The following is a 52,839-nucleotide window of genomic DNA, read 5'->3' on the forward strand; positions in this document are numbered from 1 at the left end:
GCCAAGGTCCGGGCGGCCACCCGGACCTTGGCTCAATCGCTCTAATCCCACGAAATCTCTCTCGTGTAGATACAAGGAGTCAGCAGACGCTGGCGCCCGTCTCTTCTCCCCTCGGGGAGAAGGTGGCCGCGAAGCGGCCGGATGAGGGGGCTTCGTAAGGCGAGCCCTCGATATCTGGTGCAATAGAATCCGGCCCCAGGGAATTCAATCTTGGCCTGTCCCATGCAATAAAACGCTCTGATCCGAGACCAGCGCCATGACCCTTACCGGATTCCTCGCCTATAGTGCGGCCCTCGGCATCGCCGCCGCGATTCCTGGTCCCGGCATCACCGCGCTGGTCGCCCGTGCGCTCGGCTCAGGCTTCCGATCGTCGCTGGCGATGTCGTTTGGCCTGATGGTTGGCGACATCACCTATCTGACCGCCGTGGTGCTTGGCCTCGCCTTCGTCGCACAATCCTTCGGCATGGTTTTCCTGGCCGTCAAATGGCTCGGCGTCGCCTATCTCGCCTTTCTCGGCTGGCGCTTCTGGAACAGCGGCATCACGCCCGAGACCGTCGAGGCCGGAAAAGGCAAGGGCGGCTTGCTGTCGAGCTTTGCCGCCGGCCTGACCGTCACGCTCGGCAATCCGAAGACGATGATCTTCTATCTCGCGATCACGCCGACCATCGTCGACCTGAAAACCATCACGCTGGCGGATTACGGCATCCTCGTCGCGCTGACCGTTGTCGTGCTGTTGGTGGTGCTGGTGCCGTATCTGGCGCTGGCGGCCAAGGCGCGCTGGTTTCTGAAATCGCCCCGCGCGCTCAAGGCGCTGAACCGCACGGCGGCCGGCTTCATGGTCGGTGCTGCTGCAGCGATTGCCGCTCGGCAATAGAGAGCTTTCGGCCAAAGCATTTCGCAAACAGGCCTTTGCGAGAAATGCTTTTCCGGGACGGCACGGTTTTAGACACAGGTCCCACTCGGATATTTTCAGCCGACAGTCTATCTTGCGCGACCGAAGGCCCTATCTTGCCGGCTGCAATTCCACTGCCTGAAATCCTTACTCGCCTGAAGTTCTGGGAGCGAAACAAATGAACAAGTCCGCCACATCAGCCCGCGTGCCCGGCCGCGGCCGCGTCTACAATTCCATCACCGATACGATCGGCGACACTCCCCTGGTGCGGCTCGACAAGTTCGCCAGGGAAAAGGGCATCGTCGCCAATCTCATCGCCAAGCTCGAATTCTTCAATCCGATCGCCTCGGTCAAGGACCGCATTGGCGTGGCGATGATCGAGGCACTTGAGGCATCAGGCAAGATTTCTCCCGGCAAGACAACGCTGATCGAACCGACGTCGGGCAACACCGGCATCGCGCTTGCCTTCGCCGCCGCGGCCAAGGGCTACAAGCTGATCCTGACGATGCCCGAAACAATGTCGGTCGAGCGCCGGAAAATGCTGGCGCTGCTCGGCGCCGAGCTGGTGCTGACCGAGGGTCCGAAAGGTATGAAGGGGGCCATCGCCAAGGCCGACGAACTGGCAGCGACGATCCCCAATGCGATCATCCCGCAGCAGTTCGAGAACCCGGCCAATCCGGAAATCCACCGTACGACGACGGCCGAGGAAATCTGGAACGATACGCATGGCGAGGTCGATATCTTCGTCGCCGGCATCGGCACCGGCGGCACCATCACCGGCGTCGGCCAGGTGCTGAAGAAGCGCAAGCCCTCCGTGCATGTCGTCGCCGTCGAGCCCGACTCCTCGCCGGTTCTGTCGGGCGGCCAGCCCGGCCCGCACAAGATCCAGGGCATCGGCGCCGGTTTTGCGCCCAAAATCCTCGACACGACGATCTATGACGAGATCGTCAAGGTGTCGAACGAGGATTCGGTGGCCAATGCCCGCCTCGTCGCCCGCCTCGAAGGCGTGCCGGTCGGCATCTCTTCGGGCGCCGCCCTGCAGGCGGCCATCGTCGTCGGCTCGCGGCCGGAGAACAAGGGCAAAAATCTTGTGGTGGTCATCCCGTCCTTCGCCGAGCGCTATCTGTCGACAATCCTGTTCGAGGGGCTGGGATCGTAGTCCGACGCTCCTTCGCGTCCAAGCTGGCCCGCTGAAAAAACGCGCGTGGCCGCCATCGGCGGCTTGAGCGCGGCACCGCTTCCGGTTCATATCGCCCCGGCCTGCTTTGCGCGGCCGGGGGAGAATTTCATGTACAAGCTTTATACCCGTCCTGGCAGCGGCGGCTTCGTCGTCGAGGCAGCGCTGGTGTTGGCGAATGCACAGTTCGAGCAGATCGACGTGCCGAAGACCGACCGGCCCGACCCCGCCTTCCTCGACATCAGTCCGTTGAACCAGGTGCCGGTGCTGACCTTGCCGGACGGAAGCTCGATGACGGAATCGGCGGCGATCTGCATCCTGCTTGCCGAGCGTCATCCCGATGCCAATCTGGCGCCGGCAGCAGACGCGCCTGCCCGCGCCGATTTCCTGCGCTGGATGGCCTTCATGTCGTCGGTGCTCTATCCGGCGGTGCTGCGTTTCTACTACGCATACCGCTACACTGCCGATCCCGAAGGCACCAAGGCGGTCAAGCAGGCAGCCGTGGCCGAGATGGACCGTGGCTTTGCCGTTCTGGATGCCGCGCTTGAAGGCCGTGACTGGCTGGTCGGCGAGCGGATGTCGCTGGCCGACATCTATCTGGTCATGCTGGTGGCCTGGCATCCCGACATCGACAGCGCGCGGACGGCATGGCCGAACATTGAACGCCTGTGGGCGCGGCTGCGCGACCATCCGCTGATGAAGACGCTCAACACCTCGCACGAGATGTGGCCGGGCTGAAGCTCAATTTCTGAGCACTGCCCGCTTTTCCTGCAGGAAGCGGCGCACCGCCGGGTCGCGCTCGAGGCCGATCGCCCGGTCATAGGCTTCGCAGGCTTGCAGTACCTGACCAAGCCTGGCCAGGAGACCGGCGCGTGCGGCCCAATAGGGCTGATAGTCATCAAGCCGTTTGTCGTCGCCCAGCACGTAGAGGGCCGCCAATCCCGCCACTGCGCCCTCGGCCTCGGCGATCGCCACCGCGCGATTTATCGCCACCACCGGCGATCCTGCGATCGAAAGCAACGCGTCGTAGAGCTCGCGGATCGCCGCCCAGTCGGTGCGGCCGGTCAGCCGTCGTGCCGCATGCGCGGACTGCACGGCCGCCTCAAGCTGGTAGCGGCCGATGATGCCCTTGGCCGCGGCGTTGGAAAGCAGCGCCTCCGCCTCATCGATCAGCGCGCGGTCCCATAGAAGGCAATCCTGTTCCGCCAGCGGCACGAAGCCGCCGGCGGCGCTGCGCCGTGCGGCGCGGCGCGACTCAGCAAACAGCATCAGCGAGAGGAGGCCCAGCGCCTCCGGCTCCTCCGGCAACAGCGAAGCCACCAGCCGGCCGAGCCAAATGCCTTCGGTCGCCAGATTGCGCCCTCGCGTCTCGGTGCCCGCCGGGTCGGACCAGCCTTCGGCGAAGGCGGCGTAGATCGCTTCCAGCACCGCATCCAGCCGTTCGCCGAGTTCGGCCTGCTCCGGCACGCGGAACGGAATACCGGTTTCACGGATGCGGGACTTGGCTCGCACCAGGCGCTGGCCCATCGTTGCCGGCGAGACCAGGAAGGCGGAAGCGATCGTCGCGGCGTCGAACCCCAGCACCGTCTGCAGGATGAGCGGCGAACGCACGCTCGATTCGATCGCCGGATGGGCGCAGGCGAACATCAGCCGCAGCCGCTCGTCGGGCAGGTCTTCGTCGGTCATGCGCGCCTCCGCTTCCTCGGCAATCAGCTTGAGATGCTCGCGGCCGGCCTCGCTGGTCAGCCGGCGCCGCACCGCATCGACGCGGCGCCGCCTTGCCACCGCCAGCAGCCAGGCTTCCGGTTTCTTGGGTACGCCGGTTCTTGGCCAGCGTTCGAGGGCGGCGGCAAAGGCATCGGCCAGCGCGTCCTCGGCTGCGGCCACGTCGCGCGTGCGGGCCGCGAGCCAGGCGACAAGCTTGCCGTAGCTTTGCCGGGCGGCGGTCTCCGCTGCCGCCCGCGCGATCTCCAGGCCACTTTCCATCACATGGTCTGTTCCCAGATCGGCCGCAGCTCGACCGTGCCGGCGCTGGCCGCGGGGCAGCGCGCCGCCCAGGCGATAGCGGCATCGGCATCCTCGGCCTCGATCATGTAGAAGCCCGCAAGCTGCTCCTTGGTGTCGGCATAGGGGCCATCGAGCACGTTGGTCTTGCCATTGACCATCCGCACCGAAGTGGCGGCCTGGGTCGGCTTCAGCCGGTCGCCGGCCAGCCAGGCGCCGGATTTCTTCAACGCATCGGTATACGCGCCATAGGCAGCGCTGATCTCGTAGGTCTTATCGGTCGGCGCGGCCGCCATCGCGGCTTCATTGACGTAGATCAAAAGCATGTATCGCATGGTCTTCTCCCGTTGTTTCGAAGGCTGCTTCGTTTGCGAGCCGGACGTATGTCGCGCGGCCCTGGCCGATTTCGACAGGCATTGGAAAAATCTTTCGGCTCCGAAGACATTTCACGCAAGCGGCCATCTGTGCATCCCGCACTCAACCATTCGTCTAACGCATGGGATTGCGGGTTGGCATTTCCATCTCGCTGTCTAAACTCGCTTCTGTTCGCGTCAGGGAGGTGATGCGGCTGCTATTTCAGGGAGGAAATCAGATGTTCCATTTCAGGACGAAACTTGTTGCGGCCGGCGCCGTGGCGCTGTCGCTTGGCCTAGGCGCTGTTTCCGCCAAGGCGCAGGAATTCATCAACGTGCTCACCGGCGGCACATCTGGCGTCTATTATCCGCTCGGCGTGGCACTGTCGGAAATCTACGGCAAGGGCATCGAAGGCGCCCGCACCCAGGTGCAGGCAACAAAGGCTTCGGTCGAAAACCTCAATCTGTTGCAGCAGGGCAAGGGCGAGATCGCGTTTGCGCTGGGCGATTCCGTCAAGCTGGCCGCCGAAGGCAATGCCGAGGCCGGTTTCCCCGGCAAGCTCGATAAGTTGCGCGGCATCGCAGCCATCTATCCCAACTACATCCAGATCGTCGCCAGCCGGGAGTCCGGCATCAAGACGCTGGCCGACCTCAAGGGCAAAAGCCTGTCGGTCGGCGCGCCGGCCTCCGGCACCGAGCTCAACGCCCGCGCCATCTTCGCCGCCGCCGGGTTGAAGTATGAGGATCTCGGCCGGGTCGAGTATCTGCCCTTCGCCGAATCGGTCGAGCTGATCAAGAACCGGCAGCTCGACGCCACGCTGCAATCGGCCGGGCTCGGCGTCGCCTCGATCCGCGACCTCGCCACCTCCGTGCCGATCAATGTCGTGGCGGTGCCGGCCGAGGACGTCGCCAAGATCGGCGCGCCCTATCTGTCGGTGGTCATTCCCAAGGGCACGTATGAAGGCCAAAGCGAGGATGTCGCCACCGCCGCCGTCGGCAATTTCCTCATCACCCGCGCCGATGTCTCCGACGAGACCGCCTACCAGATGACCAAGCTGATGTTCGACCATCTCGACCAACTGGCTGCGGCACATGCCGCCGCCAAGGCGATCGACCCGGCCAAGGCGCTCGACGGCATGCCGGTGCCGCTGCACCCCGGTGCCGAGCGGTACTACAAGGAGAAGGGCTTGTTGAAGTAGGGCGGGTCCGTCGGATGACCGAAGCAACGTCTGGAACATCAACCGACGGCAAATCCGCCATCTTCCATCTGCCTGCCGTCGAAGAACAGGTCGAAGGGCTGCCGCCGGGCTTCGGCGACGGCCTTGCGGGCAAGGCCGCCTTTCTCATCGCCGTCGCCTTTTCCGTGTTCCAGATCTATGTCGCCGCCTATGGCAGCATTCCGAGCCAAGTGGTGCGGGCCATGCATGTCGGCTTCCTGCTGCTGCTCGGCTTTGGCCTGATCGCCAATCTGCGCGCCAAGAGCATGCCGGCGAAAGCCGCGTTCTGGACGCTCGGGGCGCTCGGCTTCGGCACCGGCCTCTACAATTGGGTGTTCTACACCGATCTGATCCGCCGCTCCGGCTTCCTGACCACGCCGGACCTCATCGTCGGCGCGGTGCTGGTGGTGCTGGTCTTCGAGGCAGCGCGGCGGCTGATGGGCCTGCCGCTGGCGGTCATCGCTTTCATCTTCCTCGCCTATTGCTTCGTCGGCAACCATTTGCCGCCGCCGCTCATCCATCGCGGCTATGATTTCGCCCAGCTCGTCGACACCTTCGCCTACGGCACCGAAGGCATCTACGGCACACCGATCTATGTCTCGGCTGCCTACATCTTCATCTTCGTCGTCTTTGCCGCCTTTCTCGAACGCGCCGGCATGATCGCGCTGTTCAACGATTTCGCGCTTGGCCTGGTCGGCTCGTGGCGCGGCGGCCCGGCGCAGGTCTGCGTGCTGTCCTCGGCGCTGATGGGCACCATTTCCGGCTCGGGTGTCGCCAATGTGGTGGCCAGCGGCCAGTTCACCATCCCGCTGATGAAGCGCTTCGGCTTCCGCTCGGCTTTTGCCGGCGCCGTCGAGGCGACCTCCTCGATGGGCGGCCAGATCATGCCGCCGGTGATGGGCGCGGTCGCCTTCATCATGGCCGAGACGCTGAACGTGCCTTATGCCGAAGTGGTCAAGGCGGCGATCATCCCGGCGCTGCTCTATTTCGGCGCCTGCTTCTGGCAGGTGCATCTGGAAGCCGGCAAGGCGGGCCTGCACGGCATGGCCAAGGCCGAGCTGCCCAATCCGTGGGACGCGGTGCGGCAACACTGGCCGCTGATGCTGCCGCTGGCAGCGCTCATCTACCTGCTGTTTGCCGGCTATACGCCGATCTTCGCCGGCACGATGGGCCTGGCGTTGACCATCGTGCTCATCCTCGGCACGCCGTTGGCGGCAGCGATCGGGCCGTTGGCCTTCCGCATCGTGTTCTGGATCGCGCTCGGGCTTGCCGCCGCTTCGTTCATGAAGTTCGGCGTCAACCTCCTCGGCCTGGTGATCGCCGCATTGGTCGTCGCCTGCTTCACGTTCAAGGGCGGCCGCGAGACGTTGCAAATCTGTGTCGACTCGCTCGCCGAAGGCGCCAAGAACGCGCTGCCGGTCGGCATTGCCTGCGCCATTGTCGGCATCGTCATCGGCACGCTGACGCTGACCGGCATCGCCTCGACCTTCATCGGCTGGATCATCTCGATCGGCGAGGACAATTTGTTCCTGTCGCTGGTGCTGACCATGGTCACCTGCCTGGTGCTGGGCATGGGCATTCCGACCATTCCCAACTACATCATCACCTCGTCGCTGGCCGGGCCGGCGCTGCTCGAGCTTGGCGTGCCGCTGCTGGTGAGCCACATGTTCGTGTTCTATTTCGGTATCATGGCCGATTTGACGCCCCCGGTGGCGCTGGCGGCGTTCGCCGCCGCACCGATGGCCAGGGAAAGCGGCCTGAAGATCGGCATCCAGGCGACCAAGCTGGCCATTGCCGGCTTCGTTGTGCCGTTCATGGCTGTCTACACGCCGGCGCTGATGCTGCAGGACGCAGGTCCGATCGCCGCCCAGTTCGGCTATCCCGTCGAGGTCGCCTACATCGTCGCAAAAGCGTGCATGGGCATCGTGCTGTGGGGTGCCGCCGCCGTCGGTTTTCTGGTCACCCGCATGGCGTGGTGGGAGCGGCTCGTCGCCTTCGCGGCCGGCGTGCTGCTGGTCGCCGCGGTGCCGCTCACCGACGAGGCCGGCTGGGTGCTGGCGCTGGCCTGGATCGGCTGGCACTGTTTTCGCGCGCGGCAGGCTTCAGTCAGAACATGAGCCTGTGCCTCCTGGCCGCGGGCAAGACGGTAACGCTCTCCGTCGCCGCCTTCACGCTGTCCTGGACGCATTCGGTGGAACGGACGCGCTGGCAAGAAGACTGGAAGGTCACGTCCTCCGGCCTGCAGGTGGTCGAAGCCCGGATCGAGGGCTCGGGCGCCGGCATGGAGCCACCGGAAGGCGCTGTGCTGAAGGAGGGTTGGTGGAGCTATGCGCCTGATGTCGGCCCGCAGCGGCGCGTCGTGCTCGCCGCTTCAGGTGCAACCAGCGACGGCTGGACACTGTGCACGGTTCAGGGCTGCCGGGAATTGGGGAGGACGGCAGGCGGACCGATCGTGCTCGAGCCGTGCCGGCCGGATGGCACGAGCCAGCCGCGGTAGCGCATAGCCACACCCTCAGCCAAGGAACCGCTTGCGCAGCTCCGGAGAAGGAATGTCGCAAGCATCCTTCCTGCCGAACAGGGCGTAGCGGTTCCTGGCGATGCGATCATAGAGCCAACCACGCAGCGGGCGCGGCAACAGCAACAGTGCCTTGGCCGCCCGCCAAGGCCAGCCGAGTTCCGCCATGACGGCGACAAAACTGTCCAGCCGCGTGAAGGCGACGCCGTCGATCAGGACGAGATTGGTTTCGTAAGAGTCGGTGCGCAGTCCATGCTTCCGGAACAGCGCTTCACCGAAGGGCGACTGCGCGGTGGCGAAGCGGAAACGGCCTTGGCGGTCGAGCCTGACCACCATGCGCACGAAACCGGAGCAGAGCACGCAGACGCCATCGAAAACGATCAATGGATGGCGTGAGTCGAGAACTGTTTCGAAGGGACGAGTTGACTGGGGTCGAACTGGTTGAAGATGGTCCGTCACGCTGGCCTCGGCTGCTCGTGTCCTATGACACTAAGCCGGCCAGCGATGGTATCAAAGCCGTGGCGATGTCGCACGGCGCCTGTCGGCGAGAGCGGGACGCTCGGCGCGATAGGTGGTGGCGCGGGTAGAGGCGGCCGGCCTGCAGATCCGGCTGTTGTGGCGATTTTCGAAAGCCATGATCAGTGCGCGCCCAGCGAGTTGCCGCGACGGGCGCAGGCCGGGCCGGGGCCGCGCATGTAATAGCGTTCGGGCCGGTAGGTCGGCGCGACGAATTCGCGGATGGCGGCGGCATAGCCGATGAGGTGCGCGAGGAAGTTCATTACCTTGTCCCTGTCCCGATTTTCGGATGTCCCTTCCGAATTGCGGTCATCATAGCGTCGAGGCGTGAATAGTCGGTGAACGTGATGTTAATATCTGGTCGAAAATGCCTTGCTTCGTGGCTGGAATGCGGCTGATTCGGGGTCTTTCCGTGCAGTTGGTTGGCATTCCGGCCAATGTGACTTTTGCATCACATATGTTTCGTTTGAATGTCGCCTGCGCGCGGTTCTGTTTCAACTTTTGCCGAGCCCGCGAAATTTCCGTGCTGGCGGCCAGAACCAACCAGGCGGCCCCTTGGCATCCAGATCGGCGCGGGAGCGCGGAACTGGAGCGCGATCTGTCCGTTCTCACCTTCATCTGGTTCTGAAGGGAAGATATCATGGCGCCGCGTCCGGCCTGGAGAGGCTATCTGAAGCTTTCGCTGGTCACCTGTGCCGTCGAACTGACCAATGTCGTCACCCATACGGAGCGGGTCTCGTTTCGCATTCTCAACCGCAAGACCGGCAACACGGTGAAGCGCCTCTATGTCGATGCCGAAACCGGCAAGCCGTTGGAGGAGGATGACGAGATCAAGGGTTATGAACTCAACGATGGCAATTTCATCCATATCGAGGAAGACGAGATCGAGGCGGTGCAGATCGAATCCTCGCACACGATGGCGCTCGACGGCTTCGTCGACAAAGCTTCGATCCAGCAGATCTATCTCGACACGCCCTACTATGTGGCGCCGGCCGACAAGGTGTCGGAAGAGGCGTTCGCCGTCATTCGCGATGCGATGGCGGGCAAGAAGATGGCCGGGCTGGCGCGTATCGTGCTCTACCGACGCGAACGGCCGGTGGTGATCGAACCGCTCGGCAAGGGCATGGTGCTGACGACGCTGCGCTACGACAACACGGTACGTCAACCGGACACCGTCTTCGGCGACATCGAGCCCGTGAAGACCGATCAGGAGATGACCGATCTGGCCGAGTTGATCATCGACAAGAAGAAGACGAAGTTCGATCCCTCGAAATTCGACGACAAATACGAGGACGCGCTGCTGGAGCTGATCCGCGCCAAGAAGGCCGGCCACAAGGCGCCGAAGGCCAAGGCGGCGCCCAAACCTTCCAATGTCGTCAATCTGTTCGACGCGCTGAAGAAGAGCTTGTCGGACTCCGGGTCATCGAAAACATCTTCGTCGGCGAAGGCCAGGCCAGCGGCCAAACGCGCCAAGTCGAAAGCCAGCGCGCCCAAACGCAAATCGGCGTGAGGAACCCCAACGAATGGCCAGCCTCGAACAATATCATTCCAAGCGCGATTTCAAGAAAACCGCCGAACCGGCCGGCAAGGTCGCCCGGACCAAGCAGGGCGGCGCGGGCGGCATCTTCGTCATCCACAAGCATGCCGCGACGCGGTTGCATTACGACTTGCGGCTCGAGCATGACGGCGTGCTGTGGAGCTGGGCGGTGACGCGCGGCCCGAGCCTCGACCCGCATGAGAAGCGACTGGCTGTCCATGTCGAGGATCACCCGATCGACTATGCGCCGTTCGAAGGCACCATTCCCAAGGGCGAATATGGCGGCGGTTCGGTTATCGTTTGGGACGAGGGCACCTGGATTCCCGAGATCGACCCGGCCAAGGCGATGAAAAAGGGCCATATCAGCTTCGAGCTCAGGGGACACAAGCTGCATGGGGCATGGCATCTGGTGCGGCTGAAGCCGCGTGCGGGTGAAAAGCGCGACAACTGGCTGCTGATCAAGTCGGACGATGCCGCAGCGCGTCCCGGCGAGGACATCCTCAAGGAAGCGCCTGAATCGGTGAAATCGGGCCTGACCATCGAGGAGGTCGGCGAGGGCAAGACCGCGAAGGGCGAGAAGCCGAAAGTCTGGCATTCCAACAAGCCGGTCGGCGGCAGGGCGAAGGCCGCGGGCAAGAAACTCGACTTCATCGAGCCGCAGCTGGCCACGCTGGAGCGCGATGCGCCGCCGGGCAAGGACTGGCTGCACGAAGTGAAGTTCGACGGCTATCGCATGCAGGCGCAGATCGCCGGCACCGATGTGCGGCTGCTGACCCGCACCGGCCTCGACTGGACGAAGAAATTCGGCGGCGAGATCGTCGCGGAGTTGGCCGGGCTGAAGTGCAGCGACGCCATCCTCGATGGCGAGGTGGTGGTGTTGGCCGACAGTGGTGTTTCGTCCTTCGCGCTGCTGCAGCAAGACCTGTCGGCGAAGCGGACCAATCGTTTCATCTATTACGTGTTCGACCTGATGCGCCTCGATGGAAGGGATTTGCGGCGCGAGCCGCTGGTCGAGCGCAAGCAGGCCTTGCAGGAACTGCTCGGCGAACACTCCGACAATGCGGCGGTCCGCTTCAGCGACCATTTCGCCGAACCCGGCAAGATCATGCTGGAGCATGCCTGCCGGATGGGCCTGGAAGGCGTCGTCTCCAAGCGTGCCGATGCACCGTATCGCAGCGGCCGCGGCCCAACCTGGGTGAAGTCGAAATGCACGGCGCGGCAGGAGTTCGTCATTGGCGGCTACCTGCCGTCGGACAAGACCGGGCGCGGCCTGCGCTCGATCCTGGTCGGCTTCCACGAGGGCGGCAAGCTGCATTATGCCGGCCGCGTCGGCACTGGTTTTTCGGGCAAGGGCGCCAATGAGCTGAAGGCAAAACTCGATGCGTTGACGGCAAAATCATCGCCCTTCTCCACCGCCGTGCCGAAGGGCAAGGGCCTGGTCTGGGTCAAGCCTGAACTTGTCGGCGAAGTGGAGTTTCGCAGCTGGACCTCGGACCGTATAATACGCCACGCCTCGTTCCAGGGGTTGCGCGAGGACAAGCCGGCGGAGGAAGTCGTGCAGGAAAAGCCCAAAGCGGCGACAGGCAAGCCATCGACAGGCAAGAGCACGGCCAAGCCGGCATCAGGCGGCAAAGCCGCCGGGTCGATGACGACCACGGTCAAACTCTCGCATCCCGACAAGCTGCTGTGGCCGGACGAAAACATATCCAAGCAGGGCCTGCTCGACCATTACGCACAGGTTTGGCCGCGCATGGAACAGTTCGTGGTCAACCGGCCGCTCAGCCTGGTGCGGGCGCCGGACGGTGTCGGCGGCCAGCGTTTCTTCCAGAAACATGCCTCGGCTGGCATGAGCGATAAGATCGCGCGCATGAAGGACCCGACCGACGGCGAGGAGATCCTGTTCATCCGGGATTTCGATGGTGTTGCCGCACTGGTCCAGTATGGCGTGGTCGAGATCCACATCTGGGGGTGCACGATCGATGAGATCGAAAAGCCCGACCAGATCATCTTCGATCTCGACCCGGACGAAGGCGTCGACGTGAAGGCGGTGCGCGAGGCGGCGCTCGATATCAGAGGCAAGCTCGACGAGCTGTCGCTGCCGAATTTCGTCAAGACCTCGGGCGGCAAGGGCTATCACGTGCTGGTGCCGCTGAAGCCGTCTGCCGAATGGGACGCGGTGAAGGGCTTCGCCCATGACTTTGCCCGCGCGTTGGAGCAGGGTGCCCCCGATCGCTACACGGCGACGCTGTCGAAAAAAGCGCGCACAGGAAAGATCTTCGTCGACTATCTGCGCAACGGCAGGGGCTCGACGACGGTCGCGCCCTATTCCTCGCGCGCCAAGAAAGGCGCCACCGTGTCGATGCCGGTGACCTGGCCAGAGATCGAGGCCGGCTTGCCGCCGAACGCTTTCCCGATCGGCGACAAGACGACGCTGAAGCAGCTGGCGAAAGCCGATCCGTGGAGGGAATTTTTCAAGCAGGGGAAGGCGTTGAAGCGGGGGTAGTTCGCGCAATTTGCCAGCGCAGCGATCCTTCACGCCCCCTCTGGCCTGCCAGCTGACGAAATCAGCGTCGGCTCCTCAGCTCAGAAACACCTTCTCGAAAGCCTGCTTGCCCGGCAGCGAGAAAATCACCGCGCGGCTGTCCTTCTCGCGGCGCGCCCATTTCTCGGCAAGGATCTTGTCGAGGATGGCGGCGCCCAGCGTGCCGGCGAGGTGCGAACGGCGCACGCTCCAGTCGAGGCAGGCGCGGCATACCGGCCGGCGCGGCTTGGTGTAGACGTCGATGCCGATCGCGGCGAAATGCGAAGCCGCCGATGGCCCGAGCCTGATCTCTTGTTCGTCGCGGACCAGTACGTTCTTGGCGACGAGCCGGTCGAGCATCGCCACTGCCTGCTCGCCGGCGAGGTGATCGTAGCAGACGCGCGCCACGCGCATCGCTGCATCGCGCGGACCCGGCCGCACACGCTTTGGACCGACGGCTTCCGCGACGCCTGTGATGGCTTCGATCATGCCCGCCACCTGCGGTCCGGCGAGGCCGTAATAGCGATGCCGGCCCTGGCTCGCCACCGTCAGCAGCCCACGTTCCATCAGTTTGCCCAGGTGCGAGCTGGCGGTCGGCAGCGAGACGCCGGCCTCGAGCGCCAGCTCGCTTGCTGTCAGCGCCGTGCCGCCCATCAGGGCATTTAGCATGTTTGCCCGTGCCGGGTCGCCGACCAGGCTGGCGATGCCGGCGATGTCGGGTCCTTCGCGCATAGTTCGTTCCTCATCGAAGCGTTCTTGTCAGATAATCACTATTCTCCGGTGAGATCAAGGAGACGACGATGGCCGCACGAACCGCTTTCCCCTCAGCCCCGCTCCACAGCCGTCGGTTCTTCCCGTTCGTCAGCTGGTTGCGTTCGCGGCTGCTGGCCCGCTGGTATGACCGCCATCTGCAGCGTCTCGATCTTGCCGAGATCGACGACCATCAGCTGCGCGACCTTGGCCTGACGCGGCAAGACGTGCGCCGCGAATGCGCGAAGTCCTTCTGGCAGCCCTAGCAGACCAGTCGGCACGACGTTTCGATGCCGTTCAAACTATCGACGCAAGCCGAGGAGACCACAATGACCATCACCTGCTTCATCCGCTACGAGATCGACCCGTTCGGCAAGGCGGCCTTCGAGGAGTATGCGCGCAACTGGGGTCAGGCCATTCCGCGCTGCGGCGCCGATCTGATCGGCTATTACGCGCCGCATGAGGGCTCGGCGACGACCGCCTATGCGGCCTATAACATCGAAAGCCTGGCCGCCTACGAAGCCTATCGCGCCCGGCTTGCCGCCGATCCCGCCGGCAAGGCAAACTACGAGTTCGCCAAACGCGAGAGATTCATCCTGAAGGAGGATCGCATGTTCCTGAAACTGGCCTCAGGCCCGCACGCGAAACTGGTGCTGCCGTGATTGCCGTCATCTTCGAGGTCGAGCCGGCGGAGGGTCGGCGCGATGCCTATCTGAGCATCGCCGCGGACCTGCGTCCGCTGCTCGACGGCATTGACGGCTTTCTCTCCATCGAGCGTTTTCAGAGTCTGGCCGATCCGAACCGCATCCTGTCGCTGTCGTTCTGGCGAGATGAGGAAGCCGTGAAGGACTGGCGCAACACCGAGGAACACCGGCAGGCGCAGAAGGCCGGTCGCGGCGGCATCTTTGCCGGCTACCGATTGCGCATCGCCCATGTCGTGAGGGACTATGGGCTGACGGAAAGGGACGAGGCGCCGGCCGACAGTCGGGCGGTGAATGGGTGAGTGAGGCTACTCACGCATTCCCGATCAGCACGCCGGCCGCGAACACCAGGGCGCCGCCCAGCACCACCTGGAAGGCGGCGCGCAGGAAGGGCGTCTGCATGTAGCGGTTCTGGACAAAAGCGATCGCCCACAATTCGAAGAACACCACCACCGCGGCAACCCCGGTCGCCGTCCAGAAATGCGGAATGAGATAGGGGAGTGCATGCCCGAGACCGCCCAGCGTCGTCATGATGCCGACGGTCAGACCGCGCTTGAGCGGCGAGCCGCGGCCCGACAGCTTGCCGTCGTCTGAAGCGACTTCGGTGAAGCCCATCGAAATGCCGGCGCCGATCGAGGCGGCAAGCCCGACCAGCAGCGTCTGCCAGGTGTCATGCGTGGCAAAGGCGGCAGCAAAGATCGGCGCCAGTGTGGACACCGATCCGTCCATCAGCCCGGCCAGCCCTGGTTGCACATAGGTGAGGATGAACTGGCGCTGCTCGGCGGCGGTCTCTTCATCCTTCACTTCGCCCGGCACATGTTTCTGCTCCAGCCGCTGCGCCAGTGTCTCATGGCCCAGTTCGGCCACCGCCAGATCGTCGAGCAGTTTTCGCGTCGAGGCATCCGCCGTGCGCTTGGCAGCCTCGACATAGAAAAGGTAGGCTTGCCGCTCCATCGCCTCGGCCTGGCTGCGCACGTGCTCGATGCCGAGCGGCCGGACCAGCCAGTCGGGCTTGCGCTCGTAATAGCCCTTCACATGTTCGCGCCGGATCAGCGGAATGCGCTCGCCGAAACGCTTGCGGAAAAGCTCGATCAGCGAATCGCGATGGCCATCCTCTTCCTCGGCCATCTCCTCGAACACTTTTGCCGATTGCGGGAAGTTTTCCGTCAGGCCGTCAGCATAGGCCCGATAGATGCGACCGTCATCCTCCTCGGACGAAATGGCCAGCGCCAGGATCTCCTGTTCGGAAAGCGATTCGAAGGGGCGGCGGCCGAAGCCGAAAACACGGGAAAGCATGAGGAATTCACCCTAGTTTAGAATAATTCTAAACTAGGGCTCAAGGTGCCTCCGGTCAATTGCGCGCTTGGGTCGCGGTCAAGAATTGTTGAAGCTCGCATGCCGGGCCGACCCCTTCATTATCAGTGAATGTTCACCTATATAATTCAACCCAACCAGAACAAGGAACCCGCAGATGACGGCAAAACAGCCTCCGCATCCCTATGACCCAAAGCCCGTTCTCGATCTCATCGCCAGCATCGAAGCCGATCTGCAGCGCCTGAAAGGCCTGGTCGAGCAGCAGGTCGAGAAATTCGACCCCGCCAATCCGCACAACAAGGCGCCGGACGGCAAACTGACCGAGGAAGGCGTCGAGTGCTGCTACCGCATGTTCGACGAGGGCAAGTCGCGCTATTCGGTCGCCCAGCAGATGAAGATATCCTTTGCCGCCGCCAGCCACCGCTTCAACAACTGGCGCAAGCTGGGTGGGAGCAAGAGGCAGAGGACGCTGTTGGGGTGAACTCGTGGGACGGCGGCGGGACGGCGCCCCCCTCTGTCCTACCGGACATCTCCCCCACGAGGGGGAGATTGGCAGCTTCATTAGGTGTGCCCCTTCTTCAACGTTGGAAATTGGCGAAAGCGGATACCCAGCCGATCTCCCCACCCATGGGGAGATGTCCGGCAGGCCAGAGGGAGGCGTGCAGCCGAGGCGTTGGCGACCGCCTCGCTAAACCTTGTAACGGTCACATTTTTCCCATGGTGCGCCACCTCCCTTTGCGGGCATCATGGAAAGACCCCTGTCCACTGGACCTCACATGACCGCCACCACCCCTCCCAGCATCGCCGACATCCACGCCGCCGCCGCGCGTCTCGCCGGCCTGATCGTCGAAACCCCGTTGATCGAATCGCAGGAGCTGAACAAGCGCTTCGGCGGCCGCATCCTGTTCAAGCCGGAGACGCTGCAGCGTACCGGCTCGTTCAAGTTCCGTGGTGCCTACAACAAGCTGTCGTCGCTGAGCGACGAAGAACGCAGCCAGGGCGTCGTCGCCTTCTCGTCGGGCAATCATGCGCAGGGTGTCGCCGCTTCGGCCGCGATGTTCGGCGTCAAGGCGGTCATCGCCATGCCTTCAGACGCGCCGGCGATGAAGATCGCTAACGTCCGCAAGATGGGGGCGGAGGTGGTGCCGTTCGACCGCTTTCGCGACGACCGCATGAGCGTGGTTCGCCCTTACGTGGAAAGAGGCATGGTGCTGGTGCCACCCTTCGACGACCCGGCCATCATTGCGGGCCAAGGCACGATCGGCCTCGAATTGATGCGCCAGGCAAAAGCGCTTGGCGTCGACCTCGACGCGGTCGTCATTCCCTGCGGCGGCGGCGGCCTGACCAGCGGCATTTCGGTTGCCGTCAAGGACGCCTCGCCCAACACTGCGGTCTGGGCGGTGGAGCCCGAGAATTTCGACGACACCCGCCGGTCGCTGGCCGCCGGCGCCAGGGTGTCGAACGAACCCGGCCACGCGTCGATCTGCGACGCGATCCTGACCGCGGAGCCCGGCCTGATCACCTTCGAGATCAACCGCAGGAACCTGGCAGGCGGCATCGCCGTCTCCGACAAGGCGACGGCACAGGCGATGCGCGACGCCATGGCCTATCTCAAGCTGGTGGTCGAGCCCGGCGGCTGCGTGGCGTTGGCGGCGCTGTCGTCGGGCGAGATCGAACTATCCGGCAAATGCGTTGCCGTGGTGCTGTCCGGCGGCAATGTCGATTTCGGCACTTATGCCGGGATCATGGCGGCGGCTTGAGACGGGATGTCCAAAGGGTCCGACATGGATCTGAGGCAGGTTTCGCCTTGGATCACTCCTCGCCCGCCTCCAAATCGTCGGCGGGCTGAACATGGTCATCTACCGCCCGCTCACGCGTTCTGAGCTGCCCGACGATACAGCATCCCTTGCCCGCACTCTCATCGGCAAGATCGTGGTGCGCGAACTGCCCGAAGGCATCGCCAGCGGCCGCATCGTCGAGACCGAGGCCTATGTGACCGGTGACGCCGCCGGGCACGGCTATCGGGGGATGACCCCGCGCAACCGTTCGCTGTTTCTCGACGCTGGGCACGCCTATGTCTATCTCGCCTACGGCATCTCCTACATGCTCAACGTCTCGAGCGAGATGCCGGGGGTCGGAACCGGCGTGCTCATCAGGGCGCTCGAGCCGCTCGAAGGCATTGCGCTCATGCGGCTCAATCGCGGCATCGAGCGCTTGCGCGACCTTGCGCGAGGACCGGGAAGGCTGGCCCAGGCGTTGCGGATCGATCGTTCGCTCGACGGGCTCGATCTCTGCCGCAAAGGCCCGCTATGGCTGGCAACCGACGAGCATCAAGCCGGCGACATCGCCCAAGGCATCCGGATCGGCATTACAAAGGATGCCGATCGCCCGCTGCGGTTTTACGTCAAGGGGAGCGCCTTCGTCAGCGGCCCGAAATCGCTCAACGGTTAGTGGCAGTTATAAACCATGGAGATTGGCGAAAGCATTTCTCCCTTCGTCATCCACGGGCGGAGCAAGGAGCAAAGGCTGGTAGCAAGACTGGACGTCGTGCGGCGTCTAATCCAGCGTCCGCCGGAATCGCACCAATGCTACGCCGGCAAACAAAGCCACGAACACCACCAGCCAACCGATCTCGCCGGCCACCGCCGGCAGTTCGGCGCCCTTCAGCATCACCGCGCGGGTGATGCGCAGGAAATGCGTCAGCGGGAAGATCTCGCCGAAGATTTGTGCCCAGTCCGGCATGCCGCGATACGGGAACATGAAGCCGGACAGCATGATCGACGGCAGGAAGAAGAAGAAGGTGAGTTGGAGCGCCTGCATCTGCGTGCGGGCGATGGTCGAAATCGTGTAGCCGAGCAGCACCAGCGCCAGCACGAAGATCAGCACGGCGGTCAGGAGCAGCGACATCGATCCGGTGAAGGGGATGGCGAACAGAAGTTTCGCCGCCGCCAGCACCACCACCACCTGCACGCCGCCGACCGCCAGATAGGGCAGCACCTTGCCCATCATGATCTCGAGCGGGCTGGACGGCATCGCCAGCAGGTTCTCCATCGTTCCGCGCTCGGTCTCGCGTGTCAGCGCGATCGAGGTCATCATCACCATGGTCATCTGCAGGATGACGCCCAGCAGGCCGGGCACGATGTTGTATTGCGAGATGCCTTCGGGATTGTAGCGCCGGTGTACGACGACATCGAGCTGACCCTTGGCGGCCTCGGCGGCGGCTTCCTGCGTGCCTTGCGCCCTCAGCAGCGCCTGGCTGGCGACTGTGCCGAGCGTCGAGATGGCGCCGCTTGCCACCGCCGGGTCGGTGGCGTCGGCCTCGATGAGTATCTGCGGGCTGTTGCCGCTCTCCACCCTCCTGGCGAAATCGGCCGGGATGGTGACGACGAAGGCAACGTCGCCGCGCGATATCAGGAACTCGGCCTCGGCGGCACTTTGCGCGACATGGTCGAAACGATAGTAACCGGTGGTCTGCAGCGCCGCGACAATGGCGCGCGTATAGGGATCGTTGCTCGTCGCCACGAGTGCTGCCGGCAGGCTTTTCGGGTCGTTGTTGATGGCGTAGCCGAAAAGCACCAATTGTATCAGCGGCACGCCGAGCATCATGGCGAAGGTGATGCGGTCGCGCCGCATCTGGATGAATTCCTTGATCAGCAAGGCGCCAAGCCGGGCGAAGGAAAAGACGCTGTTCATGCCATGTTGTCCTTCGAGCCGGACATGAACTGGATGAAGACGTCCTCGAGGCTGGTTTCGCCGGGCGAAACTTTCACGCCCTTGTGCTCTCTCTCGACATCGGCAAGCGCGGCTTCGAGCTTCTTCTTGTCGGAGCCGACGACATGCAGCGTCGCGCCGAACGGCGCCACCTGATCGACGCCGGGGCGGCCCTGAAGCGCTTCGGCGACCTGATCGAGGCGCGGACCCTGCAGGACGAAGGTGGTCAGCCCGGCATTTTTCACCACTTCGGCGACAGTGCCGGTGGCCAGCATCTTGCCATAGGAGATGTAGCTGATGCGGTGGCAGCGCTCGGCTTCGTCCATATAGTGGGTGGAGACCAGCACGGTCAGCCCGCCGCTGGCGAGGCGATGGATCTCGTCCCAGAACTCGCGCCTCGCCTTCGGGTCGACACCGGCCGTAGGCTCGTCGAGCAGCAGCAATTTCGGCTTGTGCATGATGCAGGCGGCCAGCGCCAGCCGCTGCTTCCAGCCGCCCGACAAGGTGCCGGCCAGCTGGTTGCGGCGCGACGTCAGGCCGAGGTCCTCCAACGTGCTCGCGACATGCTCCTCGACCGGCTTCAGCCGGTAGAGCCGCGCGACGAATTCGAGATTCTCGCCGATCGTCAGATCCTCGTAGAACGAGAATTTCTGCGTCATGTAGCCGACTTCGCGCTTGATGCGCAGGCTGTCGGTGCGGATGTTGAAGCCGAGCACCGTGCCTTCGCCCTCGTCCGGGGTCAGCAGGCCGCACATGATGCGGATGGTGGTCGTCTTGCCCGAACCGTTGGGGCCGAGAAAGCCGACGATCTCGCCCTCGGCAACCGACATCGTCACATGGTCGACGACGGTCTTGTCGCCAAAGCGCTTGACCAGGCCGTGGACGTCGATGGCGTTCATCTTGCGCTGTCCGCCAGATCGACATCGACGATCTGGCCGGGCTGCAGCGGGCCGGCATCGCCCTCCGGCCGCGCCTCGACCAGGTAGACCAGCTTCTGCCGGTTCTCGAGCGAATAGATCACCGGCGGGGTGAACTCGGGATCTGGCGAGACGTAGCTGACGCGCGCCTTCACATCCGGGCCGCAGCCGTCGCAATGGACGCCGAGCAAGGTGCCGACCTTGACCGAGGAGAAGGCGCTCTCCGGGATATAGACGCTGAGCTTGACCGCGCCGTCGGGCAGGATCGAAATCACAGGCGCGGTCGGACCTGATGTATCGCCCGGATTGCGGATGACGTCGTTGACGCGGCCGGGCGAAGGGGCGGCCAGCACCCGTTTCGACAGCCGCCACTGCGCCTGCTCCAACGCGGCCTGCGCCTGCTTGACCTGATTGTCGGCGGCCTTGATCGTCTCGGGGCGCGCCGGCAGGCCGCCGACGGCGAGATTGGATTTGGCCTGGCCGACCTGCGCATTGGCCGTTTCGAGCGTGGCCGACGCGGTGTCGAAATCCGCTTGCGTGCCGGCGCCGCGCTTGAACAGATCGGCGGCGCGGTCGTATTTGCGCTTGGCGTCGGCGGCCTGGGCGCTGGCCATATCGACCTCGGCCTTCAGCACGGCGATCTCTTCCGGCCGCTTGCCGATCTGCAGGTCGGCGAGTTGTGCCTGCGCCTGTGCAAGGCTTGCCTGCGCCTGCGCCACAGCGATCTTTGCATCGGCGCTTTCCAGCGTCACAACGGTGGTGCCGGGCATGACACGGTCGCCGCGCTTGACCGTGACGGTCTCTACCTGCGCCACCTCGATCGGCGCCAGCAGCACGTAGTCGCCTTCGACATAGCCGACGGCCAGCGGTGCTGCCGGGGCACAGGCCGAGAAGAGCTGCGCGGCGAGCGGCAGCGAACACAGAAAGCTCATGGTCTTTGCCCCTTTGTCTTTGCCCCTTTTCTGGCGGCCAATATGGCCTTGAGATTGCCCGATGTGACCGCCACCACCTTGGCGGCCTCCGCGGCCCCGATATCGGGCCAGCCCATGCGGCGCATCACCGCCTCACGGCCGATGCGGAAATAGATGACCTGGCCGATCAGCGTGAACACGGTGAGCCTTGTGGCCTCGCTTTCGGCGGGCTCGCCAGTTGCCTGTTCCCACAGCTGGCACAGCCGGCGATGGCTCGGCTCGAAGACACCGTCATAGATACGATCGAGGGCTGCCGTTGGATGGGAAAGTTCGCGCAGGATGAACTGCACGATCTCACCGGCCTGCGGACTGGCCACGACAAAGCCGACCATTCGCTCCAGCGCCGCGAAGAGCTGCGCCTGCGCTGCCTCCGGACCGACCGGCGCGGGCGCCTGCGCATTGCCGAGCGCCGGGCCGGCGACCGTCTGGATGGTCTCGACGATAAAGTCGGCGGCGGCCGTGCGAAGACCCTCCTTGCTTCCGAAATGATAGGCGATCGAGCCGATATTGGCTTGCGCCTCGGCGGCGATCTCGCGCGTCGAGGTGCCATCGAAGCCCTGCCGTCCGAACAGCTTCAGTGCCGCCTGGACAAGCGCCGCGCGCGTCATCTCGGCGGGCTCGCGACGAAGAACTTTGGGCTCAGGTAGTTTGATCATGAGCGCACTTTAATCAATCGATTGATTAAAGTCAACTTCTGTTCGTCATTGTCTTGCCATCGACGGCGGCAAACGCTTTAGTGCGCGGCCATGGGCAAGGAAGTCGAACGAAAATTCCTGGTCACCAGCACCGCATGGCGGGAGTTGGCCGAGGCCAATATCCGCATTCTCCAGTTCTATCTCGCTGCCGGCCCCGGGCGCACAGTGCGCATCCGCATCAGCGACGGCACTTCCGCCAAGCTGACGCTCAAATTCGGCAGCAAAGCGCGCGAGCGCGACGAATTCGAATACCCGATCCCGCTGTCGGAGGCGGTGGAGATGCTGGACTTCGCCATCGGACGTGTCATCGAGAAGACACGTCACCATGTTAGGCACCGTGGCTATCTCTACGAAGTCGATGTCTTTGGCGGACCGCTTGCGGGACTTGTGGTCGCCGAACTTGAGACGCCGGAGGACGTGCCGGACGAAATGCTGCCCGACTGGCTCGGCCGTGAAGTCACCGGCGAGCAGAAATTCTACAACGCGTCGCTCGCCCTTGGTGGGATTCCGGAGATCGCCGCATGAGCTTTCGCATCGATCCGCGCCTGCCGCTGACCGGCGAGGTCAGGAGAATCCTTGCCGAGGAGATCGGCAAGGCGCTGCATCATCTTGACGCCGCACGGAGCCGGCCGGAACAGGCGCTGCACAAATGCCGCAAGCGGCTGAAGAGCGCTCGCGCCTTGCTGCGGCTTGTTCGTTCCGGTGACGAAACATTCTGTGAGACAGAAAACCAGTGCTACCGCAACGTGGCGGCCCTGCTTGCCGGCCCGCGCGAGGCGACAGCGCTGATCGAAACCATCGACCGCCTGGCGGCAAGCTTTCCCAAGGAGGGCGCCGACGATGGGCTGGGCGCGGTTCGCGACAGGCTGATCGCGCGCCAGCATGAATTGCACGAAGGTACAGGGCTCGAAGCGGCCATCGGTGCTGCGACCGCCGCCTGCGAGGAGGGCCTGCACCGCATCGGCACGCTGGCCTTGCCCGACCAGCCGGAACAGGCGGCCGACGTGCTTGCCGAAGGCGCCCGCGTCACGCTGCGCCGCGCCAGGAAGGCGCTCGACAAGGCCGGATCGCGGGGAGCGGCCGATGATTTCCACGATCTGCGCAAGGCGGCCAAGACCCACGGCATGCATCTGTCGCTGCTCGGCAGGCTGTGGCCGACACCGATCAAGGCAAGGCGCAAGGCGGTCGACGAACTGGGCGAGCGGCTGGGCGACCTGCACGATGTGCTGGTGATGCGCGCCCTGCTCGAGGCCGACGACCGGCTGCTCGGGCCGCCCGAGGACACGAAACTTCTGGCCAAGCTTTTGAAGCGGTCGGAAAAGCAGCTGAAGAAGAGCTGCCTTGCCGAGGCGGCCGAGCTGTTCGGCGACAGTCCCAAACGCTCGACACGCAAACTGGCCCGCAAGGCGCGCGACGATCTGGCTGCGCCGCCGGAAGAGGCCGCGGCATCGTAGGATGACTTGGCGCTCTTCCTCTCAGTCCGGACGGAAGAAAGGCGTGCGCTAGCCCTCATTACCCGCCCATGCTAATCGCCATGGAGTATGACCGAGCCCGGCGACACGCTTCTGGATCGACTTGGCCGCTGGCTTGCCGGCCGGCTGCAGGAAGAATCGTCCGGATACGAGCCCTACACCCCATCCGATGCCGAAACGCTGCGTCGCACGCTTGAGCCCGGCGACATCCTGCTGATCGAGGGCAACCAGAAGATCTCGGCGGCGATCAAGTACCTGACCCAGTCGACCTGGTCGCATGCGGCCTTCTATATCGGCGATGCCTTGCCCGCGCCGGCGGACGGCTCGGAGCGGCCGCGCCTGATCGAGGTCACGATCGGCGAAGGCTGCGTCGCCGTTCCATTGTCGCGCTACCGCACCTACAACACCCGTATCTGCCGGGCGAGTGGGCTGGCGCCGGAGGATCGCGACAAGGTCGTCGCCTTCATGATCGGCAAGCTCGGCCTGAAATACGACCTCAAGAACATTTTCGACATGCTGCGTTTTTTCTTCCCGACACCGCCGGTGCCGGTGCGCTGGCGCCGCCGCATGCTGGCCTTCGGTTCCGGCGATCCGACACGGGCGATCTGCTCGACGCTGATTGCCGAGGCGTATGGCCAGATCCGCTATCCGATCCTGCCCGAGATCACCCGTGCGCCCGGCCGCGCCTCGGCGCAGTCGAACTATTCGCGCAAGGAAATCCTGCACATCCGCCACCACTCGCTCTACACGCCGCGCGATTTCGACCTGTCGCCCTATTTCCGCATCGTCAAGCCGACGCTGGAATATGGTTTCGACTACCGGGCGGTGACCTGGGACGACAAGCTTGCCGATCCCGGGGCCAAGGCCGCCGAATAAACGCGATCAAATGAGTCCAGCCGCTGCACAGGACCGCTGGCCGGCAGCCGGGCGTCAGTGCTTGCAAGCCGCGGCCCGCACGTCCGAGGGTGTGGCGTCATAACGGCGACGGAACGCCCGGTTGAAATAGGAAAGGTCGTTGAAGCCGGCCTCGTAGGCGATCGCGGTGATGCTGCGTCCGGCATGGCGCGAATCGCCGAGCATGCGATGGGCGCGCGCCAGCCGTTGGGTCATCATGAAATCAATCAAGGATGTGCCATCGCTCTCGAACAGCTTGCGGACGTAGCGGGCCGACAGTCCGTGGCGGGCGGCGACGTCCTGCGCCGACAGGTCGACATGGCCACCATGCGCGACGATATCGGCCTTGATGGCGCGCAAGCGGGCAACGCTGACGCCGCGGCCGCGTGCGATCTGGGCCGCATCCCTGGTCGCGCCCATGGCGAGTGCGGCAAGGTCGAAGACATGCGCCGCCGCAAGGTGGCAGGCCTCCGCAGTCAACTCGTCTCCGACCTCCTGGATCGAGCTGATATAGTCGAGCAACAGCCGCATCGCCCCGCTTTGGGTCGGCAAGGGCCGCATAAGAACCGCGGCCGGATCGCCGATCAGAGGCGAAAGCTGCTTGCGCGAAAAACTCAGATTGACGAAGCGAAACCCGCCGGCGCCGATCAGGTTGAGGCCAACCTCTTCACCGCTCATCATCAGCGCCTGGCCGTTGCCGACCGCCTCCTCGTGGCCGCGATGCTTCATCACACTGCCCCCGTCGAGGGCCGCCAGGAGAACGAAGTCGTCATTGTCGATCAGCGACGACGTACGATGCACCCGGAATTCCGATGAGCTGCCGGTGGCGATGCCGAGGCCTGGCAACGCGCGCACCCGCATGTCGATCTGCGCCGGCGCCAGCGGATCGAGGTCCACCCTCAGAACCGTGCGGCCGTAAACCTCGCGCGTGATCTCGACGCGATCCCGCTCCGGAAACATCTCCGTCGCCAGCCTGAATGAAGCTGACGTCCCCATCGTCGCAGTCATCGACACCCCCATGCCCAAGAGCGCGGTCATATGCGCCGGAGCCTGCAAAACGTCAATCCCGGGCCGTTTTGGCCGCTTTCAGTGCCGTTCTGTCCAAGCTGACCCCCTTTTATGCCCCTAGTTTGCGGCGCGATTCCGGAACCGGAACCGCATTGGCGGCAATCCAAAGGGGGCACGATGTTTCATTTGCAACTGTTCAAGACGCTGTCGGCACTGGCTGCGGCAGGGTTCAATCCGCGTGTCTATCTGCTGTCGATCGCCTTGGGCAACGCAGTGACCGATCATCGCGAGGCCAAGCTGCCGCCGCGCGCTGCCCGATGATGAGCAGCACCATGAAAAAGAGCATTTTCCTGGCCCTGACCATTGCCCTGGCGGGCTGCCAAACGGGCCAGGTCGACGACAGGCCGGCATCGATCGCGAGCGCGGCCGGCAGCAAGAAGGCCCGGAACGAACCGACGACGGAAACGGCATGCGCCGATGCGGCCAAGAAGGCGGCGAAGGCGCAGACCAATGCGGCTCTGCTCGGCGGTGTGCTGTCGATGGCGGGGGGTCTTGGCGGTCTGGCTGGCAATGGTGGGGTCATTGCCGGCCAGGCCGCCTCGATCGGCGGCTCGGTTCTGCAGTCCCAGGCAACGAGCAGTGCCCGGGCCGGCATTGCGGAGGATTGTTATGGCTGAGCGGCGTTTCGCAGCCATGCGCCGGCTGGCCGGCGCGCTCGCACTTGCCGGCATGATCTTCGACAGCCCGCAGGCCTTGGCCCTGACAGCGCGGGATGCGTCGGCGGTCGTCGGCCTGATCGAGGTCTTGCAGCCCGAATTCGGTCAGTTCGCCTATGACGAGGAGATCGCCGCCGACTGGTACGAGCGCGATGCCGCGGACAAGGGCTTGATCGGCACAGCCGGTTTCACCGCCGACAGCTGGAAGGTCGCGCTTGGCGAGACCATGCGCGGGTTCCTGGCGACGATGCCGGTCGCGGAACTCGATGCCATTTTCGCCAAGCTCAGAAATGCCATATCCGGCATGAGGGAGCTGACCGAGGCACAGAAGACGGAGACCATCGACGCCATCGACGAAGAGGTCGAAGGCTTGATGATTTTGCGGACTGAGGGCGATCCCTTCGCCGACGTCGTCAGGCCGCTGACGCCAAAAATCCGCAGCCTCATCCTCGGCCCGGCGGTGGGGCAATAGGATGTTGGACAACAGGAAACGGGTGGCGGGAAAAGCAACTCCTAGCGGGAGCCTCGAGGCCGAATATCGTGGCATTTTTCCAGCCACGGCACGTGCCGGGCGAGGCAGCCCGATCGCGATGCTGATCTGCCTGCTGGCCTCCGGCTGCAGCCAGACGGCCGCCAGCCCGCCGATCACGCCAGACCAGCATGCGCAATTGGCGGAGTTGGCGGCCGGCCCGGACTCGCCGGCAGGCCTTGGCGAGGCCCTGGCTGCAGTCGAGGCGACCAGGAAAATGCAGGACTGCCGGGCGCGTATGAACGAGACGGTCAGGCAGATGAAGACGATGGGCGCCGTCAATGGCGCGGTCGGCGTCGCCGGTCGCGTGGCGGGTCCGGGGGGCAAGACAGCGGCAAAAATGGTGGCGGTCGGCACTGCCAGGGTCGTGCGCGGCAAGCTCAGCCACCAGATGCAATCGTGCTGAGACGATTGACGCGGTGCCTGGTCAGGCCGGCAGCGGCCGCCGTCCTTTCGCGGCGGCGGGCGTATCAGGCCTCGCCCCGGCATCTCGCGCGTGCGGCCCGATCGGCATGATTGCCGGAAATGGCGTCGCGCCAAAGGCAAACGTCCATTTGTAGCCGATCAGGCCATCCTCCGGCGTCGTGTGCTGGTCGTGATGGGTGAGCAGCTTGGCGCGGTCGGCGAGATCCTCCGCCTCGCGCCGCACCATTTCAGCCGTCTCCGGCCGCATCCGCCTGGAGAAGCTGACGAAGGTCGCTTCCTTGTCGATATGGGTGATGGCCCAGCCGATGAAATTCTTGTTGGTCATCTCGAACAGCGGCCTGAGCGGCCCTTCGAAGTTCCACTGGATCGGCGTCTCGACCAGCAGTCTCGCCGAAAGACCCCGTCCGAGCGCGATCAGGCCGAGTTCCTCGAGATCGCGCAGATAGAGGAACATCGAAGCCTCGCTCAGGCCTTGCGAGCGCATGATGCCTTCGGGCGTGAACTTTTCTGACAGCATGACGAAGATGAACAGCAGCGCCGGCCGGCCGGCGAGCTTGCGCTCGATCTCCGGCGCGATGTGGTTGACCGGCCCAGGCCCCCGGTTCATCGAGCCGAGCACGTTTTCCAGTTCGACACCGGCCGCAGCGCAAATCTCCATCAGCCGGTCGAGCTTGCAATTGCGCTCATGGAAGATACGCTTCACCGTCGGTTCGGAAACGCCCATGCGTTCGGCAAGCGCGCGATAGGTGACGCCCTTCGCCTTCAACGTCCGCTTCAGCGCCTGGAAGATCAGACCGTTCATCGGATGCACCTCTTGCCGCTAGTTTCGTATCGATATTCGATACTAGCGGTGTCAGGCCTTTCCGGAAAGTATCGAAAGCCATAGCTCTGCCTCGTCATCTCAGGAGAGCAGTCATGAACACCCTCATCACCTCAACCTTTATCGCCGTCATCGGCATTGCCGCGGTGCCCGCCGCGGAGGCCGGCGAACTCTGGCGCGCCACCGGGCTCGAACAGCCGGAATCGGCCCTGTTCGACGCCGCTGACAATCGCATCATCGTTTCCAACATATCAGGCAATCCCGGCGAGGCCGACGGCAACGGTTATCTCTCCGTGCTGTCGCTGGACGGCAAGACGGTCACCCAGCACTGGACCGACGGCATGGACGCACCCAAGGGTATGGCGATCTCGGGCGGCAAGCTCTATGTCGCCGACATCACGAAAGTCCGCGTCGTCGACCTCGCCAGCGGCAAGCTGGTCGCCAGCATCTCGGTGCCGAACGCGGTCTTCCTCAACGACATGACATCGGACCAATCCGGCAAGGTCTATGTCACCGACATGCTGGCCGACGCCATCTACCGCATCGATGGCGACCGGCCGGAGCTGTTCGTCAAGGACGGGGCATTGGCTTCGCCCAACGGCATCTTCGCCGATGGCGGCCGATTGATCGTCGCCTCCTGGGGCAAGGGCATCAAGCCCGACTTCAGCACGACGGAGCTTGGCGGCCTGCTGTCGGTCGACATCGCCAGCAAGGTGGTTTCGCCCTTGCCGGGTGCCCAGAAATTCGCCGATCTCGACGGCGTCGTAGCCATCGGCGACACCATCTACGCCACCGCCTATATGACCGGCACGCTCTACCGCTATCATGCGGGCGGCGCGCCGGAGGTGGTGGCGCAGTTCAAGCCGGGCAGCGCCGACATCGGCACCGATGGCAAGTCGATCCTTTATGTGCCGTTGATGAACGAAGGCGAGGTTGTGGCGCTGAAGCTCGATTGAGAGCCATGATCGGCGCCTCAGGGCAGAGCTGCGAGACGTTCGCAGCCGTGAGGGGAAAGTTCGTTCGTCGGCGAAGATCACCAACTCGAACTCGCAGTGCGGCTAACTAACGACGTCTGGCCCGTTGCGGTCGTCTGTCATGCGACGACCCAAAGGATGTTCTTCACCGAAACTAAACCTCGACGTGACCACCGGTTTGGGTCGACCAATGTTTCAGCATCACGTCAGATAGGGTGTCGCGTGCTGCTACCATTCGCTGATGCCAGTCGTTCTCCTTGTCGAGGACGATTGCACATTCACCCGCCTTTTTCCCTAGCAGGACCGAGTTGCTAAGCCGCGAAAAATACCATGTAGTAGCCGCAGCGTAGAAGATCGTGTGAGGCGAGTGCACTGAGGCTAGTTCGAAAATGGCGGGTGCGAACACCTCTTCTTGACCGAGCTTTCCGGACAAGATCGTCAGTGCAGCGGCTATATAGGACAGGTGTGAAGATTGCGAGAGTATCTCGTATTCTTTCCGACGCCATTTCGTCATCGCATCAATTTCGAAGACGCGGGCGATGGTATCGGACAAACCGCGAGGAGCGGCGCAAAGCGGTGTTCACGTCGCGCCGTGCGTGAGTCAGCTCAACGTCAAGAAGTTGGCATTCAACAGGTGGACACCTTGTCCTGACAATGGCCACCGGCCGGCAAATCCCGGCCCCTATCCCGCCTCCAGCTTCCCTTTCAGCTGCGCCCGCGCATCCTTGATCGAGGCGGCGTAGGTCACCAGCGGGCGCTTGACGCCGTGGGTGATCAGCATGCGTCGTATCTGCGGCGCGGCGCCTGATATGATGAAGCGGACACCGGCGCGTTTCGCCTTGTGGGCGGCGCCTTCGATGACGTTGGCCGCCGTCGAATCGAAGAACGGTACGGCCGAGCAGTCGAGGATGAAGTTCCTGCGCTGGTCGGCTATGCGGTCGAGCACGGTGCCGACGGTCGATGCGGCGCCGAAGAAGAAGGCGCCCGAAATGCGATAGACGACGGTGTCGGCGTCGGTCGCCTCGCTGGCATCGTAGGCCTTGGTGCTGTCGGCGACATCCTCCTGCACCAGCGGCTGATCGGCCTCGACCGCAATCGACTTGGCCATGCGGTCGATGAACAGGATCGACCCCAGCACGAAGCCGACGACGATGCCTTCGGTGAGATCGCGGAAGATGACGAGCAGAAAGGTCGCCATCAGCACCAGCGCATCGCCGCGCGAGGCACGCAGCAAGGTGGCGAAGGCCTGTTTCTCGAACATATTCCAGCACACGACCGCCAGCACGCCGGCCAGGGCGGCGAGCGGGATATAGCTGGCGAGCGGCGCCGCCACCAGCATCAAGGCGAGCAGGATGGCGGCGTGGACGATGCCCGAAACCGGTCCGTGGGCGCCGGCCCGCACATTGGTCGCCGTGCGGGCGATGGTGCCGGTGGCGCAAATGCCGCCGAACAGGGCGGATGCGATGTTGGCGAAGCCTTGCGCCACCAGTTCGCAGTTGGAACGATGCCGGCGGCCCGTCATCCCGTCGGCGACCACCGCCGAAAGCAGCGATTCGATGGCGCCCAGCAAGGCGAAGGCAATGGCATCCGGCAGCACGTCAATCATCCTGTCCAGGCTGATCGGCGGCAAAGCGGGCATTTGCAGGCTGCGCGGTATACCGCCAAAGCGGGTGCCGATCGTCTCCGCCGGCAGTGCGAGAAGCGCCACGACCAGCGATGCCAGCCCGATGGCGATGAGCATTGCGGGCCATGTCGGTCGCCAGCGCTTCAGGCCAGCGATGGTGGCGATGGTCAACACCGCCACGAAGGTCGCCGCCGGGTTGATGGTGCCGGCCGCCTCGCCAACCGCGATCAGCTTCGGGACCAGCGGTCCCGGCTCCTTGCCGGCAAGCTTCAGCCCGAACAGTTCGACGATCTGTCCGGAAAAGATGATGACGGCGATGCCGGCGGTGAAGCCGACCGTCACCGGATAGGGAATGAACTTGATGTAGGTGCCGAGACGGAGATAGCCTATGGCGAGCAGGAAGACCCCTGCCATCATCGTTGCCAGCAGCAGCCCGTCGATACCGACCCGGGCAACCGTCGCGGCCACCAGCACGATGAAGGCGCCGGCCGGGCCGCCGATCTGGAAGCGGCTGCCGCCGAGCGCCGAAATGATGAAGCCGCCGACGATCGAGGTGTAGAGGCCGCGCTCGGGCGTGACTCCCGAGGCGATCGCGATGGCCATCGACAAGGGCAGCGCGACAATGGCCACCGTCAGCCCGGCAATGGCGTCCGCCTTGAAGTCGGCGAAGGTGTAGCCCTCGCGCCAGACCGTCACGAGCTTTGGCATGAACAATTCGGAAAATGTCGGCTTTGCCGACTGGTGGGCCGACCTTTGGGCCGATCTGGGGGCCGGTTCATGCCCTGCCCGCTGCGTCTGATCCATGGACTGCCTTTCGCACCCTGAAAGGCGGCGGGATCGTCGGCAGGGCTGTCGGCGGTCGCCGTCGCGACTTTATGCCGGCTCAGCCTTGGGATCCGGCGGCACGGCAGGCTTGAGGCGCACGCCCCGGCCGCCGCGCTCGCTGGCCTGATTCTCGCCGATCAGCTCCACCCCGGCCTCGTCGAGGGCCTGGATGACCTTCATCAGCGTGTCGACCACGCCCCTGACCACGCCATCGCTCGCCTCCATGCGCTGGATAGTCGGAAGCGAAACGCCGGCGCGCTCGGCGAGCGTCTTCTGATCGATGCCGGCCAGCGCCCTTGCGGCGCGCATCTGCGCGGCAGTGATCATCGGCCGGAATCCCCGTCTGAGTCTGCAGGAGTAAGGTATAATATCATCATTCTGATGTTTCAAGCATTAGGATGGATGTTTGAGACGTAAGTAGCGGCGCCTGACTGACCATTTTTTAGATACTTTCCCGGGATTGCGCGCTAAGGTCTTCCATCTGGGCAGGGAGTAACGCGGTTGAATATCTTCAAGACTTTCATGACATCGGCAGCCTTGCTGTCGGCGGTTTTCCTGTTGGCCGGCTGCGGGCACGGGCTGATCAACCGGCTGATCTAGTCTCCAGTCTCGCCGTCCGGGTGCTGCCCACGCCATCGTTGCCACGTCCGGGCAGCGAGCCAGCACAGCATCGCCCAGACGAAGCCGGCGCACCAGCCGGCCAGCACATCCGACGGCCAGTGGACGCCGAGATAGACGCGGCTGATGCCGACCAGCAGCGTCGTCAGCACCGCCAGCGACAGCACATAGATCTTCGTCGTTCGACCGGGCAGGAAGCGTGCCGCCAGCGCGCCGAGCGTCAGATAGGTCACCGCCGACAGCATGGCGTGGCCGCTGGGAAAAGACAGCGTCGTTTCGTTGACGAGATGCGAGACGAGTTCGGGGCGCGGCCGGTCGATTCCGGCTTTCAGCAGGCTCGACAACACCTGACCGCCGGCCACCGCCACGAAGATGAAAAGGGCGGTCGCCGGCCTGCGGATAAGCAGGAGATAGACGATTACCGCCGTCACGATCAGCACCAGCACGCTGCCGCTGCCAAGGCTTGTGATGTCGCGCATAGCCCCTTGCAGCCACAGCGGGCCGATCGGGCTGTCAGGCCGCCCCGCCTGGCGGAAGGCGAGCAGGATTTCGGTGTCGAAGGCGTGCGGCGTGGTGGCGCGCGCCATCTCCATCAGCTCCTCGAATCCCCAAAGGCCGGCCGCGATGACCAGGCCGGCCAGCAGCACCGGGAATTCGACCCGGTTGAGCAAAGCGTTCGCGGCATTCTTCATCGGCAATCCGCCCGTTACAGCCGGCCTTGCAGATAGGGTCCGAGCGTGATCAGCGCCACTGCGGCGATCGCCAGCATGATGCCGGTCGCCTGCAGCGCGTTGACGCGCTCGCCGAAGAAGACCAGTGCCACGACGTTCACCGAGACCAGCTGGATGACGGCAGACAGGCTGAACGACACCGACATGCCGAATTCGCGGATCAGCCGCAGCATGATCAGATTGCCCAGCGAATAGAGCGCCAGCGTCAGCGCGATCTTGCCAAGGCTCGGCGCCAGGCCCCATTGCTTGGCGGCTGTCGCCGCCAGCAGGAAAATGACCGTTGAAAAGCCGAGCTGCAGCAGTCCCGAAAAACTCAACGTTCCGTCCCCTCTCGAAGCGGCTCCCGCCGCATGTGTCGCGGACGTTGTTTCCGAAGCGCGCCGGGACGTCAAGCGCTCGACCAAACGAAGCTCTTGGCAATGGCAAGACGGAGGCTCAATGTACCGACATCGTCCAGCCAGTCGATTGAAGGGCGGTCAGGGGTTCATGATTCGTATTCTGCAGAACTTGACGCGACGCTGGAGCGAACTCTCCCTTGCCTTGCAATTCGTCGTTGCCGGCGGCTTTGGCCTGCTGGCCGTCATGCTGGTGGTGGGCGCCTGGGTGACGGCGCAGATCAGAGAGGGCGTCATCCGCAATTCGGCCGCCACGACGGCGCTCTATGTCGACAGCGTGATTGCGCCGCTGCTTCCCGACTTGCGCAAGGAGCAGGAGCTCAGCGATTCCGTCAAGCAGGCGCTGGACGAGACGCTTGGCCAGGGCGCGCTCGGCAAGCGCCTCGAATCGTTCATGCTCTGGCGCCGCGACGGAACGGTCCTCTATGCCAAGGAGACGGCCCTGATCGGCCGCCGCTTCGCTCCGAGCGACAATCTGCGTTCCGCTTTCCAAGGCAATGTCGTCGCTGAATTCAATACTTTCGATGAGGATGAGAGCGAGGAGAAGGCGACCGGCTTGCCATTGCTGGAGATCTACAATCCCGTGCGCGAGCCCTGGTCGGGCGAGGTGGTGGCGGTTACCGAGTTCTATGAGATCGCCGACGATTTCCAGGCCACCCTGGCTTCCGCTCTGTGGTCGAGCTGGCTGATCGTGGCCGGCGCGACCCTGGCGGCATTCCTGCTCCTGTCGGGCATCGTCCTACGCGGCAGCCGCACCATCGACGACCAGCGTGGGGCGCTGCGCCGCCAGGTGTCGGAACTGCAGGGTCTGGTGGCGCAAAACAGTGCCTTGCGACTGCGCGTGCAACAGGCCTCGCGCCGCGCCACCGCGCTCAACGAAAGATATCTGCGCCGCATCGGCGCCGACCTGCATGACGGCCCGGCCCAACTCGTGGCCCTGGCGGCGCTGCGCATGGACAGCCCGATATTTTCCAGCGATGGCCATTCAGGCGCAAGCCGCTCGACCGAGGTCACGATGATTCGCAAGACGCTGGAGGATGCGATGCGCGAAATACGCGGCATCTGCACCGGCCTTGTCCTGCCGCAGATCGAGACGGCTGCCGCAACCGACATTCTGCGGCTGGCCGTCAAGGAACACGAACAGAGGACGGGAACGTCGGTGACGCTGACGCTGGCCGGACAGTTGCCTGAACCCGGCGCCTCAGAGAAGATCAGCATCTATCGTTTCGTCCAGGAAGGGCTGAACAATGCCTATCACCACGGGCTAGGCAAGGATCAGGCGGTGAGTGCCGGGATGAAAGGTGGCAGGCTTTTTGTCGAAGTGTCGGACCGCGGGCCGGGTTTCGATCCGACGGCACGGGTCGAAGGCCTCGGGCTCGCCGGCCTCAGGGAACGGGTCGAAAGCATTGGCGGACAGTTCGAAACCTTGACCGGGCCGCAAGGTACGCGTTTGGTGATCCGTCTGTCGGTCGAGGAGCAAGCATGACTGGGACCATTCGCATCGCCATTGTCGACGATCATCCCCTCTTTCGCGAAGGTGTGACGCGCAGCCTGTCGGAGATCGGAGGCTTCGAGATGGTTGGCGAGGGCGCCACGGCGCAGGATGCCGAACGCCTCGCCGCGACGATGCGGCCCGACATCTTGCTGCTCGACATCTCGATGCCGGGCGGCGGGCTGAGCGCGGTCGCAAGCATCCTCGCCAACCATCCCGCCCAGAAGATCGTCATGCTGACCGTCTCGGAGGCCAATGCCGATGTGACCAAGGCGCTGAACGCAGGGGTGAATGGCTATGTCCTCAAAGGCGTCGGGTCGCGCGGGCTCGCCGACATCCTGCGCAATGTCGCTGCCGGCGAAAGCTATCTCTCGCCGACACTATCGGCCCGGCTGCTTTCGGATCTCCAGTCCCAGCAGCCGACCGACGGCTTGGCGGAACGGCTGCGGCAGCTCACCGATCGGCAAACGGAAATCCTGCGGCTGGTGGCGGAGGGGCTGAGCAACAAGGAAGTCGCCTTGCGGCTTGAGTTGCAGGAGAAGACCGTCAAACATCACATGACCGGAGTGCTGTCGAAGCTCAATGTGCGAAATCGCACCGAAGCGGCCTTGATGATGCGTGAGTGGCGCGACCGCGACAGGCCCTCCTAAAGCATTTCACCGTTTCACGAAAACGGCGAGCTGCTCTAACTCTTTGTTTTGACGCAATTCCCAAGGGAAAAGCGCTACGCGAAAAGCGCTTCACACTTTTTCTAGAATTGCTCTGGGCAGGTCCGAAGAAATGCGCAGCGGTTTCCCGTCCCGGATTGCGCAAAAGCGCGTCGCGCCTCGGGACCGCAGCCATTGCGGTGCCGAAAACCGGGACGACGCCGGCCGGAAACGAGGTCACCTCCGCCGGGGGGCGGCGGAGGTGACGTGCAAAGCTGACCGTTGCCTGTTGGCCAGCTTCACAAGGCCTTGAGACGATTGGCATCGGCCGGCGTGGCCTGGCGGTCGATGATCGTGCGACCGAGAGCGTCCTTCATGCTGAAACGACCGTTCTCGAGCTTTTCCGTTATGCCGTCGGGATGCCGGACTGTGATCTTGTTGCCGGTCACGTCGACCTTGTCACCGGTCTTTGCATTGACATGACTCCCGCTCTTACCCTGATTGGATCCTGATTTGCCGTTGTTGCCGCTATTACCGCTGTTGCCGTTATTCCCATTGCCGTTGCCGCTGTTCCCGCTATTGCTTCCGCCGGAATTGCCGCCGTTGCCCCCCCCACTGTTGCCTCCGCCACCACCACCGCCACTGTTACCGCCACCCTTGGCGTATGCGCTGACGGTGTGGATGCCGGAAACGGAGCCGTCCAGGACAATTTGATAGGGCGCAATCGTCAACACCAGCGCCGCTGCCGATTTGAGCGCCAGCCGGCAACAACGGGTCGTGACCGATCTGTGCATTCTGATCTCCGACGACTGAGCCCGGCGCGCCCCACCCCAACGTTGCAGTGCAACCAACATTGCCGAAAGACGCGGCGCCCGGAAGCGACCTCCGACCGTTGCGGTTGTCAACCAGGACCATTGCAAGCGCAAGGTTGGACTAAAGTCCCAAGTGTATGCTACATTAGCTTCGCATGAACGGCGCCGTGACCGCCATCGCTAAACGGGAGACTGGCTTTCCCGATGCCTGACGACCGCAGACGCCGAACATCAAGTCACCTCCGCCGGGGGCGGCGGAGGTGACTTGTCGAGGGTGCAGTTGCCCGTTGATCTGTTTTTTGCAAACGACTGATGTCGTCCGCCGTCGCGGGATGCGCGGCCAAGATGCCGCCTAAGGTCTCCTTTCATCTCGAACCGGCGATTCTGGAGCAGTTCACGGTCTGCGGGAATGCTTAGCCAGCGCTGCGCGCAATGCCTGTCGCGTCTGAAAGGTCTCCCGATGTCACGAAAATGTGATCCGGCGATTATAAGGGGGTCAAACAGGTACCCACGCTCCAGCCAATCCAACAGCCAGAGGCAAGCCATGACTGACCTTCGCTCCCCCGACACCCGATTCCGCACCAGCCTGCTCGAGGAAAACGACGGCCCGGCCATCAACGCTTCCGACAACCCCACCATGGGCGAGATCATCGCCGCGCGGTTCTCGCGCCGCGGCTTCCTCAAGGGTTCGCTGGCTGTCTCGGCCATCGCCGCCACCGTCAGCCCGCTGGCGCTGATCAGCGCCGACGAGGCCCGGGCCGCTGAAGGCTCGGCCTTCACGTTCGACGAACTCGAGGCCGGCATCGACGACAAGCACCATGTCGCGCCGGGTTACGACGCCGATGTCTTGCTGCGCTGGGGCGATCCGCTGTTTGCCGATTCGCCCGACTTCGATCCGACGAAACAGTCGGCCGAGGCCCAAGCGAAACAGTTCGGCTACAACAACGATTATGTCGGCTACATCCCGGTCGACGGCTCGGCCGAACATGGCCTGCTGGTGGTCAACCACGAGTACACCAATCCGCATCTGATGTTCCCGGGCATCGTGAAGATCGTCGAGAAGGACGGCAAGAAGTCGGCCGAAGTCGCACCCCTCTCGAAGGAGCAGGTCGATGTCGAGATGGCAGCTCACGGCGGCACCATCGTCGAGATCCGCAAGGCATCAGGCAAATGGCAGGTGGTGCGCGACGGCAAGCTCAATCGCCGCATCACCTCCAACACCGAAATGGCGCTGTCCGGTCCGGTTGCCGGCCATGACCGCGTCAAGACCAATGCCGATCCCTCCGGCACCAAGGTGTTCGGCACGTTCAACAATTGCGCCGGCGGCGTCACGCCCTGGGGCACCTATGTGATGGCCGAGGAGAACATCCATGGCTATTTCTCCGGCGAGTTGCCGGAAGGCCACAAGGAAGCCGCGAACTACAAGCGTCTCGGCATTCCCGAAGGCGCCTATGAATGGGCGGCGCATTACGAGCGTTTCGACCTCGCCAAGGAGCCCAATGAGGCCAACCGCTTCGGCTGGATCGTCGAGGTCGATGTCAACGACCCGACCTCGACGCCGAGGAAGCGCACCGCCATGGGCCGCTTCAAGCATGAGGGCGCCGAATCGATTGTCGCCAGGGATGGCCGCGTCGTCTTCTATCTCGGTGACGACGAGCGCTTCGACTATGTCTACAAGTTCGTGACCAAGGCCGCGTTCGATCCGAACGATCATGCCGCCAACAGGGACCTGCTCGATGATGGCACGCTGCATGTCGCCAGGTTCGCCGAAGATGGCACGGTCGAATGGCTGCCGATCGTCTTCGGCCAGGGACCGCTGACGGCTGAAAACGGTTTCACTGGCCAGGCCGACGTGCTGATCGAGACGCGCCGCGCCGCCGACCTGCTCGGTGCCACCAAGATGGACCGCCCCGAAGACATCCAGCCTAATGCCGTCAACGGCAAGGTCTATGTCATGCTGACCAATAATTCGAAGCGCAAGGCCGACCAGGTAGACGCCGCCAACCCGCGCGCCGAAAACGCCTTTGGCCACATCATCGAGATCGCCGAGGACGGCGGTGATTTCACCGCCGCCAAGGGCAAGTGGGAAGTGCTGCTGAAATGCGGTGATCCGGCGGTTGCCGATGTCGGCGCCACCTTCTCAACGGCAACGACGGCCAATGGCTGGTTCGGCATGCCCGACAATTGCGCGGTCGATTCGGCCGGGCGTCTCTGGGTCGCGACCGACGGCCAGGGCCCGAAAGCCACCGGCCGCACGGATGGTCTGTGGGCGGTGGACACGGAGGGGGCGGCGCGGGCGACCTCGAAACTGTTCTTCCGCGTGCCGATCGGCGCCGAAATGTGCGGTCCGCTGTTTGCGCCCGACGACCAGACCGCCTTCGTCGCCGTCCAGCATCCGGGCGATGGCGGCGAGGACTGGGAAGCGTTCGGCCGCCCGTCCTACTATGAGGATCTGTCGACGCGCTGGCCCGACTTCAAGCCCGACATGCCGGTGCGGCCGTCGGTGGTCGCCATCACCAGACAGGGCGGCGGCAAGATCGCGGTCTGATTGCCCTCCAGCATGGGGCGCAGCAGCGGAGCAGATTTGCACCGCTGCCGCCCTTTGAAGTCGCGGCATGGGGTGAAGTCGGTCAAGCCTCGGGAAAGATTGGCAATTTAAACATGGCGCCCTAGGTCTTTATCAGGAGATCGCCATGTCGAAGTCCGTCTATGACCGTGGCTTGCTCAAGCCAGCCGATATCGCCAAGCTGCAGCGCGTGTTCGACGAGGCCTGCCGGCGGCGCGAGGCACATCCCGATTCCGCCGACGCGCGGGAAATCGCGCTTAACCTGCTCGCCCTGCACAATGCCGGCATGGTGGAAGAGGACATGCTGATGGAGGCCGTCGGTTTCAGGCGGCTGGAACCCAAATCAGCGTGATGCGCCGGGTTGGCGCGAGGCCGACCCTGCAATCCGTTTGGCGATCGCCTTGGCCAGGATACCGGCATTGGCGAAGCAGCCGCGAATGCTCGGCCGCATGCCGGAGAACCACAGACCGGGCAATTTCGGATCGGCTCGCCCGCCGTTGAAGAGCGGAACGCCCTTGGCGTCGAGCACGCCGAGCTTGCCGACCATCGGCTCCAGCCCGGTGCGGTAGCCTGTCGCGGCAATGACGATGTCAGGATAGATCAGGCTGCCATCGGCCAGGATCACGCCGTCACGGGTGAATTCCCTTATGCCGGGTACGACGGTGATCTTGCCGGCCTTTATGGCGCTGACGGCGCCGTCGTCGGCGGCGATCGCGGTGTAATCCGAGGTCAGGCGGCTGGCGCCGCCCGCAGGCGCGGGCGGCAGGCCGAATTTGGTCAGGTCGCCGAAAGCCAGGCGCTGCGTCGCCGACATCACCGCGTCGGCGACCCGCAACGGCAAGCGAGCCATGAACGGCGAAAGCCGGTGCACGGCGATCTTGCCGATGCGCTTGGGCAGCAGGGCGGGACCGCTGCGGGCCGACAGCCAGATGGCGGCCGTGTCTATGCCGGCCAGATGATTGAGCGCATCGAAACCCGAATTGCCAGCGCCGACGACCAGCACTTTCTGGCCCGCATAGGCCTGTGCGTCACCGAAATCCGCCGAATGGATGATGCGCCCGACGAAATCCTTCATGCCTTTCCATTCGGGAATGAACGGCTGCCTATCGCGGCCGGTGGCGACGACGACATTGCGGGCCAGCCGCAGGCCAGCGCTGGTCCGTACCGCCCAGTGATCGCCCTTGAAGGCAATCTCTTCGACAGCGACGCCAAACTGCACCGGCAGCCGGTTTTCCTCCCTGAAATCATTCATGTGGCGGATGACGACCGTCCGGTGCGGAAAGGCGGGGGTGCCGGGGGGATAGGGGAGACCAGGCAGCGAAGAAAGATCGCGGTGGGTGTTGAGATGCAATTGCTGGTGCCGCCGGTGCCATGGCTCAGCCAACCGGCTTTCCTTTTCCAGGATCGCCGTCGGCACGCCGGCGTTCATCAAGGCGTGCGCGACGGCCAGCCCGGCAGCACCGGCGCCGACGACGATTGCCGGCTCGACCTTGGCCGGCAGATCCACAACCGATCTGATTGTCGTATCAGTCATTCACTCGAATCCCGTTCGACGCCAGGCTGGCAGGACGCTGTAACCGTTTGATCCCGCGCAGGATCCCTGCAGCAAACCGCGGCCGAAATTTCGAGCGATGCGAATTAGCTCCGTACGCCGGGCCGCGGTTGCGCTCTATATGGCATATGCGCGATATCAACGGTAATCAGGTCGCGGCAATGTGATTGATTCGAGGCTCGGGGTGGCTGGCGGGTCTCGGTTATCCCCACGCGCATGCCCGAAATCGACTCCGATTTTCGAGTCATGCGCAGAATCAAAGTGTTACAGCACCTTGGCGCGTCCTGGACGGCCGGCGCTGTAGGCGGCACGCGGAATCTCGACCATGCCCTCCTTGCGGTTCTATTTCGACAAGATCCTTGAGGCCGCCGCGCCCGAGGTCGAGCGGCAGGCGCTGACCCATGTCGAACGCCTGGCACTGGTGCGCCGCTATGGCGACTTCTCGCTCGCCTATTCCACCGCCGTGCAAGGCAAGCTCTCCTATTTCGGCGACGCCGACGGCTACATCGCCTTCGGTACCAAGATGAAGCACCATTTCGCGCTCGGCGACCCGGTGGCGGCTCCGGCGCGTCGGGCCGATTACATCAAGCGCTTCGTCGAGACCGCCGGCAGCCCGTGGTTCGTGCAGGTCGGCGAGGAAACCGCACGCGTGCTGGCCGGCCTTGGCTACAAGGTCAATCGCCTCGGCATCGACACCCGCCTCACCCTGCCCGAGCATGATTTTTCCGGGAAGCGCAACGAGACCGTGCGCTACTCCGAGCGCTGGCTGCTGAAGAAAGGCTTTTCGTTCGACGAGGACAAGCGCACGATTTTTCTGGATGAAATTGCCCGGCTTTCGGAAAACTGGCGCGGCGACCGCATCGTCAAGCGCTGGGAGATGGGCTTTCTCAACCGCCACTTTGCCGACCATCTCGGCACCGACATGCGCCGTTTCGTCCTGCACGGTCCCGACGGCGGACTGGTCGCTCTGCTCGACTTCGACCCGCTGTGCCGCAACGGAAAGGTCATCGGCTACACGACGGCCTTCAAGCGCAAGCATATCGACGCTTCGCCGCATGCCGAGGTCGGCCTGACCAAATTCGCCGTCGATCGTTTTCGCGAAGAGGGCATCTCGGTGGTCACGCTCGGCCTGTCGCCGATGCTCGATATCGGGCCAAGCGGCTTTGCCGAAAGCGATTTCTGGCGCAATGCCTTCCAGCGCGCCTACGATTCGCCCTGGGTCAATCGCCGCAGGTTCAACCTGCAGGGCCAGGCGGCCTTCAAGCGCCGCTTCCACGGTGTCGAGGAGCCGGTCTACATCGCCTTCCGCAAGGGGACGTATGTCGAGATGCTGGGGTTGCTGCGGCTGGTCAAGGCGATCTAGATCTATCGATATTCAGGTGAGGCGGCCTGCAAATGGCGGCTTCCTGCGCTTCCGGTGCTCACGTACGAAAAGTACGCTCCGCTCCGGTTCTCGGAATCCGCCATTTTCGACTCGGCCTGACCTGAATCTCAACAGACCTGGCGGCATTCTGCCGTCAATTCCTCAACCGATACCCTGTCCTGAATATCCAGGCGACGATCGTTATACAGATCAGCAGGAAGACGACCGTCATGCCGAGGCTGACGCCGACCGAGACGTCGGACTTGCCGTAGAAGCTCCAGCGGAAACCGCTGATCAGATAGACGACCGGGTTGAACAGCGTGATCGTGCGCCAGACCTCGGGCAGCATGTTGATCGAATAGAAGCTGCCACCGAGGAAGGTCAGCGGCGTGATGATCAGCAGCGGAACCAGTTGCAGCTGCTCGAAACTCTTCGCCCAGATGCCGATGATGAAGCCGAACAGGCTGAAGGTCACCGCCGTCAGCACCAGGAAGGCGAGCATCCAGAACGGATGCAGGATGGTGAGCGGCACGAACAGCGAGGCGGTGGCCAGGATGATCAGGCCGAGGATGATCGACTTGGTCGCGGCACCGCCGACATAGGCGATGACGATCTCCAGATAGGAGACCGGCGCCGACAGAAGCTCGTAGATCGAGCCGACGAATTTCGGGAAATAGATGGCAAAGGAGGCGTTGGAGATCGACTGCGTCAACAGCGACAGCATGATCAGACCCGGCACGATGAAGGCGCCGTAGCTGATGCCGTCGATCTCGGTGATGCGCGAGCCGATGGCCGAGCCGAAGACGACGAAATACAGCGACGTCGAGATGACCGGCGAGACGATGCTCTGCAGCACGGTGCGGAAAGCACGTGCCATTTCCATCCGGTAGATCGCCCATACTGCGCGAAGGTTCATGGCTCCCTCCTCACCAGATTGACGAAGATCTCCTCGAGCGAAGAGTTTTGCGTGTCGATATCGCGGAACTGGATGCCGCCGGCCTCGAGATCGCGCATCAACGAGGCGACGCCGGGCCGCTCGGCCTGGTTGTCATAGGTGTAGGTCAGCTGCCCGCCATCGGGCGACAATTCCAGCGCATAGCGCGAGAGCGCCTCGGGAATGGCCGTCAGCGGATTGCGCAGTTCCAGCACCAGCCGCTTGCGGCCGAGCTTGCGCATCAGTTCGGCCTTGTTCTCGACCAGGATGATCTCGCCGCGGTTGATGACGCCGACGCGGTCGGCCATCGCTTCGGCTTCCTCGATATAGTGCGTGGTGAGGATGATGGTGACGCCGTCCTCGCGCAGCCGGCGCACCATCGCCCACATATCCTGGCGCAGCTCGACATCGACGCCGGCGGTCGGCTCGTCGAGGAACAGGATGCGCGGCTCATGCGACAGCGCCTTGGCGATCATCAGCCGGCGCTTCATGCCGCCCGACAGGGTGATCGCCTTGGCGTCCTTCTTGTCCCACAGTGAGAGATCGCGCAGCACCTTCTCGACAAAGCCGTGGTTGGCCGGCTTGCCGAACAGGCCACGGCTGTAATTGACCGTCGCCCAGACGCTCTCGAAAGCATCGATGGTCAGTTCCTGCGGCACAAGCCCGATCAGACCGCGCGCGGCGCGATAATCCTTGTTGATGTCGTGGCCGTCGACGGTGACGGTGCCCGACGAGCGGTTGACGATGCCGCAGACGATCGAGATCAGCGTCGTCTTGCCGGCGCCATTGGGCCCAAGCAGCGCGAAGATTTCGCCGCGCTGAATGTCGAGATTGACTTCCTTGAGCGCGGTAAAACCGGTGGCGTAGGTCTTGGAGACCCCGGAAATGGACAGGATGGAAGGCATGGATGAAAACGGCTGCTTGAAAGAGGTCCCCTGATATAGGCCGAATGTCGGTGCTTGCAACCGCAAGTCAATGCCCTGCTGACAGTTCTCGACAATCGTTGCCGGCCGGCCATTGCAGGTGCGGCGCACAGGCCCGGAGTTGCGCGGCATGCAACCGGGAAAATTGTCCTGTGGCGTTCAGCCTCGCGGCAGGACGCCGCTTTGACCTGAACTCGCTTCGGGCCTATTCTTCGCGAGTATTTGCAGCAGCCGGAGCCCATCATGGACCCGCTCATACTTTCGCGTATCCAGTTCGGCGCGAATATTTCATTCCACATTCTATTTCCGACGATCACCATTGCGCTGGGTTGGGTGCTGCTGTTCTTCAAGCTGCGCTACAACGCGACCAACGATTCCGCCTGGATGCGCGCCTATTTCACCTGGGTGAAGGTGTTCGCGCTGTCCTTTGCCATGGGCGTGGTTTCGGGCGTCACCATGAGCTTCCAGTTCGGCACCAACTGGCCGGGCTACATGGAAAAGGTCGGCAACATCGCCGGGCCGCTGCTGGCCTACGAGATCCTCACCGCCTTCTTCCTCGAAGCGGCCTTCCTCGGTATCATGCTGTTCGGCTTCCGCCGCGTTTCCAACCGCATCCACACGCTGGCGACGGTGCTTGTCGCCGGCGGCACCACCGTCTCGGCGTTCTGGATCATCGCGCTCAATTCCTGGATGCAGACGCCGGCCGGCTTCGAGATGCGCGACGGCGTGGCGCATGCGGTCGACTGGTGGGCAATCATCTTCAACCCGTCGATGCCCTACAGGCTGACCCACATGCTGCTGGCGTCGGGGCTGACGGTGTCGTTCCTGATCGCTGGCCTGTCGGCGCTGCGCTATCTCACCGGCGACCGTTCGGAATCGATGTGGAAGGCGCTGCGCACCGGCGTCTTCACGGCCGCGATCCTGATCCCGATCCAGATCTTCGCCGGCGACCAGCATGGGCTGAACACGCTGGAGCACCAGCCGCAGAAGATCGCCGCCATGGAAGCCAACTGGAACACCGGCCCCAACGTGCCGCTGGTGCTTTTTGCGCTTCCCGACGAGGCCACGAAGGAAAACAAATTCGAGATCGCCATTCCCGACGGCGCCAGCCTGGTGCTGCGGCACTCGACCAGCGGTGTCGTGCCGGGACTGAACGATTATCCCGGCAACCATCCGCCGGTCTTTCCGGTGTTCTGGGGTTTCCGCGTGATGGTCGGCACAGGCATATTGATGCTGCTCGTCTCGTGGTCGGCCGCCTTCTTCCTCAAGCGCCGGCACAGCCTGCCGAAGCCGCTCGCCATGCTGATGGTACCGATGGCGCTGTCGGGCTGGCTGGCAACGCTGGCCGGCTGGTACACCACCGAAATCGGCCGACAGCCCTGGCTGGTGACGGGCGTGCTGAAAACGGCAGACGCGGTCGGCCCGGTGGCGGGCAGCCATGTCGCGCTGACGCTGGCGACCTACCTCGTTCTCTATGTGCTTTTGCTGATCGCCTATCTCGGCGTGCTGGTGCACCTGGCGCTGAAGGCGGCGAAGGACGGCGATTCATCGCCGTTGCCGGGCGTCATGAACGCCGCCATGTCGCAGCCGGCGGCTGGCGAGTAGGAGAAGAAGATGAGCTTCGACTGGCCAACCGCGCTTCCCCTCATCTTCGCCGGCCTGATGGGCCTCGCCATCCTGATCTACGTCATTCTCGACGGTTTCGATCTCGGCATCGGCATCCTGTTCGCCGCCGCCGAAGACGCCGAACAGGATACGATGATCGCCGCGATCGGCCCGTTCTGGGACGCCAACGAAACCTGGCTCGTGCTGGCCGTCGGCCTGCTGCTGGTCGCTTTCCCGCTGGCGCATGGCGTCATCCTGACGGCGCTCTACATTCCGGTCTTCGTGCTTTTGCTCGGGCTGATCCTGCGCGGCGTCGCCTTCGATTTCCGCGCCAAGGTGCCAGCTGGCCGGAAGCATCGCTGGAACCGTATTTTCTTGCTGGGTTCGCTCATCGCCTCGCTGGCGCAGGGCTACATGCTGGGTGTCTATGTGCTCGGCCTCGATGTCGGCCTCGGCGGCATGGCGTTCGGCGTGCTGGTGGCGTTCTGCCTTGCCGCCGCCTACGCGGCGATGGGCGCTGCCTGGGTGATCTACAAGACCGAAGGCGAGCTGCAGAAGAAGGCGGTGCGCTGGCTGCGCACGACGCTGGTGCTGACCGCGCTCGGCATGGCGGCAGTGTCGCTGGCGACGCCCTTCGCCAGCCCGCGCATCTTCGACAAATGGTTCGTCTGGCCGGAGATGCTCTATCTGTCGCCGCTGCCGATCCTGTCGGCACTGCTGTTCCTGTGGCTGTGGCGGCAGACCTTCCATCTGCCGAAGCCCGACGACCGCCATTCACTGACGCCGTTCCTGACGCTGGCGGCCATCTTCGCGCTTGGCTTTGCCGGCCTCGCCTGGTCGTTCTACCCGTTCGTGGTGCCGGATCGCCTGACCATCTGGCAGGCAGCCTCGGCACCGGAAAGCCTGGCCATCATCCTGGCCGGCACCGTGGTGGTGCTGCCGATCATCATCTTCTATTCCTTCTATGCCTACCGGGTGTTCGGCGGCAAGGCGACCGACCTGACCTACGATTGATCCGCTCCACCTCTTTGACGCAAAAGCGCCATGCGCTTTCCCCAGGAAGGGCTGCTTTCAGATCAGCCCGGAATCGCGCGCGGCAGCTGTGGCCTCGCCACGCGAGATGGCATCCAGCTTCCCCAGAACCGCGGAGACATGGTGATCGACGGTTTTTGGTGAAATGGTCAGATGCTCTGCGATCCGCTTGTTGGAGAAGCCGCGCTCGATCAGTTGCAGCACTTCCATCTGGCGTTGGGTCAGGCCGGCGCTGTTGGCGCGCGTGGTCTGGCGCGGCCCCCGGGCGATGCGAATGACGCCGTTGCGCCGCATGATTTCGCGCACATGGCTCGCAACCGGCTTGGCTCCAAGGGTCTCGAATATCTCGAGTGCCGCACGCTGCGCCGGCTCATCGCCCTGGGCGAGCGCGAGCGCACGTTCATAAGGTGCGTTGAGATCCGCCCAGACCGCGGCCGCCCCTTGCCAGTCGCCAGCCAGGAGCATTCGGTACGGCGCGGCCATGCCGGCCGTATCCCCCGCGTCGCTACCGGCGGAGAGGATCTGGCGCCAGCTGGCCAGTTCGGCAAACATAGCCCGCGTCGGCGACAGGGTCTCGGCAAGGTCGATCAGCCGCAGCGCCTCGGCGATTTCCGCCTCGCCGAGCCATGCCTGCTCGGCGACGATGGCGGCGTACGGCAACAGCCGCTGCAATTCGGCTCCCCTTTCCAGGAACCGATTCATTCCGCCAGCAGCGGCTCGGCCGAAGGATCTCCGCGCCGAAGACGCAGTTTCACCAGGGCCACCAAAGCGGGATAGCGGACCAGCGCCGTCGCCTGGTCATTGCTTATGACATCCAGAGCCTCGGCGGCAGCTTCGTTCCAGTATCCCTGACGCAACAACAACTGTGCCCGAACCCCACGCATATAGTCACGCCAAGTCGCCAGATCGTTGTCGACGCAATAGTCGATGCCGCGATCGAGGAAGGATTGAGCCTGGCTGTAGCCCAATTGGTTGATCTCGCCACAGGCGCAATTGGTGAAGGCACGCGCGGCGTGCTCCTGAAAATTCTGCTCCAGCGCGATTTCAAGGCTGCGGGCGAGATGCAGCCGGCTGCTGGCCAGATCCAGCCACTGCTCGGCGGCGCCGACATTGTTGAGCGCGTGACAAACGACATCCTGCCGGTCCAGCTGCTCGGCAAGCTCGATCGCCCTGCCGCCCAGCGACAGGGTCTCGTCGAGCCTCTCGGCCAGCATCGCCAGCTGCGAAAGGTTCGAATAGGCCATGGCAAGTTCGGCACTGGCGGGAACTGCCTCCAGCAACGCGACCGCCTGGGCGCCGAACAGGTCGGCTGCCGGGCGGTCGCCCAACAGATAGGCGAAGCGCGATAGCCACCTGAGGCTGTCGCCTTCCTTCAGCGTGTTGCCAAGCGCCTTTTGCAACGCGCGGGCTTGTTCCTGCGCCTTGATGGCCTCGTCAATGCGGGCGATCAAGTGACACTCGAAGGCATACTGCTCGTAAAGTCCGGCGCGTTCTTCCACGGGCAAGGTGTCGGCCTGCCGCAAGGCGACCTCATAGTAGCCGGCGGCGTCGCGATGGGCGCCGACACGCGAAGCCTCGCGCGCGGCGATCGGCGCGAATTCGCGCACCGCCTCGAAATTGTGCGCTTCCACGGCGTGATGGACCAGGCGTGCGGTGGCGACGCCGCCATTTTCAAGCAGCGCCGACAGCGCGCGCTGGTTGAACAGTCTCCTGTAACTTGTCGTCAGCATCATCTCGATGGCGCGGCGTGCGATTTCATGGCGGAAGGCATAGCCATCGCCCAGATCGTCGAGCAGCCCATTCGACACACATTCCGCCAGCTGTCCGGCGCTGGCGACGCCGCACAGGCCCTGCAGAGCCCAAGCATCGGCCCGCCTGGGAAACACCGACACCGCGTCGAGCATCGAGCGGGCACCGGCGGACAGCCGTTCGGCCCGCGCCACAACGGCGTCCCGCACGCTGGCCGGTGGCGTCATCTCATTGTCGGCGCACAGGAGCTCGGTGACGAAGAAGGCATTGCCGGCGGTGACCCGGTAGATGGCGTCGCCATCGCGGCCGGCAGCGCTGGCGAGCGACAGGACGGCCGCCTCGCTCAACAGCGGCACGTCGATGCGGGCAACGTTGCCCGACGGAATTTCACCCAGCGCCCGGCGCACACGCGCCTGTCCTTCGCTGCGGTCGGTGCGCGCCGTCAACAGGACCAGGATGTGGGTGTTGGCGATGCGCCGGCCAAGAAAGCGGACGAAATCGAGCGTCGCGTCGTCCGCCCAATGCAGATCCTCGATTACCAGAAGCGTCGGCTGGGTCCTTGTCTCGAACACGTCGAGGGCACCGGAGAACAGTGGCAGCCGCTGACCCTGCCTAGCGTCGATCGCCTGCGGCATCGCCCATTGCGCCTCGCGGGCGAGGTCATAGAGCGGCCCGAGCGGATCGGGGATCGACAGGTCCTCGCAGGCGCTGCGCAAGATGCGCGTAGCCTTGGCCGCGCCGGCGACGAAGGCCTCGACCAGTGCGGTCTTGCCGGCGCCGGCCTCGCCCGACAACGCCACCACGCTGCCGCGACCACGCGCGGCTTCGGCGAGAAGTCCGTCCAGCTGCTCCAGCTGTGTCTGCCGTTCCAGAAGCATGATCATCCGCTTTTCGTGATCCGGGTCGCTGCCGCACCCCGCTTTCGTCAGGCAGGATAGCGCGGCCCGGTATCGGCTTTGTGGCTCCAGCAGTGAACGCCGTTAACATGGGGAATCGTCCCACGAAACATAGGGAAAGGTTCCGATGCGCGCCCCTGGCGAGCGTGATCAATGTCCTCCGCGCTCAAAACCGGGCGTGAAACAGCAAAGGAACCTGATATGCCTCGCTATGTGGTTGAACGTACATTTCCCAACGGCCTCAGCGTGCCGGTGAACGATGCCGGCGCCGATGCGCTGGGCGGCGTCATCATGCGCAACGCGGAGAAAGGCGTGACCTGGGTGCAGTCCTTCGTCTCGCCCGACAAGAAGCAGAGCTTCTGCATCTATGACGCGCCTTCGCCGGAAGCGATCCGCAGCACGGCCCAGAAAAACGCGCTGCCTGTCGACAAGATCACGGAGGTGCGGGTTCTTGACCCTTACTTTTACCGTTGACCCGATCGATGAGCATCAAACTGCCCTTCGCGGCGACGGCAGCGTGCCTGACGAATCGTTCAGCGGGCCGTCGGCGGCGTCGAGACCCGTCGGACGAGACCCGTTACCGGGCCGGGCTTTCTGGCGGCTGGCCTCGCTGCTGTTCGCGCCATTGCGCAAGAGTCGGCGTCGATTGCCTCCGCAGGACGATTATCTGAGACGCGACATCGGCCTGCCGGAGCTCGAGGGGCTGCCGCACTACTGGGACTTCACCCGGTACCAATGATGCGTGCAGCCGAGATCCGACGTCGCAGCGGGAGCGGCTGCTCCCGCGCGCCATCAACAAGGAGGAGAGAACATGAACATCCATCTGTGGACCAAACACCTCATCAACCTGTCGATCCTGTCGATCGCGGCCACCGCGGCCAATGCTCACAACGCTGGCGCGCTGGACGAGAAGGTGCGGGCAGCCAACAGCCGCTTCGAGAACGTGGCGATGGCGACGGCCGAGGGCTATGCGCCGATCCCTTGCGCCAGCGGCATCACCGGCGGCGCCATGGGCATCCACTATGTCAATGCCGGTTATCTGAAGGACGATGCGGTCGAACTCGCCAAGCCCGAGGCGGTGATGTACGAGCCGATGGCAAACGGCAAGCTGAAGCTGGTGGCCGTCGAGTACATCACCTCGAAAGGTCCGGCTTCGCTGGGAGGGCAGCTGTTCAATTTCGACAGCGCGCCCAACCGCTACGGTCTAGGCCCGTTCTATGAACTGCATGTCTGGGCCTGGAAGAAGAACCCGGCCGGCACCTTCGCCGACATGAACCCGACTGTGTCGTGTGACGCGATGAAGGCCATGTAGCCGGCAGAGGCGGGGCGGCTGAGTGCGCAAATCTCCCCCCGCGAGGGGGAGATTGCGCATTCTCAGTTGCTTGCCGCCAGCACCAGCACCGGCTTCTCGCTGTAGAGCGTCGGGAACAGGGCCTTCAAGTTCGCCACCTTGGGCAGGTCGTTGTAGACGATGTAGGGATAGGTCGGGTTCAGCGTCAGGAAGTCCTGATGATAGTTCTCGGCCGGATAGAAGGTCTTGCCGGTTTCCAGCGTGGTGACGATCGGCTCCGGGAACACCTTGGCCTGGTCGAGCTGGGCGATGTAGCTTTGCGCGATCTTCTTTTGGGCATCGTTTTCGGCGAAGATCGTCGAGCGGTACTGCGTGCCGGAGTCCGGACCTTGGAAATTCAGCTGGGTCGGGTTGTGGGCGACCGAGAAATAGACCTGCAGCAGCTGGCCGTAGGTCACCTTCGACGGATCGTAGGTGATCTCAACGGATTCGGCATGCCCGGTACGGCCTGAGCCGACCGTCTCGTAGACGGCGGTGTCCTTGTCGCCGCCGGTGTAGCCGGAGACGGCCCTGGTCACGCCCTTGACGTGCTGGAACACGCCCTGCACGCCCCAGAAACAACCGCCGGCGAAGATTGCCTTTTCAGTGCCGGTGGCCGCCTTCTCGTCGAGTGCCGGCGGCGGGATCTTCACCGCGTCCTCGGCCGAAACCGCCGGCGTCAGCCAGAAGGCGGCGCCAGCGGCGGCCAGCGCAAGAACGGCGAGCGCGCTGCGGAAGACGTTCGACGATTGTCTGATGACTGGTTTTTGAATGTCGGTCATGGCTTGAGCTCCTGTGACGTCCATCATGTGGAGTCTATTGGATAAGATACGATCATGCGACGGGCGAGTTGCGGCCGAAGCCTCACTTTCACGTGCATCCGGCTTCGGACCCGCGGGACCGAAGCCGGAAACAGCACCGCCTTTACTTGGCCGGAGCCATCGCATCCGTTGCCGGCTTCATGGCGTCAGCCGCCGGCTTCATGGAATTGGTGGCCATCGGGTCGGCAGGCTTCATCGCACCCGTTGCAGGTTTCATGGCGTCTGCGGCCGGCTTCATCGCATCCGCGGCCGGTTTCATGGCATTTGCAGCCGGCTTCATCGCATTGGTCGCGTCGTCGGCACGGGCGATGCCGCCGGCAAACAGCGCCGTCGAGCACAGAGCGAGAGCGAGCGCCGGCAGCGTCAGGCGGGAAGTGGTCATGATGGTCTCCTTGGGGTTGGTCGGTCGTTGAAGGCGCGTCCTCTTGACGGCCGTGCTATGCGGCGCCGCTCCATGCGGCGTTGCGCAATTTCTTGTCGAAGCGCGATCTAGTCGGTCGCAGCAGCCAGGATCGGTCCGCCACCGGGCGACTGCACGAGCACGGCGGTGCTCAGGCCGCCGGATGCGGCGGGCAGCGGATACGTCGCGGCCGCGCCGGTCCAGCTGCCGAGGTTTTCGAGCGCATGCACGACATTGGCGTGCGGCAAGGTGCGGCCGGTGTTTTCGCCGCGCGCCACAGGCACCTCGACGACGCCCTTGGCATAGCGCACCAGCCAGACATCGGCGCGGCCGCCAGGTGCGGCGCCGGCGCCGATGCTGATCCTGCCGCCATCGAGCGACAATGCCGGGCCGCTTGCCCGGCCGCTCGCCGCAATCAGCTTTTCGATTTCGCCGGGTGCGGCACCGACGACATCGGCATGGCCGTTGACCACCACTTGCGGCGTGAACGGCCCGTCATGGCCGAGCGCCGGCTCGTAGCTGACCTGGCGCTGGGTGAATTCCTGTTTTCCGAAGATATCCTTCCAGCCGAGATAGTCCCAATAGGTGACGTTGAACGACAGCGCCAGTACGCCCGGCTGGTCCTTGACCTTGATCAGATTGGCGTTGGCCGGCGGGCAGGACGAGCAGCCCTGGCTGGTGAACAGCTCGACCACGCTGAGCGGCTGGGCGGCGGCCGCACCGAGCGACGCTGCCAGCGCAATCGCCGAGAGGCTGGGCATTTTGATGAACGTGTTGGACCCTGACATCGGCTTGCTCCGTGGGCGGCGGCGCCTGGAAGCACCGCAGATATCCCCACTTCGCCGCTGTCGGCGCCTTCGTTACAGCGCTCACCGGTTTGTGATCGGGCCGCAGGCGTTCTTCCCTTCTCCCCCTGTGGGAGAAGGTGTCGCCGCAGGCGACGGATGAGGGGTGTTCCAGGGAAAGCCAACGTCTCACTCCGCTGGAACACCCCTCATCCGTCTCGGCGCTACGCGCCGATCCACCTTCTCCCACAGGGGGAGAAGGGAAGAACGCGCCCCTACCGCCAAGGCTGTAGGCTGGTATCCCGCACATAGGCGATGATGGTATCGCAAACGGCGTTCATGTCTTTCAGAACGTCATCGTTCCAAAAGCGCAAAATGCGAAAGCCTTTCTCTTCCAGGTGAGTTTTGCGGACGCGGTCAGACTCCAACTCCGCATGCTGGCTGCCATCGATCTCGACGACCAAGCCTGCTTCGAAGCAGACGAAATCGGCAATGTACTTTCCAATGGGAACCTGGCGCCGAAATTTTATCCGGTCGAGCCTGCGGTCGCGCAGTTCATGCCACAGCCGGTCTTCCGCTTCCGTCATTACACACCGGAGCGAACGGGCGAAGCTTCGTTTGGCTGGCGGGACAGGTTGATGCGGCATGGCTTAGATTAGCCGGCTATTGCGCTCCGTCCAGCACCCCTCATCCGTCTCGGCGCTACGCGCCGATCCACCTTCTCCCGCAAGGGGAGAAGGCAAGAGGAGCAGCATCTACTGCGTCAGCCGCGTGTTGTTGGGCCGCTTGTTGAAGTCGCATTTGCCGGTCACGTTGTAGAAGAAGTCGGCGTTGCTGACGGGCGCCGGGACTTTGTTGCCGCCGTCTTCCCAGGCCTGGTAGGCTGTCGCGCCGCAAGGCACGAGGCCGAAGATATCAACGATCTGGCCGGTCGCCATCTCGTTGTAGTCGATAGCGCCCGTCTGGTCCGATTTGAGGCCGCTGTAGAGCCTGTTGGACGTGGTCGGATCGTTCGACATGAGCTTGCTTGGGTTGCCCGATGGCACATCCATCTGCAGATAGAGGCCGGCCATCTGGCTGACATTGATCTGCGCGCCGGCGCCATCGGC

The 52,839-nt window shown here is 63.9% G+C and carries 61 protein-coding genes (1 of these 61 only partly in view); 33 read left to right on the forward strand and 28 right to left on the reverse strand.

Annotated features, from left to right (window positions below):
- Positions 1-256: 256 nt before the first annotated feature.
- From AC0L2D_RS30015 to AC0L2D_RS30025, 3 genes are all read left to right on the forward strand, one after another.
- Entirely contained in the window at positions 257-874 is a 618-nt protein-coding gene (locus AC0L2D_RS30015; RefSeq protein WP_473543794.1) for a LysE family translocator, read from the forward strand.
- Between the two features lie 196 nt (positions 875-1,070).
- A complete protein-coding gene (gene cysK / locus AC0L2D_RS30020; RefSeq protein WP_013528637.1) occupies positions 1,071-2,051 on the forward strand; it encodes a cysteine synthase A in 981 nt (326 codons plus the stop codon).
- 129 nt (positions 2,052-2,180) lie between these two features.
- Complete coding sequence (locus tag AC0L2D_RS30025; protein ID WP_473543796.1) at positions 2,181-2,807, forward strand: glutathione S-transferase family protein; 627 nt, start codon at positions 2,181-2,183, stop codon at positions 2,805-2,807.
- A gap of 3 nt (positions 2,808-2,810) precedes the next feature.
- On the opposite strand, the gene AC0L2D_RS30030 is transcribed toward AC0L2D_RS30025, so the two are convergent.
- Entirely contained in the window at positions 2,811-4,055 is a 1,245-nt protein-coding gene (locus tag AC0L2D_RS30030) for an RNA polymerase sigma factor (protein ID WP_473543797.1), read from the reverse strand.
- Positions 4,055-4,408: a YciI family protein gene (locus AC0L2D_RS30035; RefSeq protein ID WP_013528640.1), complete on the reverse strand. Its 354-nt coding sequence runs from the start codon at positions 4,406-4,408 to the stop codon at positions 4,055-4,057. The genes AC0L2D_RS30030 and AC0L2D_RS30035 overlap by 1 nt, the downstream gene beginning before the upstream one ends.
- Before the next feature lie 257 nt (positions 4,409-4,665).
- Between AC0L2D_RS30035 and AC0L2D_RS30040 the strand changes: the two genes are divergently transcribed.
- From AC0L2D_RS30040 to AC0L2D_RS30050, 3 genes are read left to right on the forward strand one after another with little or no spacing between them, the layout of a single operon-like run.
- Positions 4,666-5,625: a TAXI family TRAP transporter solute-binding subunit gene (locus AC0L2D_RS30040; RefSeq protein WP_024502189.1), complete on the forward strand. Its 960-nt coding sequence runs from the start codon at positions 4,666-4,668 to the stop codon at positions 5,623-5,625.
- 14 nt (positions 5,626-5,639) lie between these two features.
- Positions 5,640-7,760: a TRAP transporter permease gene (locus AC0L2D_RS30045; RefSeq protein ID WP_473543799.1), complete on the forward strand. Its 2,121-nt coding sequence runs from the start codon at positions 5,640-5,642 to the stop codon at positions 7,758-7,760.
- Complete coding sequence (locus tag AC0L2D_RS30050) at positions 7,757-8,140, forward strand: DUF1850 domain-containing protein (RefSeq protein ID WP_063173466.1); 384 nt, start codon at positions 7,757-7,759, stop codon at positions 8,138-8,140. Before AC0L2D_RS30045 ends, AC0L2D_RS30050 begins: the two co-directional genes overlap by 4 nt.
- Before the next feature lie 15 nt (positions 8,141-8,155).
- On the opposite strand, the gene AC0L2D_RS30055 is transcribed toward AC0L2D_RS30050, so the two are convergent.
- Both AC0L2D_RS30055 and AC0L2D_RS30060 read right to left on the reverse strand, forming a co-directional pair.
- A complete protein-coding gene (locus tag AC0L2D_RS30055) occupies positions 8,156-8,617 on the reverse strand; it encodes a thiol-disulfide oxidoreductase DCC family protein (protein WP_063169650.1) in 462 nt (153 codons plus the stop codon).
- 179 nt (positions 8,618-8,796) lie between these two features.
- Positions 8,797-8,937 (reverse strand): hypothetical protein, encoded by a 141-nt coding sequence (locus AC0L2D_RS30060; protein WP_013528645.1) that lies wholly within the window; start codon positions 8,935-8,937, stop codon positions 8,797-8,799.
- Positions 8,938-9,086: 149 nt separating this feature from the next.
- On the opposite strand from AC0L2D_RS30060, the gene AC0L2D_RS30065 reads away from it, so the two are divergent.
- Genes AC0L2D_RS30065 through ligD form a run of 3 tightly spaced genes read left to right on the forward strand, consistent with a single transcriptional unit; the run spans position 9,087 to position 12,714 of the window.
- Entirely contained in the window at positions 9,087-9,302 is a 216-nt protein-coding gene (locus AC0L2D_RS30065; protein ID WP_127218916.1) for a hypothetical protein, read from the forward strand.
- A 12-nt stretch (positions 9,303-9,314) separates the two neighbouring features.
- Positions 9,315-10,184, forward strand: a complete 870-nt coding sequence (gene ku / locus AC0L2D_RS30070; RefSeq protein ID WP_473543802.1) for a non-homologous end joining protein Ku — start codon at positions 9,315-9,317, stop codon at positions 10,182-10,184.
- A gap of 13 nt (positions 10,185-10,197) precedes the next feature.
- Positions 10,198-12,714, forward strand: a complete 2,517-nt coding sequence (gene ligD / locus AC0L2D_RS30075) for a DNA ligase D (RefSeq protein ID WP_473543804.1) — start codon at positions 10,198-10,200, stop codon at positions 12,712-12,714.
- Between the two features lie 75 nt (positions 12,715-12,789).
- Here the strand turns inward: ligD and AC0L2D_RS30080 are convergent, their stop codons facing one another.
- The gene (locus AC0L2D_RS30080; protein ID WP_473543806.1) at positions 12,790-13,464 is read right to left on the reverse strand and encodes an ArsR/SmtB family transcription factor; all 675 of its coding nucleotides are present in this window, start codon (positions 13,462-13,464) and stop codon (positions 12,790-12,792) included.
- A gap of 68 nt (positions 13,465-13,532) precedes the next feature.
- On the opposite strand from AC0L2D_RS30080, the gene AC0L2D_RS30085 reads away from it, so the two are divergent.
- The 3 genes from AC0L2D_RS30085 to AC0L2D_RS30095 all read left to right on the forward strand — a co-directional run bounded on the left by AC0L2D_RS30085 (position 13,533) and on the right by AC0L2D_RS30095 (position 14,485).
- Positions 13,533-13,748, forward strand: a complete 216-nt coding sequence (locus AC0L2D_RS30085) for a DUF1127 domain-containing protein (RefSeq protein WP_063169647.1) — start codon at positions 13,533-13,535, stop codon at positions 13,746-13,748.
- A gap of 63 nt (positions 13,749-13,811) precedes the next feature.
- Positions 13,812-14,144 (forward strand): NIPSNAP family protein, encoded by a 333-nt coding sequence (locus AC0L2D_RS30090; protein WP_013528650.1) that lies wholly within the window; start codon positions 13,812-13,814, stop codon positions 14,142-14,144.
- A complete protein-coding gene (locus AC0L2D_RS30095; RefSeq protein ID WP_013528651.1) occupies positions 14,141-14,485 on the forward strand; it encodes an antibiotic biosynthesis monooxygenase family protein in 345 nt (114 codons plus the stop codon). Before AC0L2D_RS30090 ends, AC0L2D_RS30095 begins: the two co-directional genes overlap by 4 nt.
- 10 nt (positions 14,486-14,495) lie before the next feature.
- Here AC0L2D_RS30095 and mbfA read toward each other — a convergent pair whose 3' ends face one another.
- Positions 14,496-15,479: an iron exporter MbfA gene (gene mbfA, locus AC0L2D_RS30100; RefSeq protein ID WP_013528652.1), complete on the reverse strand. Its 984-nt coding sequence runs from the start codon at positions 15,477-15,479 to the stop codon at positions 14,496-14,498.
- 175 nt (positions 15,480-15,654) lie between these two features.
- On the opposite strand from mbfA, the gene AC0L2D_RS30105 reads away from it, so the two are divergent.
- From AC0L2D_RS30105 to AC0L2D_RS30115, 3 genes are all read left to right on the forward strand, one after another.
- Positions 15,655-15,978, forward strand: a complete 324-nt coding sequence (locus tag AC0L2D_RS30105) for a hypothetical protein (RefSeq protein ID WP_024502197.1) — start codon at positions 15,655-15,657, stop codon at positions 15,976-15,978.
- Between the two features lie 295 nt (positions 15,979-16,273).
- Positions 16,274-17,257 (forward strand): threonine/serine dehydratase, encoded by a 984-nt coding sequence (locus tag AC0L2D_RS30110; protein WP_473543809.1) that lies wholly within the window; start codon positions 16,274-16,276, stop codon positions 17,255-17,257.
- Between the two features lie 91 nt (positions 17,258-17,348).
- Positions 17,349-17,948, forward strand: a complete 600-nt coding sequence (locus tag AC0L2D_RS30115) for a DNA-3-methyladenine glycosylase (protein ID WP_473543811.1) — start codon at positions 17,349-17,351, stop codon at positions 17,946-17,948.
- Positions 17,949-18,053: 105 nt separating this feature from the next.
- Here the strand turns inward: AC0L2D_RS30115 and AC0L2D_RS30120 are convergent, their stop codons facing one another.
- From AC0L2D_RS30120 to AC0L2D_RS30135, 4 genes are read right to left on the reverse strand one after another with little or no spacing between them, the layout of a single operon-like run.
- The gene (locus tag AC0L2D_RS30120; RefSeq protein WP_064992708.1) at positions 18,054-19,190 is read right to left on the reverse strand and encodes an ABC transporter permease; all 1,137 of its coding nucleotides are present in this window, start codon (positions 19,188-19,190) and stop codon (positions 18,054-18,056) included.
- Positions 19,187-20,107: an ABC transporter ATP-binding protein gene (locus AC0L2D_RS30125; protein ID WP_013528656.1), complete on the reverse strand. Its 921-nt coding sequence runs from the start codon at positions 20,105-20,107 to the stop codon at positions 19,187-19,189. Before AC0L2D_RS30125 ends, AC0L2D_RS30120 begins: the two co-directional genes overlap by 4 nt.
- A complete protein-coding gene (locus AC0L2D_RS30130) occupies positions 20,104-21,057 on the reverse strand; it encodes an HlyD family secretion protein (protein WP_013528657.1) in 954 nt (317 codons plus the stop codon). Before AC0L2D_RS30130 ends, AC0L2D_RS30125 begins: the two co-directional genes overlap by 4 nt.
- Positions 21,054-21,752: a CerR family C-terminal domain-containing protein gene (locus AC0L2D_RS30135; RefSeq protein ID WP_224674790.1), complete on the reverse strand. Its 699-nt coding sequence runs from the start codon at positions 21,750-21,752 to the stop codon at positions 21,054-21,056. Before AC0L2D_RS30135 ends, AC0L2D_RS30130 begins: the two co-directional genes overlap by 4 nt.
- 90 nt (positions 21,753-21,842) lie before the next feature.
- Here AC0L2D_RS30135 and AC0L2D_RS30140 point away from each other — a divergent pair, with 90 nt between their 5' ends.
- The 3 genes from AC0L2D_RS30140 (at position 21,843) to AC0L2D_RS30150 (ending at position 24,139) form a co-directional block, all read left to right on the forward strand.
- Positions 21,843-22,316: a CYTH domain-containing protein gene (locus AC0L2D_RS30140; protein ID WP_013528659.1), complete on the forward strand. Its 474-nt coding sequence runs from the start codon at positions 21,843-21,845 to the stop codon at positions 22,314-22,316.
- Complete coding sequence (locus tag AC0L2D_RS30145) at positions 22,313-23,245, forward strand: CHAD domain-containing protein (RefSeq protein WP_473543814.1); 933 nt, start codon at positions 22,313-22,315, stop codon at positions 23,243-23,245. Before AC0L2D_RS30140 ends, AC0L2D_RS30145 begins: the two co-directional genes overlap by 4 nt.
- Positions 23,246-23,332: 87 nt before the next feature.
- A complete protein-coding gene (locus AC0L2D_RS30150) occupies positions 23,333-24,139 on the forward strand; it encodes a C40 family peptidase (protein ID WP_013528661.1) in 807 nt (268 codons plus the stop codon).
- Between the two features lie 54 nt (positions 24,140-24,193).
- Here the strand turns inward: AC0L2D_RS30150 and AC0L2D_RS30155 are convergent, their stop codons facing one another.
- On the reverse strand, positions 24,194-25,195 hold the full coding sequence (locus AC0L2D_RS30155; RefSeq protein WP_473543817.1) for a helix-turn-helix transcriptional regulator: 1,002 nt from the start codon (positions 25,193-25,195) through the stop codon (positions 24,194-24,196).
- A 147-nt stretch (positions 25,196-25,342) separates the two neighbouring features.
- Between AC0L2D_RS30155 and AC0L2D_RS30160 the strand changes: the two genes are divergently transcribed.
- The 4 genes from AC0L2D_RS30160 to AC0L2D_RS30175 are packed head-to-tail and all read left to right on the forward strand — an operon-like array spanning position 25,343 to position 26,816.
- Positions 25,343-25,486 (forward strand): hypothetical protein, encoded by a 144-nt coding sequence (locus AC0L2D_RS30160; RefSeq protein ID WP_023813481.1) that lies wholly within the window; start codon positions 25,343-25,345, stop codon positions 25,484-25,486.
- A gap of 11 nt (positions 25,487-25,497) precedes the next feature.
- Positions 25,498-25,842, forward strand: a complete 345-nt coding sequence (locus AC0L2D_RS30165; protein WP_013528664.1) for a hypothetical protein — start codon at positions 25,498-25,500, stop codon at positions 25,840-25,842.
- On the forward strand, positions 25,835-26,353 hold the full coding sequence (locus AC0L2D_RS30170) for a hypothetical protein (protein WP_473543819.1): 519 nt from the start codon (positions 25,835-25,837) through the stop codon (positions 26,351-26,353). The genes AC0L2D_RS30165 and AC0L2D_RS30170 overlap by 8 nt, the downstream gene beginning before the upstream one ends.
- A 1-nt stretch (position 26,354) precedes the next feature.
- Positions 26,355-26,816, forward strand: a complete 462-nt coding sequence (locus tag AC0L2D_RS30175; RefSeq protein ID WP_473543821.1) for a hypothetical protein — start codon at positions 26,355-26,357, stop codon at positions 26,814-26,816.
- 21 nt (positions 26,817-26,837) lie between these two features.
- On the opposite strand, the gene AC0L2D_RS30180 is transcribed toward AC0L2D_RS30175, so the two are convergent.
- A complete protein-coding gene (locus AC0L2D_RS30180) occupies positions 26,838-27,638 on the reverse strand; it encodes a helix-turn-helix domain-containing protein (RefSeq protein WP_473543823.1) in 801 nt (266 codons plus the stop codon).
- Between the two features lie 113 nt (positions 27,639-27,751).
- Between AC0L2D_RS30180 and AC0L2D_RS30185 the strand changes: the two genes are divergently transcribed.
- Positions 27,752-28,612: an SMP-30/gluconolactonase/LRE family protein gene (locus AC0L2D_RS30185; RefSeq protein ID WP_473543825.1), complete on the forward strand. Its 861-nt coding sequence runs from the start codon at positions 27,752-27,754 to the stop codon at positions 28,610-28,612.
- 172 nt (positions 28,613-28,784) lie between these two features.
- Here the strand turns inward: AC0L2D_RS30185 and AC0L2D_RS30190 are convergent, their stop codons facing one another.
- The 5 genes from AC0L2D_RS30190 to AC0L2D_RS30210 all read right to left on the reverse strand — a co-directional run bounded on the left by AC0L2D_RS30190 (position 28,785) and on the right by AC0L2D_RS30210 (position 32,745).
- Entirely contained in the window at positions 28,785-29,183 is a 399-nt protein-coding gene (locus AC0L2D_RS30190; RefSeq protein WP_473543827.1) for a hypothetical protein, read from the reverse strand.
- A 129-nt stretch (positions 29,184-29,312) separates the two neighbouring features.
- The gene (locus tag AC0L2D_RS30195; RefSeq protein WP_473543829.1) at positions 29,313-30,962 is read right to left on the reverse strand and encodes a SulP family inorganic anion transporter; all 1,650 of its coding nucleotides are present in this window, start codon (positions 30,960-30,962) and stop codon (positions 29,313-29,315) included.
- A gap of 165 nt (positions 30,963-31,127) precedes the next feature.
- The gene (locus AC0L2D_RS30200; RefSeq protein WP_013528670.1) at positions 31,128-31,406 is read right to left on the reverse strand and encodes a helix-turn-helix domain-containing protein; all 279 of its coding nucleotides are present in this window, start codon (positions 31,404-31,406) and stop codon (positions 31,128-31,130) included.
- A 269-nt stretch (positions 31,407-31,675) separates the two neighbouring features.
- Positions 31,676-32,389, reverse strand: a complete 714-nt coding sequence (locus tag AC0L2D_RS30205) for a phosphatase PAP2 family protein (protein WP_027161239.1) — start codon at positions 32,387-32,389, stop codon at positions 31,676-31,678.
- A 14-nt stretch (positions 32,390-32,403) separates the two neighbouring features.
- Positions 32,404-32,745, reverse strand: coding sequence for a hypothetical protein (locus tag AC0L2D_RS30210; RefSeq protein WP_013528672.1), 342 nt, complete (start codon positions 32,743-32,745; stop codon positions 32,404-32,406).
- Positions 32,746-32,914: 169 nt separating this feature from the next.
- Here AC0L2D_RS30210 and AC0L2D_RS30215 point away from each other — a divergent pair, with 169 nt between their 5' ends.
- Both AC0L2D_RS30215 and AC0L2D_RS30220 read left to right on the forward strand, forming a co-directional pair.
- Positions 32,915-34,309 (forward strand): sensor histidine kinase, encoded by a 1,395-nt coding sequence (locus tag AC0L2D_RS30215; protein WP_024502211.1) that lies wholly within the window; start codon positions 32,915-32,917, stop codon positions 34,307-34,309.
- On the forward strand, positions 34,306-34,965 hold the full coding sequence (locus AC0L2D_RS30220) for a response regulator (protein WP_013528674.1): 660 nt from the start codon (positions 34,306-34,308) through the stop codon (positions 34,963-34,965). Before AC0L2D_RS30215 ends, AC0L2D_RS30220 begins: the two co-directional genes overlap by 4 nt.
- 296 nt (positions 34,966-35,261) lie before the next feature.
- Here AC0L2D_RS30220 and AC0L2D_RS30225 read toward each other — a convergent pair whose 3' ends face one another.
- Entirely contained in the window at positions 35,262-35,756 is a 495-nt protein-coding gene (locus AC0L2D_RS30225) for a hypothetical protein (protein ID WP_013528675.1), read from the reverse strand.
- A 562-nt stretch (positions 35,757-36,318) separates the two neighbouring features.
- Here AC0L2D_RS30225 and AC0L2D_RS30230 point away from each other — a divergent pair.
- Positions 36,319-38,322 carry a PhoX family protein gene (locus AC0L2D_RS30230; RefSeq protein WP_473543833.1) on the forward strand — a complete coding sequence of 668 codons (2,004 nt, stop codon included), beginning with the start codon at positions 36,319-36,321 and terminating at the stop codon, positions 38,320-38,322.
- A gap of 145 nt (positions 38,323-38,467) precedes the next feature.
- On the forward strand, positions 38,468-38,692 hold the full coding sequence (locus tag AC0L2D_RS30235) for a hypothetical protein (protein WP_013528677.1): 225 nt from the start codon (positions 38,468-38,470) through the stop codon (positions 38,690-38,692).
- Here the strand turns inward: AC0L2D_RS30235 and AC0L2D_RS30240 are convergent.
- On the reverse strand, positions 38,684-39,874 hold the full coding sequence (locus tag AC0L2D_RS30240; RefSeq protein ID WP_473543836.1) for a flavin-containing monooxygenase: 1,191 nt from the start codon (positions 39,872-39,874) through the stop codon (positions 38,684-38,686). The genes AC0L2D_RS30235 and AC0L2D_RS30240 overlap by 9 nt on opposite strands.
- Positions 39,875-40,217: 343 nt before the next feature.
- Between AC0L2D_RS30240 and AC0L2D_RS30245 the strand changes: the two genes are divergently transcribed.
- A complete protein-coding gene (locus AC0L2D_RS30245; protein WP_013528679.1) occupies positions 40,218-41,255 on the forward strand; it encodes a phosphatidylglycerol lysyltransferase domain-containing protein in 1,038 nt (345 codons plus the stop codon).
- A 154-nt stretch (positions 41,256-41,409) separates the two neighbouring features.
- On the opposite strand, the gene AC0L2D_RS30250 is transcribed toward AC0L2D_RS30245, so the two are convergent.
- Together AC0L2D_RS30250 and AC0L2D_RS30255 are read right to left on the reverse strand one after the other, a co-directional pair.
- Positions 41,410-42,171 (reverse strand): ABC transporter permease, encoded by a 762-nt coding sequence (locus AC0L2D_RS30250; RefSeq protein WP_013528680.1) that lies wholly within the window; start codon positions 42,169-42,171, stop codon positions 41,410-41,412.
- Positions 42,168-43,094: an ABC transporter ATP-binding protein gene (locus AC0L2D_RS30255; RefSeq protein WP_024502216.1), complete on the reverse strand. Its 927-nt coding sequence runs from the start codon at positions 43,092-43,094 to the stop codon at positions 42,168-42,170. Before AC0L2D_RS30255 ends, AC0L2D_RS30250 begins: the two co-directional genes overlap by 4 nt.
- A gap of 261 nt (positions 43,095-43,355) precedes the next feature.
- Here AC0L2D_RS30255 and AC0L2D_RS30260 point away from each other — a divergent pair, with 261 nt between their 5' ends.
- Positions 43,356-44,717, forward strand: a complete 1,362-nt coding sequence (locus tag AC0L2D_RS30260; protein WP_473543838.1) for a cytochrome ubiquinol oxidase subunit I — start codon at positions 43,356-43,358, stop codon at positions 44,715-44,717.
- Between the two features lie 9 nt (positions 44,718-44,726).
- Positions 44,727-45,731 carry a cytochrome d ubiquinol oxidase subunit II gene (locus AC0L2D_RS30265; RefSeq protein WP_473543840.1) on the forward strand — a complete coding sequence of 335 codons (1,005 nt, stop codon included), beginning with the start codon at positions 44,727-44,729 and terminating at the stop codon, positions 45,729-45,731.
- A gap of 57 nt (positions 45,732-45,788) precedes the next feature.
- Here AC0L2D_RS30265 and AC0L2D_RS30270 read toward each other — a convergent pair whose 3' ends face one another.
- Positions 45,789-46,421: a helix-turn-helix transcriptional regulator gene (locus AC0L2D_RS30270; protein WP_473543842.1), complete on the reverse strand. Its 633-nt coding sequence runs from the start codon at positions 46,419-46,421 to the stop codon at positions 45,789-45,791.
- A gap of 26 nt (positions 46,422-46,447) precedes the next feature.
- Entirely contained in the window at positions 46,448-48,382 is a 1,935-nt protein-coding gene (locus tag AC0L2D_RS30275) for an ATP-binding protein (RefSeq protein WP_473543844.1), read from the reverse strand.
- Positions 48,383-48,595: 213 nt separating this feature from the next.
- Between AC0L2D_RS30275 and AC0L2D_RS30280 the strand changes: the two genes are divergently transcribed.
- The 3 genes from AC0L2D_RS30280 to AC0L2D_RS30290 all read left to right on the forward strand — a co-directional run bounded on the left by AC0L2D_RS30280 (position 48,596) and on the right by AC0L2D_RS30290 (position 49,706).
- On the forward strand, positions 48,596-48,868 hold the full coding sequence (locus AC0L2D_RS30280) for a DUF4242 domain-containing protein (RefSeq protein ID WP_013528685.1): 273 nt from the start codon (positions 48,596-48,598) through the stop codon (positions 48,866-48,868).
- Positions 48,846-49,133, forward strand: a complete 288-nt coding sequence (locus AC0L2D_RS30285; RefSeq protein ID WP_082827512.1) for a hypothetical protein — start codon at positions 48,846-48,848, stop codon at positions 49,131-49,133. Before AC0L2D_RS30280 ends, AC0L2D_RS30285 begins: the two co-directional genes overlap by 23 nt.
- A gap of 72 nt (positions 49,134-49,205) precedes the next feature.
- Positions 49,206-49,706 carry a hypothetical protein gene (locus tag AC0L2D_RS30290; protein WP_473543846.1) on the forward strand — a complete coding sequence of 167 codons (501 nt, stop codon included), beginning with the start codon at positions 49,206-49,208 and terminating at the stop codon, positions 49,704-49,706.
- A 62-nt stretch (positions 49,707-49,768) separates the two neighbouring features.
- Here AC0L2D_RS30290 and msrA read toward each other — a convergent pair whose 3' ends face one another.
- From msrA to AC0L2D_RS30315, 5 genes are all read right to left on the reverse strand, one after another.
- Complete coding sequence (msrA, locus tag AC0L2D_RS30295; RefSeq protein WP_473543848.1) at positions 49,769-50,506, reverse strand: peptide-methionine (S)-S-oxide reductase MsrA; 738 nt, start codon at positions 50,504-50,506, stop codon at positions 49,769-49,771.
- A gap of 142 nt (positions 50,507-50,648) precedes the next feature.
- A complete protein-coding gene (locus AC0L2D_RS30300; protein WP_224619062.1) occupies positions 50,649-50,927 on the reverse strand; it encodes a hypothetical protein in 279 nt (92 codons plus the stop codon).
- Positions 50,928-51,034: 107 nt separating this feature from the next.
- Complete coding sequence (locus AC0L2D_RS30305) at positions 51,035-51,733, reverse strand: DUF1223 domain-containing protein (protein WP_473543850.1); 699 nt, start codon at positions 51,731-51,733, stop codon at positions 51,035-51,037.
- Between the two features lie 272 nt (positions 51,734-52,005).
- The gene (locus AC0L2D_RS30310; RefSeq protein WP_473543852.1) at positions 52,006-52,377 is read right to left on the reverse strand and encodes an endonuclease domain-containing protein; all 372 of its coding nucleotides are present in this window, start codon (positions 52,375-52,377) and stop codon (positions 52,006-52,008) included.
- 108 nt (positions 52,378-52,485) lie between these two features.
- Positions 52,486-52,839, reverse strand: the 3' portion of a protein-coding gene (locus tag AC0L2D_RS30315) for a TadE/TadG family type IV pilus assembly protein (protein ID WP_473543854.1). 726 nt of this gene lie beyond the right edge of the window; only the last 354 of its 1,080 coding nucleotides appear in the window; its start codon lies off the right edge, out of view; it ends in the stop codon at positions 52,486-52,488.

Source organism: Mesorhizobium sp. WSM4833, from assembly GCF_055811095.1.

Bases quoted from the DNA above. Each gene is read 5' to 3' on its own strand.
- AC0L2D_RS30085 (WP_063169647.1), top strand. From the start codon at position 13,533: ATGGCCGCACGAACCGCTTTCCCCTCAGCCCCGCTCCACAGCCGTCGG.
- AC0L2D_RS30220 (WP_013528674.1), top strand. From the start codon at position 34,306: ATGACTGGGACCATTCGCATCGCCATTGTCGACGATCATCCCCTCTTT.
- AC0L2D_RS30310 (WP_473543852.1), bottom strand. From the start codon at position 52,377: ATGCCGCATCAACCTGTCCCGCCAGCCAAACGAAGCTTCGCCCGTTCG.
- AC0L2D_RS30140 (WP_013528659.1), top strand. From the start codon at position 21,843: ATGGGCAAGGAAGTCGAACGAAAATTCCTGGTCACCAGCACCGCATGG.
- AC0L2D_RS30230 (WP_473543833.1), top strand. From the start codon at position 36,319: ATGACTGACCTTCGCTCCCCCGACACCCGATTCCGCACCAGCCTGCTC.
- AC0L2D_RS30045 (WP_473543799.1), top strand. From the start codon at position 5,640: ATGACCGAAGCAACGTCTGGAACATCAACCGACGGCAAATCCGCCATC.
- AC0L2D_RS30280 (WP_013528685.1), top strand. From the start codon at position 48,596: ATGCCTCGCTATGTGGTTGAACGTACATTTCCCAACGGCCTCAGCGTG.
- AC0L2D_RS30305 (WP_473543850.1), bottom strand. From the start codon at position 51,733: ATGTCAGGGTCCAACACGTTCATCAAAATGCCCAGCCTCTCGGCGATT.
- AC0L2D_RS30165 (WP_013528664.1), top strand. From the start codon at position 25,498: ATGAAAAAGAGCATTTTCCTGGCCCTGACCATTGCCCTGGCGGGCTGC.
- msrA (WP_473543848.1), bottom strand. From the start codon at position 50,506: ATGACCGACATTCAAAAACCAGTCATCAGACAATCGTCGAACGTCTTC.
- AC0L2D_RS30255 (WP_024502216.1), bottom strand. From the start codon at position 43,094: ATGCCTTCCATCCTGTCCATTTCCGGGGTCTCCAAGACCTACGCCACC.
- AC0L2D_RS30155 (WP_473543817.1), bottom strand. From the start codon at position 25,195: ATGACCGCGCTCTTGGGCATGGGGGTGTCGATGACTGCGACGATGGGG.
- AC0L2D_RS30215 (WP_024502211.1), top strand. From the start codon at position 32,915: ATGATTCGTATTCTGCAGAACTTGACGCGACGCTGGAGCGAACTCTCC.
- AC0L2D_RS30245 (WP_013528679.1), top strand. From the start codon at position 40,218: ATGCCCTCCTTGCGGTTCTATTTCGACAAGATCCTTGAGGCCGCCGCG.
- AC0L2D_RS30105 (WP_024502197.1), top strand. From the start codon at position 15,655: ATGACGGCAAAACAGCCTCCGCATCCCTATGACCCAAAGCCCGTTCTC.
- AC0L2D_RS30170 (WP_473543819.1), top strand. From the start codon at position 25,835: ATGGCTGAGCGGCGTTTCGCAGCCATGCGCCGGCTGGCCGGCGCGCTC.
- AC0L2D_RS30180 (WP_473543823.1), bottom strand. From the start codon at position 27,638: ATGAACGGTCTGATCTTCCAGGCGCTGAAGCGGACGTTGAAGGCGAAG.
- AC0L2D_RS30130 (WP_013528657.1), bottom strand. From the start codon at position 21,057: ATGAGCTTTCTGTGTTCGCTGCCGCTCGCCGCGCAGCTCTTCTCGGCC.
- AC0L2D_RS30120 (WP_064992708.1), bottom strand. From the start codon at position 19,190: ATGAACAGCGTCTTTTCCTTCGCCCGGCTTGGCGCCTTGCTGATCAAG.
- AC0L2D_RS30125 (WP_013528656.1), bottom strand. From the start codon at position 20,107: ATGAACGCCATCGACGTCCACGGCCTGGTCAAGCGCTTTGGCGACAAG.
- AC0L2D_RS30260 (WP_473543838.1), top strand. From the start codon at position 43,356: ATGGACCCGCTCATACTTTCGCGTATCCAGTTCGGCGCGAATATTTCA.
- AC0L2D_RS30015 (WP_473543794.1), top strand. From the start codon at position 257: ATGACCCTTACCGGATTCCTCGCCTATAGTGCGGCCCTCGGCATCGCC.
- ku (WP_473543802.1), top strand. From the start codon at position 9,315: ATGGCGCCGCGTCCGGCCTGGAGAGGCTATCTGAAGCTTTCGCTGGTC.
- AC0L2D_RS30110 (WP_473543809.1), top strand. From the start codon at position 16,274: ATGACCGCCACCACCCCTCCCAGCATCGCCGACATCCACGCCGCCGCC.
- AC0L2D_RS30150 (WP_013528661.1), top strand. From the start codon at position 23,333: ATGACCGAGCCCGGCGACACGCTTCTGGATCGACTTGGCCGCTGGCTT.
- AC0L2D_RS30225 (WP_013528675.1), bottom strand. From the start codon at position 35,756: ATGCACAGATCGGTCACGACCCGTTGTTGCCGGCTGGCGCTCAAATCG.
- AC0L2D_RS30025 (WP_473543796.1), top strand. From the start codon at position 2,181: ATGTACAAGCTTTATACCCGTCCTGGCAGCGGCGGCTTCGTCGTCGAG.
- AC0L2D_RS30275 (WP_473543844.1), bottom strand. From the start codon at position 48,382: ATGATCATGCTTCTGGAACGGCAGACACAGCTGGAGCAGCTGGACGGA.
- cysK (WP_013528637.1), top strand. From the start codon at position 1,071: ATGAACAAGTCCGCCACATCAGCCCGCGTGCCCGGCCGCGGCCGCGTC.
- AC0L2D_RS30115 (WP_473543811.1), top strand. From the start codon at position 17,349: ATGGTCATCTACCGCCCGCTCACGCGTTCTGAGCTGCCCGACGATACA.
- AC0L2D_RS30265 (WP_473543840.1), top strand. From the start codon at position 44,727: ATGAGCTTCGACTGGCCAACCGCGCTTCCCCTCATCTTCGCCGGCCTG.
- AC0L2D_RS30175 (WP_473543821.1), top strand. From the start codon at position 26,355: ATGTTGGACAACAGGAAACGGGTGGCGGGAAAAGCAACTCCTAGCGGG.
- AC0L2D_RS30030 (WP_473543797.1), bottom strand. From the start codon at position 4,055: ATGGAAAGTGGCCTGGAGATCGCGCGGGCGGCAGCGGAGACCGCCGCC.
- AC0L2D_RS30050 (WP_063173466.1), top strand. From the start codon at position 7,757: ATGAGCCTGTGCCTCCTGGCCGCGGGCAAGACGGTAACGCTCTCCGTC.
- AC0L2D_RS30300 (WP_224619062.1), bottom strand. From the start codon at position 50,927: ATGACCACTTCCCGCCTGACGCTGCCGGCGCTCGCTCTCGCTCTGTGC.
- AC0L2D_RS30035 (WP_013528640.1), bottom strand. From the start codon at position 4,408: ATGCGATACATGCTTTTGATCTACGTCAATGAAGCCGCGATGGCGGCC.
- AC0L2D_RS30090 (WP_013528650.1), top strand. From the start codon at position 13,812: ATGACCATCACCTGCTTCATCCGCTACGAGATCGACCCGTTCGGCAAG.
- AC0L2D_RS30060 (WP_013528645.1), bottom strand. From the start codon at position 8,937: ATGAACTTCCTCGCGCACCTCATCGGCTATGCCGCCGCCATCCGCGAA.
- AC0L2D_RS30205 (WP_027161239.1), bottom strand. From the start codon at position 32,389: ATGAAGAATGCCGCGAACGCTTTGCTCAACCGGGTCGAATTCCCGGTG.
- AC0L2D_RS30080 (WP_473543806.1), bottom strand. From the start codon at position 13,464: ATGCGCGAAGGACCCGACATCGCCGGCATCGCCAGCCTGGTCGGCGAC.
- AC0L2D_RS30195 (WP_473543829.1), bottom strand. From the start codon at position 30,962: ATGCCAAAGCTCGTGACGGTCTGGCGCGAGGGCTACACCTTCGCCGAC.
- AC0L2D_RS30160 (WP_023813481.1), top strand. From the start codon at position 25,343: ATGTTTCATTTGCAACTGTTCAAGACGCTGTCGGCACTGGCTGCGGCA.
- AC0L2D_RS30235 (WP_013528677.1), top strand. From the start codon at position 38,468: ATGTCGAAGTCCGTCTATGACCGTGGCTTGCTCAAGCCAGCCGATATC.
- AC0L2D_RS30145 (WP_473543814.1), top strand. From the start codon at position 22,313: ATGAGCTTTCGCATCGATCCGCGCCTGCCGCTGACCGGCGAGGTCAGG.
- AC0L2D_RS30290 (WP_473543846.1), top strand. From the start codon at position 49,206: ATGAACATCCATCTGTGGACCAAACACCTCATCAACCTGTCGATCCTG.
- AC0L2D_RS30135 (WP_224674790.1), bottom strand. From the start codon at position 21,752: ATGATCAAACTACCTGAGCCCAAAGTTCTTCGTCGCGAGCCCGCCGAG.
- mbfA (WP_013528652.1), bottom strand. From the start codon at position 15,479: ATGCTTTCCCGTGTTTTCGGCTTCGGCCGCCGCCCCTTCGAATCGCTT.
- AC0L2D_RS30240 (WP_473543836.1), bottom strand. From the start codon at position 39,874: ATGACTGATACGACAATCAGATCGGTTGTGGATCTGCCGGCCAAGGTC.
- ligD (WP_473543804.1), top strand. From the start codon at position 10,198: ATGGCCAGCCTCGAACAATATCATTCCAAGCGCGATTTCAAGAAAACC.
- AC0L2D_RS30040 (WP_024502189.1), top strand. From the start codon at position 4,666: ATGTTCCATTTCAGGACGAAACTTGTTGCGGCCGGCGCCGTGGCGCTG.
- AC0L2D_RS30185 (WP_473543825.1), top strand. From the start codon at position 27,752: ATGAACACCCTCATCACCTCAACCTTTATCGCCGTCATCGGCATTGCC.
- AC0L2D_RS30200 (WP_013528670.1), bottom strand. From the start codon at position 31,406: ATGATCACTGCCGCGCAGATGCGCGCCGCAAGGGCGCTGGCCGGCATC.
- AC0L2D_RS30250 (WP_013528680.1), bottom strand. From the start codon at position 42,171: ATGAACCTTCGCGCAGTATGGGCGATCTACCGGATGGAAATGGCACGT.